The following is a 56,746-nucleotide window of genomic DNA, read 5'->3' on the forward strand; positions in this document are numbered from 1 at the left end:
CGCCCCGGCGGTTCCGCTGGCGCGCGCAGATCCACCGCGTCACCCATGCCGAGGGGCCGGAGCGGGTCTCCGCCGAGTGGTGGCACGCGCCTGGGAACGACCGGGACTATTACCGCGTCGAGTGCGAGGCCGGGCACCGGCTCTGGCTCTACCGCGACGGGCCGCACGCCCCCGACCGCCCGGCCGCGTGGTACGTCCACGGGCTGTTCGCGTGAGCGGCCCCGCCTACGCCGAACTCGCCGTCACCACGAACTTCTCCTTCCTGCACGGCGCCTCGCACCCGCAGGAATTCGTCGTGCAGGCGGCGTCCTACGGCCTCGAGGCCCTCGGCATCGCCGACCGCAACACCGTGGCCGGCGTGGTGCGGGCTCATGCGGCGGCGCTGGCGCTGGAGGGCACCCCGATCCGGATCCTGCCCGGCGTGCGCCTTGTCACCGAGGAGGGGTTCGAGGCCGTCACCTACCCGATGAACCGGGATGCCTGGGGGCGCCTGTGCCGGCTGCTGACCCTCGGCAACCGGCGGGTCCGAAAGGGGGAGTGCTGCTTCTCCTTCGCCGAGATGCTGGAGGCCGCCGAGGGGCAGATGTTCATTGCCATGCCGCCGGCAAGGCGCCTGCCGGACGGGTTCCGGGCGCGGCTGGAGGCGCTGGCCGCCGCCGCCCCGGGGCGGACCTTCCTCGGGGCGAGCCACACCCGCCGCGGCGACGAGCGGCGGCGTCTCGGGCTCCTGGCCGAGTTGGGCGCAGCCTCCGGCGCCCCGATGGTCGCGGTCTCGGACGCGCTCTACCACCACCCCGAGCGGCGCCAGCTGCAGGACGTGGTCACCTGCATCCGGGAGGGCTGCCGGATCGGGGAGGCCGGCTACCGCTTGGAGGCCAATGCCGAGCGCCACCTGAAGCCCCCCGCCGAGATGGCAGCGCTCTTTGCCGACCATCCAGGGGCGTTGGCCCGCACCGTCGAGATCGCGCAGGCCTGCGACTTCTGCCTGTCGCAACTGCACTACGAATATCCCGACGAGCCGGTGCCCCCCGGCCGCACGCCGCAGGACTATTTGGCGGAAAAGACCTTCGAGCGGGCGCGCTGGCGCTACGGCGGCGAGGTTCCGGCCGCCGTCGAGGCGACGCTGAACGACGAACTGCGGCTCATCGCCAAGATGGACTATGCCCGCTACTTCCTGACCCTGTTCGACGTGGTCGAATTCGCTCGCAGCAAGGGCATCCTCTGCCAGGGGCGTGGCTCGGCGGCGAATTCCGCCGTGTGCTTCTGCCTCGGCATCACCGCGGTGGACCCGTCCAAGCACCGGCTGCTCTTCGCCCGCTTCATCTCGGAGAACCGTGGCGAGCCCCCCGACATCGACGTCGATTTCGAGCACGAGCGCCGCGAGGAGGTGATCCAGCACCTCTACGCCCGCTACGGCCGGGAGCGCGCCGCCCTCTGCGCCACGGTGATCCATTACCGCCCCCGCATGGCGATCCGCGAGGTCGGCAAGGTCTTGGGCCTGACCGAGGACGTGACGGCGGCGATCGCCGACACGGTCTGGGGCTCCTGGGGCACCGGCATGCCGGACCAGCATGTGCGCGAAGCCGGCCTCGATCCCGCCAACCCCGCGATCCGGCAGGCGCTCGATCTCGCCCACCAGCTGATCGGCTTCCCCCGCCACCTGTCGCAGCATGTCGGCGGCTTCGTGCTGACCCGGGGCCGCCTCGACGAGACCGTACCGGTGGGCAACGGCGCCATGGCGGACCGCACCTTCATCGAGTGGGACAAGGACGACATCGACGCGATCGGCCTGATGAAGGTCGACGTGCTGGCGCTCGGCATGCTGACCTGCCTCAAGCGCGGCCTCGATTTTTTGGGACAGGACCATGGCGAGGTCTACGAGACTCTGGCCGACCTGCCGCAGGACGATGCCGCCACCTACGCGATGCTGGCCAAGGCCGATTCCGTCGGCGTGTTCCAGGTCGAGAGCCGGGCGCAGATGTCGATGCTGCCGCGCCTCAAGCCGAAGGAATTCTACGACCTCGTGGTGCAGGTGGCGATCGTGCGCCCCGGCCCGATCCAGGGCGACATGGTCCATCCCTACCTGCGGCGGCGCTCGGGAGCGGAGCCGGTGGTCTATCCCTCGCCCGATCCCGCTCACGGCGACCCCGACGAGCTGAAGGCCGTCCTGAAGAAGACCTACGGCGTGCCGCTGTTCCAGGAACACGCCATGCAGATCGCCATCACGGCGGCGGGCTTCACCCCGGCGGAGGCCGATGGGTTGCGTCGGGCGATGGCGACCTTCCGGCATGTCGGCACGATCGGGGGATTTGAAGAAAAGTTCGTCGGCGGCATGACCCGCCGGGGCTACTCGAAGGATTTCGCCGAGCGCTGTTTCGCGCAGATCCGGGGCTTCTCGACCTACGGTTTCCCGGAGAGCCACGCGGCGAGCTTCGCGCTCCTCGTCTACGCCTCGGCCTGGATGAAGTGCCGGCACCCGGATGTCTTCCTAGCGGCGATCCTCAACGCCCAACCGATGGGCTTCTACCAGCCGGCCCAGCTGGTGCGCGACGCCCGCGCCCATGGGGTCGAGGTGCGGGGCGTCTGCGTCAACGCCAGCGACTGGGACTGCACCCTGGAGCCCTGCGGCGATCCTAAGATGCACGCGGTGCGGATTGGCCTGCGCGTCGTGCGCGGCCTGCCCGAGGCCGCGATGCGCCGGCTCGTACGGCTGCGCGCCAACGGCTATGCCAGCATCGAAGGCTTGCAGGCGTCCCTCGCCCTGCCCCGCAACACCCTGGAGCGGCTGGCCGAGGCGGATGCGTTCCGGTCGCTGGGTCTCGACCGGCGCGCCGCCCTGTGGATGGTCCGTACCCTGGAGGGGACATCATCCCGCAAGGCCGCCAAGGCCGACGGCTCAGAGCGCCGCGCCCATCTCCTCGATGCGCCGCTGCCGCTCTTCGCCTGGCACGCCGATGACGGCCTGTTCCGGCACGAGCCGGCGGTGGAACTGCCGGCTCTGGCCCCGTCCGAGGCGGTGGCCGAGGATTATGCCGCCACCGGCCTCTCGCTTCAGGGGCACCCGGTCGCTTTCTTCCGGGGGCGACTCGCCCGGATCGGCGCGATTTCGGCTCGGGCCCATCTCGATCCCGCCCTGTCCCAGGGGGCGCGGGTCACGGTGGCGGGTCTTGTGCTGATCCGCCAGCGGCCGGGAACCGCCAAGGGCGTGGTGTTCCTGACCCTGGAGGACGAGACCGGCATCGCCAACGTGATCGTCTGGAAGGCCCTGTTCGAGGCCAACCGCCGGGCCGCCATGCAGGCCCGGTTCCTCGCCGTGCGCGGCCGGATCCAGCGGGCGGACGGGGTGGTCCACCTCGTAGCCGAGGGCTTTCGCGATCTCACGGCATCGCTGCGTGACCTGCGCGAGGCCGGGATGCGGCTGCCGCCCGAGACCACGGATTTCGCCGTGGCGTCGGACCGACGGGCCTATCCCAGCCGGGATTTCCATTGAGGCCGACAGCGCCGGGCGCGGGTGAAGCAACTCTAGGGACATTGCCCCGGCCAGGTCACTCGAACCCTGTCTCCCGGGCTTTGTCCGCACCCGGGCGGGCGGCTGAACCCCTCAAGGTGCGGCGTTCTGTCTACCGAAATATGGACCTTCCGCGCATTGGCCCCGAACCGATCCCATGACTAGGTGGTTAAGCTCGCGATTGCGGAAGCGCAGCCACGACCCGATTGCCGGAGGTGACGAACGCCGGGCAGAAGAGAGCAGGCTCGATGGAACAGCCCGACGCTTGGCATCAGACGGACCGGCTCGACGCCGAGCAGGGCAAGGGCGATCCCTTCGCCGCCGCGGTCCGCGCCACGCGGATGCCGATGATCATCACCAATCCGCGGCTTCCCGACAACCCGATCGTCTTCGCCAACGACGCCTTCCTGCGGATGACCGGCTATCGCCGGGACGAGGTCATGGGCCGCAACTGCCGTTTTCTTCAGGGCAAGGAGACCGATCGCGGCGTCATCGCGCTGATCCGCGAGGCGGTCCAGGCCCGCACCGACATCGCGATCGACATCCTGAACTATCGCAAGGATGGGGTACCCTTCTGGAACGCGCTCTATCTGAGCCCGGTCGCCAACGAGGCCGGCGAGGTGCTGTTCTTCTTCGCCTCGCAGCTTGACGTCTCCGACCGGGTGGACGCGCATCTGCGGGTCCAGCAGGAGAAGGACCGGTTCGAGGCGGAGGTCTCCAAACGCACCCGCGACCTGACCGAGGCACTGGCCACGCAGACCATGCTGGTCCATGAGGTCGATCACCGGGTCAAGAACAACCTGCAGATGATCGCGGCGCTGCTGTCCATGCAGACCCGGGCGATCACCGACCCGGCCGCCCGCACCGCCATGCAGGCGATGCTGACCCGGGTCGAGGCCTTGGGCACGGTCCATCGGCGGCTCTACCAGTCCAACAACGTCGAGCGGTTCGACGTGGCCGAGTTCGCACGCGACCTCGCCACCGACCTTGTCCGCGGCTCGGGCGACCGAATCCGCCTGCACCTCGATTTGGAGGCCGTGGAGATCCCGGTCGCCAAGGCGCCGCCCGTGGCGCTGATGATGAACGAATTGATTACCAACGCCCTCAAGCACGCTTTCCCGAACGACCGCCCGGGTCGGCTCTCCGTGACGGTGGCGCCGGACGAGGCCTACTTCACCATCAAGATCGCCGATGACGGCGTCGGCATGCCCCTCCAGGTGATGGAGCAGCGCTCCTTTGGGAAGCGTCTGATCGGCACGCTTTGCCGCCAGCTCAGCGCCAGCATCGCCTGGATGACCAACGATCCCGGCACGATCGTCAGTATACGCCTGCCGCGCGAGATGGCTGGCGGTCTGGAGGCTGCGTGACCGAGCCGCTCAAGATCCTCGTCGTCGAGGATGAAGCCCTCATCCTGATGCAGATCGAGATGATGCTGGAGGAGGCGGGCCACTGCGTCGTAGGCACGGCCATGACCGCCCGGGAGGCTATCGCCCTCGTGTACGAGATCCGACCGGAACTGGTTCTCATCGACCTGCGCCTCGGCGACGGCTCCTCGGGCCTCGACGTGGCGCAGGCCGTGCACGACCTCGGCGGCATCACGGCCGCATTCATGACCGCCAACGCCCAGGCGCTCAGCGACGACATGGCGGGGGCCACGGCGGTGATCGCCAAGCCGTTCACCGGCACGGTGCTCCAAGAGTCCCTGACCTATCTGGAGGATTGCGTCCGCCGTCCGCCGCCGACCGCAAACGTGCCGCCGGGGATGCGCGTCGCCAAGGCGTGGCTCGCGAATTTTGCCCGGATGCGGGCCGATTCGACCCCTCGACAGGGGCCGCGCCGCGGCTAGAGTGCGGTCATGCCGAGCTTTACCGTGACGCGCCTTCTGGCCGCCCTGGCCTGCCTGCCGCTGCTCGCGGCGTCAGCCCGGGCCGATACCTGCGACGACCTTGCCCGGCAGATCGCGGGGGCGATCGACGGCAAGGTCGGCAAGCGCGCTGGCCCCAGCATCGACATCCGCCTCGCCGGGCCGATCAAGTTCGACGTGACCTGCCGGGCCGAGCCGATCGTGCAGGCGACCTCGGCCGAGCCCGCCCCCTCGGCGACCTTCTTCCGCGACCTGTCGGTGGCCTCCGAGATCCTGATCGGAGAAGCGGCCGCCACGGTCGAGCCGATCATCGCCAACGCCTACCGGACGTCCCTGTCGGAGCGGCGCAAGTCGTTCATCCAGCAGAACGGCTGGTCGGCCTCCTGCTACACCGACCCTGGCAGCACTACGATGCGCACCCTGTGCTCGGTGGGGCGCATCCCGCCGGGATAGGGCGCCCTTGACCGAGCGAGTGGCCGGCGGGATTCTCCGCATCTGTCGAGTCGGCCCGGGCTTTCCCATGACGATTCTCGAGACCCAGCCCGTCCACAGGACCGATCCCCACCGGGGGTTCTGGGACTTCATCGAGACGCGTCCCGAATGAGGAGAAGTGGGAACTCATCCAGTGTATGGTCCCGGATGTCGCGGTCATCGATGCGGCCACCATCGAGCCCGACCAGAACGTCGTCGACGGCTGTTATCTGGCCGCCGAGATCCGCGCTTCGAGCGACCACCGGAAGTTCCCCGGCACGCGCCAGACGAAGATTGACGTCAAGCGCGCAGGCTACGAGACCTTGCCGCACTGTCGGGCCGTACTCCTGATCGAACAGAAGAGCCCTGCACTGACCCTGTCGGTGCGAATCGGCGAGACCTGGACCCGCACCCGCCTGACCGGGGATGACCGGCTGGTTCTCTCCGGTTTCGGCATCGACTGCGCGGTGGCCGATCTCTACGCCCGCACGCCCATGGCGCGGCGCTGATCAATACTCGATGACGTCTTCCAGCGCGTAGTGCTTCACGGTCTTCCGGTTGGCGATCAGCTCGTCCACCGTGGGCTCGCCCTTGAGCGCGCGGGCGATGGCGAGCTTCGTCGCCTCGTAGTTGGTCCGGTAGAGGTCCTTCTGGTCGAGGTCGTCGTCCTCGGCGCAGCGCGGGTCGAGCCAGATCATGATGATCATGCACAACTCGTCGAGCCCGTCCTTCGGCAGCACGCCCTCGATGATGCAATCTACGATCGCGTCGCCGGTGGCGGCCTGGACCACGCCGCCGAGCAGCTCGACATACTCGGCCGTGTGGATGGTGGCCTTGGTGGTCATCATCGTGGCCGGGCGCACGAGCTGGTTGAGGTCGCGGACCACGAACATGCGGGTGTGGCCCTGCACTTGCCCCATCATCGACGCGAAGGCCTGACCCACCGGACCGCGGACGGAGCCGATCAGCACCTCCGGCATCGCGTCGGTGTACTGGCCCTCGGCCGCCAGCACCGTGGCCTCGCCCGTACGGAACCAGATCTCTTGCATGTGTCGACTCCACCGTCTCGGAAGACCCGGGGGAGACCTCATCGGGCCGCGCGCGTCAATCGCCTCAAAGCAGGCCGACCGCGTCGAGCACACCGACCAGCGCGAAGGCGATGGTGACGCCCGAGACGACGTAGACCACCCACTTGTAGGCGCCCTCGACACGCTTGCCCTCCGGCAGGGCGCGGGTGGCGAGCAGGATCAGGAAGCCGAGCGCGAGTGGCAGAAGTAGGGCGTTCATCACTTCCACGGCGATGTTGAGCGCAACCAGATTCGGCACGAGCTGGACAGCTACCGCGCCGGCCGCCACCACCAGCGCGAAGGCGCCGTAGAAGGCCGGCGCCTCCCGGGGCGATTGCTCTAGGGAGTGCGGCTTTCCCATCACGTCGCCGAAACCCCAGGCCAGCGCGAGGGCGACCACGTTCAGCGCCACGAAGGCCGCCGCGATGATCCCGACCCCGAACACCACCTGCCCGAGCCACGGCCCCAGCGCGGGCGTGAAGGCGCCCGCGAGGTCGCCCACGGTCTGCAGGCCCTCCTTGGTCCCCTGCCCGGCCTTGCCGATCGTGGCGGCGGCCGCGATCAGGATCGCCCCCATCACGCATTGCGAGATCACCGCTCCCACGAGGGTGTCGATCCGCGAGTTGCGCGCGTGGTCCCAGCCGAGGCCTTTGTCGACGATCGCCGATTGCTGGTAGAATATCATCCACGGCATGATCACCGCTCCAATATTGGCGGCGATCAGCACCCGGTACTGACCGTCGCCGAGCGGTATGTGGGCAAAAGACGTGGCGATCTCGCCCAGGTTCGGCCGCGCCGCGATGGCGAGGCCGATGAAGACCAGCTCGAACAGGCCGACCGCCAGAGCCACGACCTCGACGCGCCGGTAGCCGCCGGTGAAGACGAGCCCGAGGAGCAGAAGGGCCGGCAATCCGAGGCTCACGAGCCGCGGTACCCCGAACAGGTCGCCGATCCCCGCAATGCCGGAGAATTCCGTGACGATGGCGCCGATCCCGGCGACCACGAGGCCACCATAGGAGATCCAGGCCCAGACCGGCCCGTAACGCGCGCGGATCAGCTCGCCATGGCCACGCCCCGTGGCGGTGCCGAGCCGGACCGTCAGCTCCTGGACGACGTACAGGATCGGGATCAGCAGGATCTGCAGGAGCAGCAGCGAGTAGCCCCAGCGGGCGCCGCTCTGGGCCGCCGTAATCAGGCTTCCGACATCCGTGTCGGCAAGCATCACGACGAGTCCGGGGCCTGCGGTCTTGAGGAACGCGTTCAGGCGAGGCAGGGAGGCGCTGGGCACGGCTCGGGAACAGCCCCGGGCCAGGGCGGTTCCGGCGGACGCCTGCGGCGTTTTCCCGACACGCGGGAGGAGTATGCGATGGCACAGAGCACGGATCGGGGCTCGGGCTGGAGCCTTCAGGCGAGCGCCGTGCCCGATGGGGTGCGGCTGGAACTCGCCCTGTCCGATCTCGGCGGCGGGCCGGTTACCGCGGCCATCGTGCTGGACCGGGCCGAGGCCCGCGCCTTCGCGCGTGCCCTCCTGGCGGCAGCCGGCGACGCGACCGAACGCACCTTCCCGAAGCCGGGGACCTGAGCGGGCGGGCTCAGCGTTGGGCTGCACCCGGGTTGCGGCCCGGCAGACGCGGCACCACCGTTCCGCGCCGCTCGACCGGCGCGTCGCAGGCGTAGGCGAACTCCGATTTCAGGGAATCGAACACGGTCTCGCCGGTGATCCGGCAATCCTCGCGCACGGTCTCGTCGAGATAGGCGCGGGCGGCCGTGCGGAAGCGCGTCACCCGGGTCGCGCCCGGCTCCGGATCGATGCGGACTTCACTCAGGTTGCAGCCGGCATATTCGCGCAGGGCGTTGGATACGACCAGCATCCGGCGCAGCTGCCGGTTGTCGTAGACCTCGTAGGGTTCCTTGCAGCCGATCGTGACCACCTGCGGCGTGAGCGCCACGTAGTTCCGGGAGATGTAGGCGAACCCGGTGGTGCAGCCGGCAAGCGCCGAACCCAGGATCAGGGCGCCGAGGGAGAGCCGGAGGGGCCCTGGAGCCGCGCGCTTTCGCATCCTCGTCATCCCAAGCCCGATATCGCCCCGCTGCGCTCCCCGGCGAGGCGCAAGGTGCATTGAAACGGCTCCGCTTGCGCCGTCAATGCGTTTGTGGTTCGCATCGCCCGCGCCGGGCGCTCACAGCCCCCTGGCGTCCGGCCCCACCGCGTCGCACGAGTTCGGCATGTCCCGGTTCCGGACTAGGAGGCCTGACCGGCACGAAGGAGTGTGGCAACTTCGGTGCGGCTGGCCGTAGGCGCACCGCGTTCGAACCGGCCGCGGATCGACACGATCGCCGATCGACCCGACAGCGTGGCCATAACGTGCTTGCAGAACACTTGCGGAACGTTTAACCTGTTCGCGATTTGTTTCAGAGGCCGCCTCGGGGCGGTCCGCAAAGCCGCGAGGCCCCCGTCGATGCTCACGCGCAAGCAGCTTGACCTCCTGCGGTTCATCCAGAGCCGCGTTCAGGAATGCGGCGTTCCCCCCTCCTTCGACGAGATGAAGGATGCGCTCGATCTCAAGTCGAAATCGGGCATCCACCGGCTGATCACGGCCTTGGAGGAGCGCGGCTTCCTGCGCCGGCTGCCGAATCGGGCGCGCGCCATCGAGGTGATCCGCATCCCCGAAAGCATGGCGCAGGCGGCGGCACCCACTCCGGAGCCGCGCCGCTTCACCCCGAGCGTGGTTGAGGGCGGAAAGTCCCGACAGCCGGCGACGCCTCCCATGCAGGCGAGCGCACGGATGATCGACGATTCCGGCCGGGCCATCTCGATCCCCGTCATGGGTCGGATCGCGGCCGGGACGCCGGTCTCGGCGATCCAGAACCAGAGCCATGCCATCACGCTCTCGCCGGACTTCCTCGCGGGCGGCGAGCACTACGCCCTGGAGGTGCGCGGCGATTCGATGGTCGAAGCAGGGATCCTCGACGGCGACCTCGTGGTGATCCGCAAGCAGGACACCGCCAATACCGGCGACATCATCGTGGCGCTGATCGACGACGAGGAGGCGACGCTCAAGCGCCTGCGCCGCCGCGGCTCTTCGATCGCCCTGGAGGCTGCCAACCCAGCCTACGAAACGCGCGTTCTGGGCCCCGATCGGGTCCAGATCCAGGGGCGGCTGGTGAGCCTCGTTCGCCGCTACTGAAGGGGTTCGGCGGGGGCGTCGATCGCGACGTCCGCCGCCGGGGCCTGCAGCGTTTCGGGCTGCGCCATGCCGCCGGCCGCCGCGATGGGGGGATCCGCCGTCGGTTCGAGATTCGTATGGGCAGGCCTCGGACGCCAGGGGGCGGACCGGTCGTCACCGTGGGCGCTGCGTACGGTAAACCCGTTTCCAACAGCACGCAGAGCGACGGCCCCGTGCGTGGCCAGCACCCGGCGGTCGATCACCAGAGGCCCCGCGCAGGTCGGCGGCGCCATGAGGCTCGTGATCAGCACCGTGGCCCGGGCGCAATCCTCTGGGAAGGCGCGCCGGTCGCGGACCAGGGCGACGGCCCGTCCGTCCGGGAGAAGCGCGGTACAGCCGAGCCGGTCGCAGCGACCGCCGGGCGCCGCGCCGGAGCTGCGGTCGAGCCGCCGCCCGTCGCCATCCGCCTTCAGCCATTGCTCCAGCACGAAGCCCGAAGGGCTGCCGAGGATCGCGAGCTGTCCATCCGGGCCACGGACCGCGGCACCCCAGCCCTGCCGGTCGACATAGAGATCGTGGTGCTCCGGGTGGACCATCAGGCCGAGACCGAGCAGGATGGGCGGCAGGGCAAACCAGCGGATCTGCGAAACCGGTAGCGTCGCCAGGAGCAGCGCTGTCGTGAGGGCGGCGAGAGCCCCGGTGCCGAAGGCTGGCACCACCACGCTGGCCCGCTCGAACCCGGCGATCCAATGCGAGATCGCCAGCATACCGCCCACCGCCTGCCCCATCAGCCACCAGACCGGCCGGTCGAGGGCGAAGGGATAGGCAAGGCACCCGATCACGGCCGAGGGCATCACCACCAGCGAGACGAGCGGCAGGGTCAGCGCGTTACCGATAAGGCCGAAGGGCTGGACCGTCTGGAAATGGTAGGTGGCGAAGGGGGCGGTGGCGATCTGCGCCACCAGGGTCGTGGCCAGGGTGCCGACGATCCCCGAGAGGCCGGTCCCGACGAGCCGTCCGATTCGCCCCGCCCCGGGCCGCACGAACAGGCGCCCGTCGATCAACCGCGCACAGGCGATCAACCCGGCCACCGCGCCGAACGACATCTGGAAGCTCGGGCCGAGCAGCCCTTCCGGTTCGCGGGCCAGGGCGATCAGGGCGGCCACTGCGAGGTTGCGCATCGACAGGGCGGGTCGGTCCGCGAGGATCGCGCCCAGCATGATCAGGGTCATGATCAGCGAGCGCTCGGCGGCGATGTCCCAGCCCGAGAAGGCGCAATAGCCGCTCACCCCCACCATGGCGAAGCCGGCCGCGATCTTCTTGATCGGCCAGAACACGGCGCAGTGGGGGATCAATGCGAGGAAAGCCCGCACCAGCCAGAACACCACGCCAGCGGCCAGTACCATGTGGAGGCCCGAGATCGAGACCACGTGGTAGATGCCGGCGGCGCGCAGGGCATCGTTGCTGGCCGGGCCGATCAGCCCACGCTTGCCGGTCACCAGGGCGGCCGCCACCGCCCCCGCCTGGCCGCCCTCGGCCTCGGCGATCCGGCGGGTCAGGACGTTGCGGGCCTCGTCCAGCATCGCGGCGAGACGCAGGCGCAGGGGCGGCGGTTCCGTGGGGGCTCGGATTTTGACGGCGCCGACGAGCGAGCCAACCGCGCCGATCCCCTGAAAATACGCGTCCCGGGCGAAGTCGTAGCCGCCGGGCCGGGCCGCCTCCGGAGGCGGCAGGAGGCGCGCAGTCGCCGCGATGGTTTCGCCCGGCCGCGGGATCGGCGTCTTGCGGAACGAGACGCGCACCCGGGCCGGCCGCACCTCCGGGCCGAGCCCGGCAAAGCTGTCCACCCGGATCACCAGCCGGGCGCCGACCTCGCGCTCGTCGAGTGCCTCGATCGTCCCGGTGAGCGGCCCGATCGTGGTCCGTGTCAGGATCGGCGCGGCCACCTGCGCGACACGCCAGGTCGCCGCCGCGAAGCCGAGGAACGCGAACCCCGCGGCGAGCGCCAGCGCCATCGCCACCGGCCGCGCCCCCAGGAACGGCACAGGCGCGAGTGCCAGTGCGGCCCCGATCAGCGGGGCAGCCAGGACGGGCGTACCGTCCGCGACCCCGAAATACAGCAGGATCCCGGCCCCGAAGGCGACCGCCAGCCAGGGGAACAGGCGGCGCTGCTCGGCCTCCTGGGCAAGGCCCTCGGCCACCCAATGCCGGAAAGCCGGAAGCGCGGGCGCACGCGGGGCGGCGAGCACAAGGGCGCCCCCCGTCAGCCTCGCGCCGATCCGCCGCATTGCCCCTGCCTCGATCCGCGCGACCTGTCGTCGGCGGCCGGGTGATTCCCCGGGCGATTCTTAACGCATCCGCGGCCCCGTGCTACAGGCGCCGCTTCGTGCTACGGGCGCCCTTTCGAGCCTGCCCGTGTCGCGCTCACCGTCTCGCGCTTCCCGCCTCGCCCCCGAACATACCGGACCGATGTCCTCAGCCGTCGTCACGCGCTTCGCCCCCTCGCCCACCGGCTACCTGCATATCGGCGGGGCTCGCACGGCGCTGTTCAACTGGCTCTATGCCCGCCACACGGGCGGCCGGATGCTGCTGCGCATCGAGGACACCGATCGGGAGCGCTCGACCAAGGGCGCGATCGACGCGATTCTCGACGGGCTCACTTGGCTGGGCCTCGACTGGGACGGCGACGTGGTGTTCCAGTTCGCCCGCGCCGAGCGCCATCGCGCCGTGGCCGAGGAGTTGCTGGCCGCGGGGCGCGCCTATCATTGCTACGCCACCGCCGAGGAACTCACGCAGATGCGGGACAGCGCCCGTGCCGAGGGGCGGGCCCCGCGCTACGACGGCCGCTGGCGCGACCGCGATCCGTCCGACGCGCCCGCCGGTGTCAAGCCGGTGATCCGTCTGCGCGCGCCCGCCGAGGGTGAGACCGTGGTGGAGGACGCCGTCCAGGGTCGGGTGACCTGGGCCAACAAGGATCTCGACGATCTCGTCCTGCTGCGCTCGGACGGAAACCCGACTTACATGCTCGCCGTGGTAGTCGACGACCACGACATGGGCGTCACCCAGGTGATCCGCGGCGACGACCACCTCACCAATGCCGCCCGCCAGGCCCAGATCTTCTCGGCGCTCGGCTGGGACATCCCCAAGATGGCCCATATCCCGCTGATCCACGGGGCGGACGGGGCCAAGCTCTCGAAACGCCACGGGGCGCTCGGCGTCGAGGCCTATCGCGACCTCGGCTACCTGCCGGCGGCGCTCCGCAACTACCTCGTGCGGCTCGGCTGGAGCCATGGCGACCAGGAGGTGTTCTCCACCGAGGAGATGATCGCGGCCTTCGATCTCGGCTCGGTGGGGCGTTCCGCGGCCCGGTTCGACTTCGCCAAGCTCGCCAACCTCAACGGCCTCTACATCCGCGGCAGCGCCGATGCCGACCTCGTCGCGGCGATCGAGACGATCCTGCCGCAGGTCGGGCCCGAGCGCGGCCTGTCGGCGCCGCTGCCGCCGGATCTCAAGGACAAGCTCACCCTGGCCATGCCGGGGCTGAAGGAGCGGGCCAAGACCCTGATCGAACTCCTCGACAGCGCCTACTACCTCTACGCCCAGCGCCCGTTGGGGCTCGACGACAAGGCCCGCGCGCTTCTCTCCGATGAGGGCCGTGCGCGCCTCGCTGGCGTGAAGCCGGCCTTGGAGGCGCTCCCCGCGTGGAGCGCGGCCTCGACCGAGGGCGCGGTGCGCCAGTACGCGGAGGAAGCGGGCTGCAAGCTCGGTCAGGTGGCCCAGCCCCTGCGGGCGGCGCTCACCGGCCGCACCACCTCCCCGCCCCTGTTCGACGTGATGGCGGTGCTCGGTCGGGACGAGACCCTGGCTCGCCTCGGCGATCAGACGCCGCAGGACTGACGCCGGCCGGGAACCGCGGGCTACGGCCTGGATTTCGCATGGTGCGATTCGTTTGACGAATTCGCTTGGCGTCGGGGTTGGGTTGTCACCGACCCCGTTGCTGCTGCAGTGCCGTTTGGGTAACCCATGCCAGTGAGCACCCGCAGCATAACGCGGTGTGCTTGAGGCCCCCGGGGCCGATTCGGCACAGCCCGGGTCCGGCATCCGCCACGTCGCCAGAGAAGGGTCCACGATCCATGAGCGCACCCAGCACCATCACCGTGGATGGCAAGTCGATCGAATTGCCGGTGAAAACCGGCACGATCGGGCCGGACGTCATCGATATCGGCAAGCTCTACGCCCAGACCGGCGCCTTCACCTTCGATCCGGGCTTCACCTCGACGGCGAGCTGCGAATCAAAGATCACCTACATCGACGGCGACGAGGGCGTGCTGCTCTACCGCGGCTACCCGATCGAGCAGCTCGCCGAGAAGGGCGACTTCCTCGAGACCTGCTACCTGATGCTGTTCGGCGCCCTGCCGACCGCCGGCCAGCGGGCCGATTTCGAGTATCGGGTCACGCGCCACACCATGGTGCACGACCAGATGAACCGGTTCTTCACCGGCTTCCGCCGCGACGCGCACCCGATGGCCGTGATGGTGGCCTCGGTCGGCGCCCTCTCGGCCTTCTACCACGACTCGACCGACATTACGGACGAGAGCCAGCGGCTGATCGCGTCGATCCGCATGATCGCCAAGATGCCGACGCTCGCCGCGATGGCCTACAAGTACTCGATCGGCCAGCCCTTCGTGTATCCGAAAAACGACCTCGACTACACCTCGAACTTCCTGCGGATGTGTTACGCAGTTCCGTGTGAAGAGTATGAGGTCAACCCGGTCTTCGCCAAGGCGCTCGACAAGATCTTCATCCTGCATGCCGACCACGAGCAGAACGCCTCGACCTCGACGGTGCGTCTCGCCGGCTCCTCGGGTGCCAACCCGTTCGCCTGTATCGCGGCCGGCGTCGCCTGCCTGTGGGGGCCGGCCCATGGCGGTGCCAACGAGGCCGCGCTCAAGATGCTGATGGAGATCGGCACGCCGGAGAACGTCGGCAAGTACGTTGCCAAGGCCAAGGACAAGAACGACCCGTTCCGGCTGATGGGCTTCGGCCACCGGGTCTACAAGAACTATGATCCGCGCGCCCGGATCATGCAGAGCACCACCCATCAGGTGCTGAAGGAGCTCGGCAAGACCGACGATCCGCTGCTCCACGTCGCCCTGGAGCTGGAGCAGATCGCGCTCAAGGACGAGTACTTCATCGAGAAGAAGCTCTACCCGAACATCGATTTCTACTCCGGCATCACCCTCAAGGCGATGGGCTTCCCGACCGACATGTTCACGGTGCTGTTCGCGGTGGCCCGCACGGTCGGCTGGATCGCCCAGTGGGCCGAGATGATCGAGGATCCGTCGCAGAAGATCGGCCGCCCGCGCCAGCTCTACGTGGGTCCGGCCCAGCGCGACTACGTGGCGGTCGATCAGCGCAGCTGAGGCGGGACCTGTCGCGGGACGCAACCAGCGGGGCGGCCGAGAGGCCGCCCTTCGTATTTGCAGAGGCGAACGCGCTCCGCCTGTCCTATCGACCGCCCTACGACTGGGCGGCGATCCGCGCGTTCCTGGCCAAGCGGGTGATCCCGGGCGTCGAGACGACGGATCCCGCGGCGGCCTACGCGCGCACGATCAGCGTCGCGGGGCGGCACGGGCTCCTGAGGGTGGCGCCCGGCGAGGAGGGCCTGCACGTCGCGCTGCGCGGCGTCGAGGCCGGGCACGCAGAATCTGTCGGCGGGCGCCTGCGCCGCCTGTTCGACTGCGACGCCGATCCCGGCGCCATCGCGACCTGCCTCGCCGAGGATCCGGTCCTGGCCCCGCTCGTCGCCGCGCGGCCGGGATTGCGCCTGCCGGGGGCGTGGGACCCGTTCGAGACCGGCTGTCGTGCGATCCTCGGCCAGCAGGTGTCGGTGGCGGCCGCGATTGGGCTCGCCGGCAAGTTGGTGGCGGCGTTCGGCACACCGCTCGCGGAGCCGATGGGCGGCCTGACCCACGTCTTTCCCGCGCCGGCGGATCTGGTCGAGGCGGATGTCGCCCTGGCGCTCAACATGCCGCGGGCCCGTGGCGCGGCGATCCGGGCGCTGGCCGCGGCGGCGCTGGCCGACCCGGACCTGTTCGCCCCGGCCGAGTCCCTGGAGGCCGCGGTGCTCCGCTTCACGGCGATCCGCGGGGTCGGTCCCTGGACGGCGCAGTATATCGCCATGCGGGTGCTCAAGCTGCCCGACGCCCTGCCGGTGGGCGATGTCGGGCTGTTGCGGGCGCTGAAGACCGGCACCGGGCGGCCGAGTCCGGCGGAGCTCCTGGCCCGGGCGGAGGCGTGGCGCCCGTTTCGGGCCTACGCGGCACAGCACCTCTGGGCGGCCGACGAGGCGACCGTGAAGGGGTGGTGAGGCGGCCGGCAGGCTCATAGTCCGCGTCGCCGGTATCGGCTAAGCTTGCGGCCGGCCGGGGGCTCTGGTTCGATGTCGGAAGCGGAGAGCGAAGCGCGCGACACGCTCGTGGCGATCGAGCGGATCACGTTCTCGGCGACCTACGTCAACGGCCTCGCTGTCGCGATCTTCGCCGTCGGCGGTTTCGCGCCGTTCGTCTCGACCGCCCTTTCGGATCGTCCGCACTTCGCGCCCGTGCTCATCGCCATGGTGGTTTGCTGGATCATGAGTGGCGCCATGCATTGGGCCGTGAGGTACGCATTGCGGAACCTCCGGCCATGACGACAGCCCAGCTTCTCCTCCTGCTCACGGTTCCGATCGGCGGCGGCGTGCTGGCCTTCGGTGCGCTCTGGCTCGCCCAGCGGGCGCATTGAGGACAGGGGCCTCCGCACCGCGGAAACCACGCCCAATCGCGCCCTCGTTCTGAGCTGCGGCAGAGCCGTCCCGAAGGATGGCTTCAGGAGCCGCGGTGCTCGCTGGAGGCCTCTTTCGAGGCCTCCGCCATGCTCCGGCACCTCAGACGAGGGGGGCGAACTGGAACGCGCCCGCCCTCTCTCACCGCCCGAACCGCTCGAACTTCGGGAAGCTGCGCGCCATCATCAGGCCCACCTCCGCCCGGTGACCGAGCCACTTCTCCAGCACCGTCGCGTTGGCGAGGCGACCTTCGGCCGAGCCGTCCTGCCAGGGTAGACCATCCGCCAGCTTGAACACGTGCGCGTCAATCAGCCCGCCGCTGCGGCAGCGCTGGAGCCGGACGCCCTTGCCGCGGGCGAGTTCGGCCACCTCGGAAACCGGGAAGATCAGGAGCAGCTTTTCCGTGTTGACCACCGCCACGTGGTCGCCATCCGCCGGCACCAGCACGGCCGCGGTAGCGTCGCCATCGAGGCCCAGCACGCTCTTGCCCTTGCGGGTGTTAGCGACGAGCGCGTCTGACGGCGCCACGAAGCCGCGCCCGTCCGAGCCCGCGATCAGCAGCTTGGTCTCCGGCCGGTAGGGCAGGGCCGCCACGATCTCGGTGCCGTCGTCGAGGTCGGCCATCAGCCGCACCGGATCGCCGAAGCCGCGCCCGCCCGGTAGCTTCGAGGCCTCCAGGGTGAACACCTTGCCGTTGGTGGCAAGCAGCAGGATCTTCTGGGTCGTCTCGGTCGGGAAGGCGATCTTCAAGGTATCGTCGCCCTTGAAGGCCACGCCCGACAGGTCGGCGACGTGGCCCTTGAGCGCCCGGATCCAGCCCTTGTTCGAGACGATCACGGTGATCGGCTCGCGCTCGACCAGGGCCGCGGTGAAGTCGATGCCGCCGACATCGGGCGGGCTCGCCAGCGTCGTTCGGCGCTTCCCCAGCTTGGTCTCGGGGCCAAAGGTCTTCTTCACGGCGCGGATCTGCGCCTGGATCGCCTTCCACTGCGCCGGCTCGGAGGCGAGCAGGGCGTCGATCTCGGCCTTCTCGGCGGTGAGGGCATCCAGTTCGCGCTTCAGCTCCATCTCCTCCAGCTTGCGCAGGGACCGCAGGCGGGTGTCGAGGATCGCATTGGCCTGGATCTCGGTGAGTTCGAACCGGGCCATCAGGGCGGGCTTCGGCTCGTCCTCCTCGCGGATGATGCGGATCACCTCGTCGAGGTCGAGATAGACGATCAGCAATCCGCCCAGGATCTCCAGGCGCCGGTCGATCTGCCCGAGGCGGTAGCGCGAGCGGCGCTGCAGCACCACGCGGCGGTGATCGACCCATTCCCGCAGACATTCGGTAAGCCCGATCACCTTCGGCACGAGACCGCCGACCAGCACGTTCAGGTTGAGCGGGATCCGCGCCTCCAACTCGGTCAGCCGGAACAGCGATTCCATCAGAATCACCGGGTCCACCGTGCGCGAGCGCGGCTCCAGCACGACGCGCACGTCTTCGGCCGATTCATCGCGCACGTCGGCGAGCAGCGGCAGCTTCTTCTCCTGCAGCAGCTCGGCCATCTTTTCGATCAGCCGGCCCTTCGGGATGCCGTAGGGAATCTCGGTGACGACGATGTTCCACGTGCCGCGGCCGAGATCCTCCTTGGCCCAGCGGGCGCGGACCCGGAAGGCGCCGCGGCCGGTGCGGTACGCTTCGGCGATCGATTCCGCCGAATCGACCAGGATGCCGCCGGTCGGGAAGTCCGGCCCCTGCACGAACTTGGCAAGATGCGCCGAGGTCGCCTCGGGGTGATTGATCAGGTAGAGCGCCGCGTCGCACAGCTCGGCGGCGTTGTGCGGCGGGATCGAGGTCGCCATGCCGACCGCGATGCCCTGGCTGCCGTTGGCCAGGAGGTTCGGGAAGGCCGCCGGTAGGACGATCGGCTCGTCCTTCTCGCCATTGTAGGAGGGGCGGAAGTCGACCGTGTCCTCGTCGATACCATCGAGCAGGAGGCGCGCGACCTCGGTGAGCCGCGCCTCGGTGTAGCGGTAGGCGGCCGGGCCATCGCCATCGATGTTGCCGAAATTGCCCTGGCCGTCGACCAGCGGGTAGCGCTGGGCAAAGTCCTGGGAGAGCCGCACCAGGGCGTCGTAGATCGCCTGGTCGCCGTGCGGGTGGAAGTCGCCCATCACGTCGCCAACGATCTTGGCGCACTTCTTATGCGCGGTGTTGGGGTCGAGGCGGAGCAGCCGCATGCCGTACAGGATGCGCCGATGCACGGGCTTCAACCCGTCGCGGGCATCCGGCAGGGCCCGGTGCATGATCGTTGAGAGCGCGTAGGCGAGGTAGCGCTCTTCCAGCGCGGATTTCAGCTCCACGCTCTCGATCCCGTCGCCGGACGGCGGCTCGAAGGGCTGGCCCATGACGGCTCCTCAATTCAACGTCTTCACCGCGGCCCATCAGCCGGGGGCCGCGCAACAGCGCCGACAACCCGAATCGAAGGCCGCGAAAATCTGGAACAGAACACGAACACTAGCCGGCCTCGCGGCCGAGCGCAACGAATCGCGTCCGCTCTTCGGGGGCTGCGAGACCGCGCGGACCCCAGACGTGCCGGTCTAGGAAGTATCCCGTCAAGGTGAACCCTTGTGCAACGCCGTCCGGGCCGGGGGAACCGCCTGCGTGCAGGAAGGTCGGGAGCACCAGCAGGCGGTCGCGAAACGGCTCGCCCGCCGAGGCGCTGACCGCCCGGCCGCTCTTCGGCGAGACGTACGCTAGGGCGTCGTTGCCGCCGGTGGCCGCGCAGGCGGTGAGATCGAGGCCGAAGCCGAGTTCCGATAGGATCGCCAGCTCGAAGCGCACCATCAGGGGCGGGGCGATAGCGGGATCGTCAAGGTGCTCCACGAGGATCCCCGCCGCCTCGTAGAGCTCCGGATGCGGGTCGCGCTCCGGGAGCAACCGCAGCAAAGCCGCCAGGTGGCCGATGCCGTAGAGGGCAAGGCTCGATCCGATCAGCCGTGAGACCTGCGAGTCGAGGGGCTCCACCGCGAAGGCGCCAAGGCCCTCTTCGAGGCGCGCGCGCCACGTCAGACGGACGCGGTTGCCGGGCTGAAGCACCGGCTGCATCCGGCGCGAACGTCCGCCATGCACGAGGCCGAGGTGGCGCCCGTGGGTCTCGGTCATCGCCTCAAGGATGACGCTGCTCTCCCCGTGCCGGCGCAGGCCGAGCACCAGGGCGTCGTCGGTCCATTGCATCGAAGGTCGCGTCGGGGGTTGGGAGGGGCGCGGGGTGCGGGATCCCCGCATATAGGCCTTCGCGACGTCCGGCGCTGCCCGCGCGCTGTCCAGCCTGGGGCAGCCTTGGCCGGATAGCAGTCGCCGATGCCGCTTCGTGCCGCCCTCGCCATCGTGTTTCTCCTTACCGCCGCCGGGGCGCAGGCTGCCGCGCGCAAGTCGGCCGCCGTGGAGGACGCGCCCTCCCCGGCCCTCCTCCAGCGGATTGCTGCCCTGGCGCTCAAGCAGGTCGATTTCGGTTCGGTCTCGCTGCTGCCGGTCCGGTTCGAGGGCAGTCGCATCGCCGGGCCGATCGAGGATGGCGGCCAAGTGATCTATTGCGTGTCGGGTCACATGTACGGCCGGACCTTCGGCAAGCCCGAGAAGCCGAAGGTGGTGTTGCGCTACGCGGACGACCGGCTCACGGTGCTCGACGACGACGAGGTCTGCACCGGGCACCGCACCCGCCCCTTCCCCGAACTCGACACCCTGGGCAACAAGCGCTGAGGCCGCCGCGTTGAGGGCGATGCCGTCCCGGGATTCCCGCACCCTCGACCTCAGCCTCGATCTGATCGCCCGCGCCCATTCCGTCCCGGTGCTTGACGACCCGAGCGCCCTCGCGGTGCTTTCGGATGCGGAGCTGGGGCCAGGCCTGGACGCGATCGTCGCCGGCTGCGAGGGCAATGCAGTCTGGGTGTTCGCCTATGGCTCGCTGATGTGGAATCCGGAATTCCCAGTGGCCGAGCGCCGGATCGGGACGGTCCGCGGCTTCCACCGCCGCTTCTGCCTGCTGCAGCGGCGCTTCCGCGGGACACCGGAGCGGCCGGGCGTCGTCCTGGCGCTCGACCGCGGCGGCCTGTGCCGGGGCATCGTGTTCCGCCTGCCCAATTCGGAGATCCGCGAGGCGCTGATGCCGGTCTGGCGCCGGGAGATGCGCGGCCGGGGCTACGTCGCCCGCTGGCTGCCGGTCGCCACCGAGGCAGGGACCGTCTCGGCCCTGACGTTCCTGGCGAACCGCGCCAGCGACCGTTACGCCGGCCGCCTGTCGGATCCCGAGATCGCCGAAAAGATCGCGGTTGCCTGCGGCCATAAGGGGCCGAGCGCCGAGTACCTGTTCCGGACCGTGGAAGCCTGCGAGCGCCTCGGCATCCGAGACCGGCACCTCTGGAGCCTGCAGGCGCTGGTGGCTGCGCGGCTCAGGGCCGGCGTCCCTGCGGCGTGAGGCTCAGGCCCAGGCGCGCTTCATCACGAGGGCGACCCGACCGCCCGCATGCTCCGCATCCGGGTTGCGCGGCTCCCGGATGCCGGGGGCGCGGCCGGTGGTGACGTAGACCAACAGCGTCAGAACGAGCAGGATCTTCGTACGCATTCATGAGGCTCAAGCTTGAGCATCGGTGCATAGGATCGATCGGTTTTTACGGAGTTGCCGCAACGCACGCGGATGCCGATGCCGCGCAGTTCGCGCCATCATGGTGAACAGAACGTTGCGGCCTGGGCTCGGTCGTCAGAAGCCGCAGACCAAAAGGCGGCGTCGACCATCGGGCAAAACGCGAAGCGGATCAGGGTCCTAGCAGAACGGTCCGGTTCCGGTTTCCGGGGCGATGCGCTATGCCGCCGGCCTGAGATCTCCACAGGCGAGGACAGGATGCGGCTTCGGATCGGCGTGGGCTTGGCGATCGTGATCATCGCGGCCGTGGCCCTCCTCGCGGGACCGTTGCGCCGCGGCGAGAGGCTGTCCGACATCCTCACCGGGCGGACCCCCCTGCTGAACGGCGTCAGCCGGGCACCGGGAGGCAGCGTGGACCTCACCGGTGCCGCCGACCTGGGGACGGAACAGAGGTCGGTGACCCTGCACGTCGCCTGCGATCCGGGTGGCACCGGCTTGTCGGCGGCTCTGACCGTGCCGCGCTTCGCCGAGCTGGCGCCGCGCTTCGATTTCGCCGGGCTCGAAGGCTCCGGCAGCGAAACGCCGCTCACCGGGATCTTGGTGGCCGGCGCCGGCAGCGTGCGTTCCGTGCGCATGCCGGCCCAGGGCGCGGCGACCGGCGCAGATGCGGGCTTCGCCCTGACGGTGACCGGGGCCCGCCGCGGCGAGGATCCGCTGCGTGGAATCGCGCTGGCGCTTGCGCAACCCGAGGCCAAGCTCACGTGGACCCAGGCGAGCCCGCGTTCCGGCGACCCGGCCTTGACGGCGACCTTCGCGCCTTCGGAGAGCGACGCCGCCGCGCTGAAGGGTGCCCTCGGCGGGTGCCTCGCGGCGCCGTTCTGACAGCTCGGCGTCGTGCGGGACGGCCATCCGAGGTTTGTGAGTCCGCCAAAGCGGTGATCAGGGCTTGGCGGACCCCGTCGAAGCGCGGACGATGAAATCCGGTTCCAGCCGGACCCGTGGGACGGCCGGGCTGCGTCCGTTCAGCCGCTCGAACAGCATCTGCGTCGCGATCTGACCCTGGTGCACGCCATCTGTGCGGATGGTCGTGAGCGCGGGCGTCAGCCAGGGGGCGAAGGGCAGGTCGTCGAAGCCGACCAGGGACAGATCCTGGGGCACAGTGCGGCCGAGGGCATGCGCTGCGCTGAGCACGCCGATCGCGATCGTGTCGTTGCCGGCGAAGATCGCGGTCACGTCCGGACGCCGGCTCAGCAGCGCGAGGCCCGCGCGGTGACCGCTCTCCGGACTGAAATCCCCGACCTCGATCGCGTCCGCATCCAGCGCCAGCCCCTGGACGCGCAGGCCGGCCTCCAGCGCGGCCAGGCGCGCTTCGGTGGCGATGAAGCTGCGCGGCGAGAATGTGATGGCGCCGACGCGTCGGTGGCCGAGGCCCACCACGTGATCCACCGCCTTCATCAGCGCGGGGCGTGTTGCGAAGGTCACCGCCACTTCGCGCGGGTGACGGACGGAACCGACGAGGACGAGCGGAAAATCCTTCTCGATCAGGGAGACGAGCGCCGTGTCCCCAGCTCTTGGATTAAGCACGATCAGGCCGTCGATCCGCCGGGACTCCACCAGATCGTCGTAGGTGCTCGTCGGGCCGCCGCTCTCCAGGCCCTCCACGAGTACATGCAGCCCGAGCTGCCGATTGGCCTTCTCGACCCCGTAGAGCACCTGGGTCACGAACTGATCCACCAAGAGGATGGAAGGATCGGAGACGATCAGGCCGATCGTCTCGCTTTGGCCGCTGACCAGCATGCGCGCGGCCGAGTTCGGCTTATAGCCGAGTTCGTCCGCCGCCCGCAGCACCCGCTCCCGCGTCTCCTTCGCGATGACGATGCTCTCGGAGCGGTTGAGAACGAGGGAAACTGTTGCCCGTGAGACGCCGGCCTGGCGCGCCACATCGTGGCTGGTGACGCGTTTCGTCGGCATCCGTCGCCTCCGCTGATCGGCCCGGGGAGGCCATGACCTTCAATTGGCCCGGCGTAGATCCTTCGGTTCGGCCGGTACGCGATTAGGTCTCGGGCAGCCCGTTGACAACACATATTCAGCGTGGTGAAACATAGCTAACACGTGTTAGCAAGCGTCCTAGCGCAAGCTGGCACGTGTCAGTGCGAACCTCTGGGGGGTGGTTGGCATGGCGGGGACGACGCGATCGGTTTCACCGATGCAGCAGCGGCAAAGGGAGGCTTTCATCGGCCTCCTCGCCGTCGTCCCCGCTCTTCTGGGCTCTCCGCTGTTCCACCGCCTGCCCTCGCTCCGCGCGGGCGCAATCGGTCCGACCGGCTGGACCATGATGCAGGCGCCGAGCACCATCGGCCTCGACCATGACGCGCGGCGGCCGGTGGATGTGAAATCCCGGCATTCGGCGGATGTCACGCGCACCGTCTGGCTGCGCGCGATGGGCATCGCCCCCCCTGAGGGAGGCGCCTGTCCCTCCCCTTCTCCGACCGAGGCCTGAAAGACTCCCATGCGACGCCCCAAGATTACGTTCATCGGAGCCGGCTCGACCGTCTTCATGAAGAACATCATCGGCGATGTGCTGCATCGCCCGGCCTTCAAGGACGCGATCATCGCCCTGATGGATATCGACGCTGAACGCCTCGCGGAGAGCGCGATCGTCGCCGGCAAGCTGGTGCGCGCCCTCGACGCCCGCGCCACGATCGAGACCTATGGCGACCGGCGCGCCTCGTTAGCGGGCGCGGATTTCGTCGTCGTGGCGTTCCAGATCGGCGGCTACGAGCCCTGCACGGTCACCGACTTCGAGATCCCGAAGCGGTTCGGCCTGCGCCAGACCATCGCCGATACGCTCGGCGTCGGAGGCATCATGCGGGGCCTGCGCACGGTGCCGCAGCTCTGGGCGATCTGCGCCGACATGGTGGAGGTCTGCCCCGAGGCGATCCTGCTACAGTACGTCAACCCGATGGCGATCAACACCTGGGCGATTACGGAAAAATTCCCGCAGATCCGGCAGGTCGGCCTGTGCCACTCGGTGCAGCACACCGCCGAGGAGCTGGCGCGCGACCTCGACATCCCCGTCGCCGAATTGCGCTACCGCACGGCGGGGATCAACCACATGGCGTTCTATCTGAAGTTCGAGCGCCGGATGCCGGACGGCTCCTTCCGCGACCTGTATCCCGATCTTCTCGACGGCTACCGCGCCGGTCGCATCCCGAAACCGTCGAGCTGGAATCCCCGCTGCCCGAACACAGTGCGCTACGAGATGTTCGCGCGGCTCGGCTACTTCGTCACCGAGAGTTCGGAGCATTTCGCCGAATACACGCCGTGGTTCATCAAGAACGGGCGCGAGGACCTGATCGAGACATACGGCATCCCGCTGGACGAGTACCCGAAGCGCTGCATCGAGCAGATCGCCCAGTGGAAGGAGCAGTCGAAGGACCTCACCGGTGACGGCACGATCGCGGTGAAGCCGAGCCACGAATACGCTTCGTCGATCATGAACGCGGTCTGGACCGGCGAGCCTGCGGTAATCTACGGCAACCTGCGCAACGACGGTTGCATCACCTCGCTGCCCGATTCCTGCGCGGTCGAGGTGCCCTGCCTCGTGGACGCCAACGGCATCCAGCCGACCCATGTCGGGGCGCTCCCGGTCCAGCTCACGGCGCTGATCCGCACCAACATCAACGTGCAGGAACTGACCGTGAAGGCGCTGATGACGGAAAACCGCCAGCACATTTATCACGCCGCGATGATGGATCCCCACACCGCGGCCGAACTCGACCTCGACCAGATCTGGAGCCTCGTCGACCAGTTGACGGACGCCCACGGCGCGTGGCTGCCGGACTGGGCCCGCGCCTGACCGTCAGGCATTTGAACCCGGGGTCTGCGGCGTGCCGGGTGGCGCCTGCAAGCCGCTCGGGCCGCGGACGCTCTACCTCTACCGCGACGGGCGCGACACGCTCTACCGCCTGCACGGCACCACGGAGCCGTACACGATCGGCACGCTGATGTCCTTGGGCTGCGTGCGCTTCCTGAACCAAGACATCATCGACCTGTACGCGCGGGTGCCGATGGGTACGTGGGTGGTGCCAGAAAGGCGGTCGCGTTGACGGGTACCACCCGGTTTAGGCAGCCCCTCAACTCACCTCCACCTGCACCACCCCCGGCACGGTCCGGAGCTGGCCGGCCAGCGCCGGGCTCGCCTGGAATTTTCCGGGCAGCCGGATCTCCACCTCGCGCTCGCCGCCGTCGAGCTTGAGGATCAGCGAGACCTCGCTCTCGCCGCGCATCGACAGCCGCTGCTGCACCGGCGCGACCCCGCGCGGGTCGCTCAGGTGGATGCGGATCCCCTTCTGGTGGCGCGCAACCGCCTGGTCGAGGGGCTCCGCGGTGAGGATCCGGGCGCGCACGTCCTCGCCTTCCAGGTTCGCCTGGAGTTGCAGCACCAGCGGGCGGCCGGGCTCCAGGATGTCGCGGTACTGGCCGAGGCCCTCGGAGAAGATGATCGCCTCGAAATGCGCGGTCCGGTCCGACAGGGTGACGATGCCCATCTTGTTGCCGGTCTTGGTCCGCCGCTCCGCCCGGTCGAGCACCGAGGCTGCCACCCGGCCGACGCTCGACGTCCCGGCCCGCACGGCGCGGCAGAAATCCGTCCAGCTCTGCACCCGCAGCTTGTCGAGCAGATCGCCATACTCGTCGAGCGGATGGCCCGAGATGAAGAACCCGATCGCCGCGTATTCGCGCTTCAACGTGTCGGCCATTGGCCAGATCTCGTGGGGCGGGATCCGGAGCGAGACATCGTCCGCCACCACGCCGCCGAACATGTCGGTGACGCCGGTGGTCTCGGCCTCCGCCGCGCTGGCGGCGAGCTTCATCATCGGCTCCACCGCCGCGAAGGCGCGCGCCCGGTCGGGCTCGATGCAGTCCAGCGCCCCGGCCTGGACGAGGCTCTCCAGGGTGCGCTTGTTGATCATCCGCGGGTTCAACCGGCGGGCCAAGCAGGCGAGGTCCTTGAACGGCCGGTCGCCGCGCGCCTCCACCAGCGCCCGCACCGCCTCGCGGCCGACGCCCTTGATGGCGGCGAGCGCGTAGTAGATCCGACCGTCGCGCACCTCGAACACCTCGCCGGAGGTGTTGATCGAGGGCGGCTCGACCACGATCTTCAAGCGCTGCGCGTCCTGACGGAATTCGGCGAGCTTGTCGGTGTTGTCGATGTCGAGCGTCATGGCGGCGGCCAGGAACTCGACTGGATGGTTCGCCTTCAGATAGGCGGTCTGGTAGGTCAGTAGCGCGTAAGCCGCCGCGTGGCTCTTGTTGAAGCCGTAATCGGCGAACTTGGCGAGCAGGTCGAAGATCTCGTTGGCCTTGGCCTTGTTCAGCCCGCGCTCGGTGCAGCCCTTCAGGAACCGGTCGCGCTGCGCGTCCATCTCGGCGCGGATCTTTTTACCCATGGCGCGCCGGAGCATGTCGGCCTCGCCCAGCGAGTAGCCCGCCAGAACCTTGGCGATCTCCATCACCTGTTCCTGGTAGACGATGATGCCGAACGTCTCCTTCAGCATCGGCTCCAGCTTGGGATCCGGATACCAGGACGCCTCGTTGCCGGCGTCACGGCCGAGCTTGCGCTCGCAATAGACCGGGATGTTGGCCATCGGGCCCGGCCGGTAGAGCGCCACCAGGGCGATGATGTCCTCCAGCCGGTCGGCCTGCATCTCGCAGAGCGCCTTGCGCATGCCGGCGGATTCCACCTGGAACACGCCGACCGTCTCGCCCCGGCCCATCGGCCCATAAGTTTCTTTGTCATCGAGCGGCAAGGCGGCCAAATCGATCTCGATGCCGCGCTTCTTCAGCAGATCGGTGCAGCACCGCAGCATGGTGAGGGTCTTGAGACCCAGAAAGTCGAACTTCACCAGGCCGGCCTGCTCGACCCATTTCATGTTGAACTGGGTCACCCGCATACCGGTCTTCGGATCGCGGTAGAGCGGGACCAATTCCTCCAGCGGGCGGTCGCCGATCACCACACCGGCTGCATGGGTCGAGGCGTGGCGGTGCAGGCCCTCGAGCTTCTTGGAGATGTCGATCAGCCGGCCGACGACCGGCTCCTCCTCCATGGCCTGCTGGAGCTTCGGCTCCCCCTCGATCGCCTGGGCCAGCGTCACGGGGTTGGCGGGGTTCTGCGGCACGAGCTTGGTCAGCTTGTCGACCTGCCCGTAGGGCATTTCCAGCACGCGGCCGACATCCCGCAGCACGCCGCGGGCGAGCAACGTACCGAAGGTGATGATCTGCCCGACCTGCCCCTCGCCGTAGCGCTGCTGCACGTACTTGATCACCCGCTCGCGACCCTCGACGCAGAAGTCGATATCGAAATCCGGCATCGAGACGCGCTCGGGGTTGAGGAAGCGCTCGAACAGCAGGCCGAAGCGCAGCGGGTCGAGGTCGGTGATCAGCAGCGACCACGCCACCAGCGAGCCGGCGCCGGAGCCGCGGCCCGGACCCACCGGGATGTCGTGGTCCTTGGCCCACTTGATGAAGTCCGAAACGATCAGGAAATAGCCTGGGAACTTCATCGAGACGATGACATCGAGCTCGAAGGCGAGGCGCTTGCGGTAATCGTCTTCCGAGAAGCCCGGCGCGGTGCCGTGCTGCTTCAGGCGCAATTCCAGCCCGGCCTCGGCCTGCCGGCGCAGCTCGGTCGGCTCGTCGGCCGAAATCGTCTGCACGCCCGTTTCCGCCGCCTCCGCGAGAGCCTCCGCCATCGGCGGTGTCTCGCCCGCCGCGACCTTCGAGAAATTCGGCAGGATCGGCTTGCGGGTCCGTGCCCGGACGGCGCAGCGCATGGCGATCTCGACGCTGGCCTGCAGCGCGTCCGGCAGGTCGCGGAACAGCTCGCCCATCTCGGCCCGGGTCTTGAAGGCGTGGCTCGGCGTCACCCGGCGGCGGCGGTCGTCCGAGACGATGCGGCCCTCCGCGATGGCGAGCAGCGCGTCGTGGGCGTCGTAATCGTCGGGCTTGGCGAAGTAGGGCTCGTTCGTCGCAACGATCCCGAGGCCGTGGCGGCCGGCGAGTTCGAGGAGCGCAGTCTCGATCCGTCCCTCCTCGGTCTGGCCGTGGCGCTGAAGTTCGACATAGAGCCGATCCTCCCCGAACGCCTCCTTCAGGCGCTTCAGGCGGGCGAGCGCCAGCTCGGGCCGTCCGGCTCGGAAGGCTGTGTCGAGGGGGCCGGAGGGACCACCGGTGAGCGCGATCAGCCCGTCCGAGCCGCCGACAAGAGCCGCGGCATCCAGGCGGGGCGATCCACCGAGCGCCGTATCGAAATAGGCATGGCTCGCAAGCCGCAGCAGGTTGGCGTAGCCGGTCTCGTCCTGGGCGAGGAGCACGACGCCGTGGCTCGTCGGTGCGTTCCGCTGATGCGGATCCGCCGCCTCGAAGGCGACCGAGAGTTGCACGCCCGCAATCGGCTGAACGCCTTCGCCCGCCGCCTTCTCGGAGAATTCGAGAGCCCCGAACAGGTTGTTGGTGTCGGTGAGCGCCAGAGCCGGCTGCCGGTCGGCGACCGCAGCCTTGATCAGGGAACCGACCTTCAGCGCGCCTTCGAGCAGGGAGTACGACGAATGGACGTGGAGGTGGACGAATCCGACCTCCTTGAGCTGTCGTGGCATGACCGACCTTGTTCCGGGGACGCACAGCATCCCCGCTCGGCCTTTCCAAGTCGACGGACCCGCAGCCTGCTCCGAACGATATCCACCGGTCGTGCCCCGGAAGCACCAGTTCGGGCCTCCCCTGTGGACAATCGACGCCGAAGGGTGGATCGCCTGTGCATAACCCGGTCGTGATAAGAACCGGACCGAAAAAGGCAGCCGTGGGCTAACGCACCGGTGCCAACGCTATCGCCCAAGCTGCGACTGCCGCGAATAGCATTCCGAAGGCCATGAACTCCAGCATTCCGATCAGGACCAATCCCTTCAGCATCGTCGCGTCTCCGTGTTCCCGATGCATTATGTTCATGTTTTGTTCTAAATGAAAGGCCGCTGAGTAACACGTCTGCTAGCGCCTATAGTTATGGTAAAAAATATCTTGATACGGATCGGACGGGCTGGCATGCCCCGCGCCGAGAACACGCTCGTCTTCTGAACGGGGGTTCGAAGGAGCACGCCATTACCGCGCACCAGACGGCCGAGCGATGCGACGTCGCCCTTGTGGCCGTCGGCACTCACGGCGACGTGTTGCCGTTCATCGCTCTGGGTTACGAGCTGACCAAGCGCGGCCATGGCGTCTCGCTGGCGGCGCCGGCGCCGTTCGAAGCGATGGCCCGCCGGGCCGGTCTCGCCTTCGAACCACTCGGCACCGTGGCCGATTACGAGGCGGTGATACGCCAGCCGGATCTCTGGCACCCGCAGCAGGGCTTCCGGCCGATGTTCGACTTCGCCCTGCAGGTCGCGGAGGCCACCTGCCTGTGGCTCGGGGCGACCCGAGCGCGTGGAATCGACCTGCGGGTGGTCGCCTCGCCCCTCGGTTGGGGCGCGCGGCTCGCCCAGGATCTCTACGCACTCCCAACCGCCACGCTGCACGTGATGCCATTCTTGATCGAGAGCCGGTTCGACCCGCCCCGGCTGCCCGGCCTGCCGCTGCCGCGCATCCTGCCGGCGTCGTTGCGGGCCTATGTCAATCTCGGCGTCGATGCCGTCGCGGTCGGCCCGTTCACGCTGCCGCCGCTGAATGCGCTCCGCGCGCGCCTCGGCCTCGATCCGGTCAACCGGCTGCGGCACTGGTGGAACAGCCCCTCGCGCATGCTCCTGATGTTCCCCGATTGGTATGCCGCGCCGCAGCCCGACTGGCCGGCCCAAGCGGTGCAGCTCGGCTTCCCGCTGGTCGACCGGTTCGGCGACGTGCCGGCCATGCCGCCGGAACTCGACGCTTTCCTGGCGGCGGGCGAGCCGCCGGTCGTCTTCACCTACGGCTCGGCCATGCGCCAGGGTGCTCCCTTCTTCGACACCGCCGTGCAGGTCTGCCGGCGCATGGGCCGGCGCGGCGTCCTGCTCGCGCCTCAGGGCGGGCAGATCCCGAAGCCCCTGCCGGCGGGGCTCATTCACCTGTCCTACGCGCCGCTGAGTACGCTGCTGCCGCGCAGCGCCGCTTTGGTCCATCACGGCGGCGTCGGGACAGTGGCGCAGGCGTTGGCCGCGGGCATCCCGCAGCTCGTGGTCCCGGTGGCGTTCGACCATTTCGACGAGGGCCGGCGACTCAAGGATAGGAACCTCGGCGCGACGCTCAACCGTCGCGCGTTCCGGCCTGCCCGCGCGGCGCGGGTCCTGAGACGATTGCTCGCCGATCCCACGGTCGCGCGCGCCACGGCGGCTGCCCGGGCGCGGATGGCGGGGGGGCGCAACGCGATCGCCGACGCCTGCGACCAGATCGAGGCGCTGGCTGCCGCCGGGCACCGATCCTGAGCGAGTCCCACAAACGTGGCCGCCGGTTGTGCGGTGAAAACCTGTGACCGGACAAGCACCGCAGCCGAGTTTCAACAAAGCCGAAGCCGGCCGCCGCTTCAGGGAGCAGCCGCCGGCTCCGAAGATTCATCCCGGGATCACTGGCCCAGCAGCACGCCTGCCGAGCCGACCAGGGTCATGAGGATGCCGCTCACGAAGGCGCCGATCATGACGTAGGAGAGGGGCTTGAGCTTCATCCGTTGTGGCGCCGGATCAGCAGCGATGGCCGCCGGCGGTCTGGCCGTACTGCTTGATCGGCCGGGTCTGCTGGTTGGCGTTGCCCTCGGCGGCCGAGCTCATCGGGCAGCCCTCGTAGAACGGAGCGTCGTGGACACCGAGACCGAGCGCACCGGTGGTCTCGGGCGCGTGGGTGGTGAAGCCGGTCCAGCGGGCCTCGGGGGCCGCAAACGCGGAGGACAGCGGCGTAGCGGCCAGGACAAGAGCCGTGCAGGCGGCGGCAAAGCGAGTTTTCATGGATATTAACCTGACGAATTGAAGTGACTCTGGGTCGTCTTTCGCAATTGTTCTTGCGTAATTGAAATATAGGGACGTAATGCTCTTCAGGACGTGACGCGCCGCACTCGGCGAGATGGATTAAAAGACACGGGCATTTCCGCGCCGGCTCTGACAGCATGGGCGCTGGCGGCGCTCCGGACCAGCCGCCGATCCGACCGAAGGCGATCCCTCCGCTTCCATACGCGGAGTGGCATGCCCCCGGGTCGGGCGCGGCAATTTCGGGCGTATAGAAGTCAAAGGGATTGCGCGCGAAGGCCCGCCGGAAGGCCGGGCAACCCGGCTCAGTCGAGCGGCGTGATCAGCCCGTCCCGGATCGTCACCCGGCGGTCCATGCGGGCGGCGAGATCCAGGTTGTGGGTCGCAACGAGGGCGGCGAGGCCCGAGGCGCGGACCAGGGCCATCAGCACCGAGAAGACGTGGCCGGCGGTGCCGGGATCGAGGTTTCCGGTCGGCTCGTCGGCGAGCAGCAGCCGCGGGCCGTTGGCGACCGCCCGGGCGATGGCGACGCGCTGCTGTTCGCCGCCGGACAATTCGGCCGGGCGGTGCGGCAGCCGGTCCTTGAGGCCGAGGAAGCCGAGCAGCTCCGTGGCGCGGGCCTTCGCCTCGGCGCTTTTCAGGCCGCGGATGAGCTGCGGCATCACCACGTTCTCCAGTGCCGAGAACTCGGGCAGTAGGTGGTGGAACTGGTAGACGAAGCCCATCTCCTCGCGCCGCAGGCGGGTGCGCTCGGCATCCACCATCGCGGCGGTGGGATGGCCGCCGATATAGACCTCGCCCCCGTCCGGCCGCTCCAGGAGCCCGGCAAGGTGCAGGAGCGTCGACTTGCCGGCGCCGGATGGCGCCACCAGCGCGACCAGCTCGCCCGGCCAGATCGCGAGGTCGGCGCCGCGCAGGATCTCCAGGGCGCCCTCGGCCTGGGGATAGCGTCGCTCGACGCGGGAAAAGAACAGGGCCGGCACCGGCGGGTCGCCGGCGGGCTGGCTCGTATCGCTCATCGGATGCAGCCCGTCAGCCGTAGCGGAGGGCCTGCACCGGATCGAGCCGGGCGGCGCGCCAAGAGGGATAGAGCGTCGCCGCGAGCGACAGCAGCAGCGCGGTGATCACCACGGCGGTGATCTCCTTCGGGTTCATCTGCGCGGGGATCTCGGCGAGGAAGCGCACGGTCGGGTCCCAGGCGCCCGGAAACAGCACATGCTGGATCGGCTTGATGTTCAGCGTGATCAGGATGCCGAGCCCCAGGCCGCTCAAGGTGCCGACCACGCCGATGAGCGCGCCGTTGATCAGGAACACCCGCATGATCGTGCCAGGCGTCGCCCCCATGGTGCGCAGGATCGCGATGTCGCTCGACTTGTCGCGCACCAGCAAGATCAGGCCGGAGACGATGTTGAGCGTCGCCACCACCACGATCAGGCTGAGGATCAGGAACATCACGTTCCGCTCGACCTCCAGCGCCCCGAAGAAGGTCCGGTTGCGCTGGCGCCAGTCGGTGAGCAGGATCGGGCGCTCGGCCGCCATCTCCAGGGGCTCGCGCATGTCGCCGACATGATCGGGTTCGTCGACGTAGATCTCGATCATGCTGACGTCGCCGTCCTTGTTGAAGAACGCCTGGGCCTCGGTCAGCGGCATGAACACGAAGGTCTGGTCGAACTCGGTCATCCCGACCTCGAACACCGCCTTCACGGTGTAGCTCTTGGTGCGCGGCGCGGTGCCGAAGGGCGTGGATGAGCCCTTGGGCGTCACCAGCGTGATCGTGTCTCCGGCCTGCAACCCGAGCGTGTCGGCGAGCCGCCGGCCGATCAGCACGCCGGTGCCGTCATCGAACCCCTCCAGGGTTCCGCCGCGGATCGAGGACGAGACGGCCGCGAGCGCGTCGAGATCGGCCGCCCGCACGCCGCGAATGATCACCCCGGAGCCGCCATATTGCGACGAGGCGAAGGCCTGCCCCTCGACCAGCGGCACCGCGGCGCGCACCCCCGCGACCTTGGACAAGCGCTCCGACAGGTCGGTCCAGTCGTTGAACGGCCGGTCGATCGGCGTCGCAAAGAGGTGGCCATTGATGCCAACGATCTTGGACAGCAGCTCCGCGCGAAACCCGTTCATCACCGAGAGCACGATGATCAGCGTGGCGACGCCCAGCGCGATACCCAGCACCGAGAAGAACGCAACCACCGAGACGCCGCCGCCCCGGCGGCGGGCGCGCAGATAACGGCCGGCGAGGATCCACTCGAACGGCGCGAAGGGTGCTGTGCCCGTGCCCTGGCGGAACGCGGCCGCGAAGCCTTTGACCCGGTCCAGCGCCGCTGATGCCGCCATCGGCACGGCTCAGACGCGCCGGATGCGTGCCAGCAGATCGACGATGGCGAGGCTCTCGCGCTCACCCCCGGCGCGCCGCTTCAGCTCGACCTTGCCCTCGGCCAAGCCCTTCGGTCCGACGATCACCTGCCAGGGCAGGCCGATCAGGTCGGCGGTGGCGAACTTGGCACCGGGCCGCTCGTCGCGATCATCGTAGAGCACCGACAGGCCGGCATTCTCGAGATCCGACTGGATCTGCGCACAAGCGCCGTCGGTGGCAGTGTCGCCGGTCTTGAGGTTGATCAGCGCCACCTCGAACGGCGCGACGGAATCGGGCCAAATGATCCCGGCCTCGTCGTGGCTCGCCTCGATGATCGCCGCCACCAGCCGGCTTGGGCCGATGCCGTAGGAGCCCATATGAACCGGGCGCTCGATCCCGTCCGGCCCGGCGACCTTGGCGCCCATCGGCTCGGAATACTTGGTGCCGAAATAGAAGATGTGCCCCACCTCGATGCCGCGGGCCGCCAGCCGGCTCTCCTCGGCGACCTCGGCGAAGGCCTCCTTCTCGTGCATCTCCTCCGTGGCGGCGTAGTGCGAGGTCCAGGCATCGACGATGCCCTGGAGGCCGGCGATGTCCTCGAAATCGACCGTCTCCGGCGGGATGTCGAAATCGAGATAGGCCTTGTCGCAGAAGACCTCGCTCTCGCCGGTCTTGGCCAGGATGATGAACTCGTGAGACAGGTCGCCGCCGATCGGGCCGGTATCGGCGCGCATCGGAATCGCCTTCAGCCCCAAACCAGCGAAAGTGCGTAGGTACGCCACGAACATGCGGTTGTAGGCATGGCGGGCGCCCGCCTGATCGAAATCGAACGAATAGGCGTCCTTCATCAGGAACTCGCGCGAGCGCATCGTGCCGAAGCGCGGCCGCACCTCGTCACGGAACTTCCACGAGATCTGGTAGAGGTTCTTCGGGAGATCCTTGTAGGAGCGCACGCTCGCCCGGAAGATCTCGGTGACCATCTCCTCGGCGGTTGGGCCGTAGAGCATCTCGCGGTCGTGCCGGTCCTTCAGGCGCAGCATCTCCTTGCCGTAGGCGTCGTAACGCCCGGATTCCCGCCACAGCTCAGCCGATTGGACCGTGGGCATCAGGATCTCGATGGCGCCGGCGCGATCCTGCTCTCGACGGACCACCGCGCAGACGCGCTCCAGAACCCGCAGTCCGAGCGGCAACCACGCGTAGATGCCGGCCGATTCCTGGCGGACCAAGCCGGCACGCAGCATCAGCCGGTGCGAGACGATCTCGGCTTCCTTGGGCGTCTCGCGCAAGGTCGGCATGAAGTAGCGGGAGAGACGCATGTCGCCAAAGTCTTGGAAAGGGGGCCGGCCGGGAGGAGCCGCGGCGCGTCGGCACACAACACGTGGGAGCCGCAAATTACAAGCACTGCGCGACCACGACGCGGCGTAATCGCGGCGAAGCCGTGGCGCCGGCCGCTCTGCGGACCGGCAATGCCCGATGGGAGAGCGGTCTGCCTATTTGCCGGCAAGAAAGCGCAGTTTTTTCTCGCAGACCCGGTGACAACACGAATTGTTGTTCCTATAAGCGAGCGGCGATGTTTGCGATGCCCGGAAGAGGCGGCGCAAGGTCCGAGTCTCGGGAGGAAAAACGGCCGCCCCGCAAACAATGCGGAGGATATTCAAGGCCGAGCCATCTAAAGCTTGAAAGCAAGGCCTCGGGCCTTGCTTTTTTTATGCGCGCTTCAGGCCCGCGGCAGGTTGGCCGCTGTAAACAGCGGTGCTTGCGCGGAGAACGGGCGGTGCCGCCGGGTTTTCGCGCGGCGGGGGCAAGCCTTTAATCCATCTCGGTTTTTTCGGACGGCAAGGTTGGCCCGGTTCAGCTCGGGTGAGCCCGCCAGGCATTTCGAGATCCGCCGGGCCGACGCGCTGTGGGCTTGGGTTCTCCTCGACGACGCCGACGAGACAATCGCCGAGTCCGATCGAGCTTATCTTATCCATCGGTCGCGCAGACCTCCCCGTCAGCGCTGGCTTTCGCCCATCGGGTGGCGCGGGCCGGCTAGTCGCTGACGGCGCCGCCGTCGTTCGGCAACCTGCTCTTAAAGCGCTCTACAGCCCGGTCAGCGGGAAGATCGCCAGCGCGAGCAGGAAGGCGGCCCCGGCCACCAGCGTGGTCCAAATCGCCTTCTCGCGCAGCCGCGGTCGCGCAGGCGCACCGGGATCCTGCCCGGGCACCACATGGGTCGGCCGCGTCTCAGGCTGGTTGCGCAGGGGCAGGACCGCGAAAAGCAGCGTCCACCACACCACAAAGTAGAGGGCGATCGCGCCCCCCACGGTGAGCTTGAACAGACCGACCCCCGCCGCCACGAAGGCGGCGACCAGCACCGTGATCACGCCGAGCGTGATTGGCGTCGAGCGGGCCAGGGCGGTCATCATCGGCTCAAACCTGTTCCAGCTCGACCAGGGTGCCCAAAAAGTCCTTCGGGTGGAGGAACAGGACCGGCTTGCCATGGGCGCCGATCCGCGGCTCACCGGTACCGAGCACCCGGGCGCCCTGCGCCTTCAGCATGTCGCGGGCCGCCAGGATGTCGTCGACCTCGTAGCAGACATGGTGGACGCCGCCGCCGGGATTGCGGTCCACGAAGGACGCGATCGGCGAATTCTCGCCGAGCGGGGCCATCAGCTCGATCTTGCTGTTGGGAAGTTCCACGAAGACGACGGTGACGCCGTGCTCCGGCTGCGGCAGGGGCGGCGTGACCGTGGCGCCGAGCGTATCGCGGTAGATCGCGCAGGCGGCGTCGAGGTCCCGCACGGCGATCGCCACATGGTTGAGACGGCCGATCATGATGGTTCCTCCCCGGCGTGCTCGCTCCCTCTCCGGAAGCTTTGTTCATTCGTCGGCAGGGCTCAGCCGCCGCGTGGGCGCGACGTGTTCCCTCTCCCGTGTGGGAGAGGGGGTTTGAGCCTCACGGCGCAGCCAATCAGGAAGATCAGCCGCCACAAGTCGTTATAGACTATGACGACCTGAGATCGGCAGCCAGTCTCAAACTTCCACAACCTGCACGTGGCAGGCCGGTTTCTTGCCCCAGACCTCGTTGACCGCGGTGCGCACGGCCCGGTCGACCGCCTTCTCGACGCCCTCCGAGTCCTTCAGCTTGCCCCGCGACAGGCCCGCCAGGCTGCGCGAGACCGCATCCACGATGGTCTCGATCAGCGGGTCGCCAGAGCGCCCGCGGTTCGGTAGGCCGATGATGTCGACCGCCGGCTCGCCGAGCACGACGCCGTCCTCGTCGATAGCGATCGCCACCGAGACAAGGCCCGCCTGCATCAGCTTGCGCCGCTCGGGGATCGCCCGGTCCTTCTCGTCGATCAGGACGTCGCCGTCCTTGAACAGGCGACCGACCTTTACGTGGTCGATCACCGCGGGCGTACCGGGGCTGAGGCGGATCAGGCTGCCATTGCGGGCCTTGACGACGTTCTGAACGCCCTGCGCGCGTGCAAAGCGAGCATGCTCGTCGAGGTGGAGCGCCTCGCCGTGGACCGGGATCGCGGTGCCGGGACGGGTCCACTTGTACATCTCGACCATCTCGTCCCGGCGCGGGTGGCCGGAGACGTGGACGAGAGTGCTGCGGTCGGTGATCACCTCGACGCCCTGCTCGATCAGGTCATTGATGATCGAACCGACATCGCGCTCGTTGCCGGGGATAGCGCGCGAGGAGAAGATCACCTGATCGCCCGCGGCGAGGCTGATATCCGGATGGTCGCGGCGGGAGACCCGGGCCAACGCTGCCCGCGGCTCGCCTTGGGAGCCTGTGAGCAGGGCCACGACCCGCTCGCGGGGCAGGCTCTTCCAGGAATCGGCGCGGCGGAACTCGGGCAGGCCGTCGAGGTAGCCGCACTCGCGGGCAACGTCGATCACCCGGTCCATGGCCCGGCCGACCGCCACGATCTCGCGGCCGCAGGCCACGGCCGCCTCGGCGACGGCACGGATGCGGGCCACGTTCGACGCGAAAGTGGTCACCGCGACCCGGTGGGGCGCCTCGGCGATCAGGGTCTTGAGGGTCGCGGCGACCTCGCGCTCGCTCGGGGAGAAGCCCTCGCGGACCACGTTGGTGGAATCGCAGACCAGCGCGAGGATGCCCTCGTCGCCGAGCGCCGTGAAGGCCTCCGGCGAAGTGATCTCGCCGGCCACCGGCGTCGGATCGATTTTCCAGTCACCGGTATGGACTACGAGACCGGCCGCCGTGCGGATCGCGATTGCGTTCGACTCCGGGATCGAGTGCGAGACCGGGACGTATTCGAGCTCGAACGGCCCGACGGTGATGCGCCGGCCGGGCTTGACTTCGCGCAGGTCGACCTTCGGGGCGCCCGGATCCGAGAGGCGGCGGGTCTCCAGCAGGTTCTTGGCGAAGCGCGTCGCGTAGACCGGCGCCTTGACGCGCGACCACAGCTCGGAGATCGCCCCGATATGGTCCTCGTGCGCGTGGGTGATGAAGATCCCGAGCAGGTCCTTGCGCCGTTCCTCGATGAACGAGAGGTCCGGGAACATCAGGTCGACGCCCGGCATGTTCTCCTCGCCGGCGAAGCCCATGCCGCAATCGACCATGATCCATTTCCGGCCCTTCTCCGGCCCGAAGCCGTAGAGCGCCGCATTCATTCCGATCTCGCCCACGCCGCCGAGCGGCAGGAAGACCAGCTCCTCCTGTCCCATTGCCATCTGTATCGTCGTCCAAACTCAGGCCGCCGTCGCGGCCGTTCCGAAATGCACCTCGCCCGCCGTCACGGTATGCCGGTTCCCATCGGGGGCGAGGATCACGAGCCGCCCCCCCTCGTCGATCGTCTCGAACACGCCCTGCAGGATGTGTCCGCCGCTGTGCACTGCGATCTCCGATCCGAGACCGGCGGCCCGCGCCAGCCAATCGGCGCGCAGGGCAGCGAAATTCCGTCCTCGGTCCCAGGCGCGCGCGCGTGCGGCCATCCGGTCCGAGAGCTGTTCCAGTAGCGCCTCCGCACCGCCGGCGTAACCCATCGCCGCCAAGCTTGTTGCCGGCAACCCGTCCGGGGCGGCCGCGACGTTGACACCGAACCCGACGATGACGGCCCGCCGGCCGCCAGGTACCGTCTCAGCCTCCAGCAACAGACCAGCCAGTTTCGCTCCGCCGAGCAGCACGTCGTTCGGCCATTTGAGCTTCAGAGATCGGGCGGCGATGCTGGATGCGGTATCCGGCAGGGTGCCGCAGGCCGCCTCGAGCGCCTCGATCAGGGCAAGGCCCGCAACGAAGCCCAACTCGGCGAGGTGCACGGGCGCAACTCCGGTGACCGGCCAGAGCACGCTCGCCGCGAGGTTGCCCGGCGGTGAGGCCCAGCTGTTGCCGCGGCGGCCCCGCCCCGCCTCTTGCCGATCCGTTGCGATCCACAGCGGCCCGATTTCGCCCGCACGCGCCTGTGCCATCGCCTCCGTGTTGGTGGAGCCGAGCGAATCATGGACGTGCAGGCGATGGCCCTGGGCGCGCGCCTCGGGCCCGAGTCGGTAGCGCAACGTCGTGCTAGAACAGCGACTTGGCGGCCCGCCCCGCGGCACCGACAAGCGGCCCCGGCAGCAGGAAAAACAGCACCACCACGACGCTCGACAAGGCGAGCACCACGCGCAGGCCCGGGGCCATCGCCTCGTAGGGCTCCTTCGGCTCGTCGAAATACATGATCTTGACCAGCCGCAGGTAGTAGTAGGCGCCGACCACGCTGGTCACAACGCCGATCACCGCCAGCGTCACGAGGCCGGCCTTGATGGCAGCGGCGAAGACGTAGAATTTCGCGAAGAACCCGGCGAGCGGCGGAATACCGGCCAGCGAGAACATCATCGCGGCAAGGCAGAAGGCCAGCCACGGATGCGTGCGCGACAGGCCCGACAGATCCTCGATCTTTTCGAACATCACGTTCCGGCGCCGGAGCGATAGGATGATCGCGAAAGTGCCGAGCGTCATTGCGAGGTAGATGATCATGTAGGTGACGAGCCCGCTGATCCCCTCCTCCGAGCCGCAGGCCAAGCCGATCAGCGCGTAGCCGATATTGGCGATCGACGAGTAGGCCATCAGGCGCTTGATCGAGCTCTGGCCGATCGCCGCGAAGGAGCCGAGCGCCATCGACGCCACAGCGACGAAGATGAAGATCTGCTGCCAGATCGCCGTCACGTCCGGCATGGCGCCGATGAAGACCCGTACGGTCATTGACACCGCCGCCATCTTTGGCGCGGTGGCAAAGAAGGCGGTCACCGGAGTGGGCGAGCCCTCGTAGACGTCGGGCGTCCACATGTGGAACGGCACCGCCGACATCTTGAAGCACACGCCCGCGGCCAGGAACACGATGCCGAGCACGATGCCCAGGCCCGCATTCTCGTTCAGCGCCGAGACGATACCGGGGAACGAGACCGTGCCGGTGAAGCCGTAGACCAGCGAGGCGCCGTAGAGCAGCATGCCGGAGGAGAGCGCGCCGAGGACGAAGTACTTGAGGCCGGCCTCGGTGGATTTGCTGTCGTCCCGGTGGAAGGCGGCGATCACGTAGGCGGCGAGCGATTGCAGCTCCAGGCCGAGATAGAGTGCGATCAGATCGTTGGCCGAGACCATCACCATCATGCCGATGGTGCAGAGCACGATCAACACGGGGAACTCGAACCGGTCGATCCGTTCGCGCTTGAAGAAGTCGTGCGCCAGCAGGATCGTGGCCGAGGAGCCGAGCAGCACCAGCGACTTCATCACCTTGGAGAAGGAATCCGAGACGAACGCCCCCGACAAGGTCGTGATCCGCCCGTTCACCGGCTGGGAGATCACCACCGAGAGGGCGACGAGCAGCAGCACCAGAGCGCCGACGCTCACGGCCTCGGCGGAGCGCTCGCCGCGCCAAGCGCCGTAGAGGATCAGGAGCAGGACGCCGATGCCGAGGATCAGCTCGGGCAGGAGCGGCGCCAGTGAGGGCAGGACGGAGTGGACGGTGGTCATCAGGTCCGTCTCAGCGCGGGACCGGCAGCGCGGCGGCCGCGGTCTGGGTGTTGGACAGGGCGGCCTTCATGCTGGTCATCAGCGCGTCGGTCGAAGGCGCGAAAACGTCGAGCACGGGAGCCGGGTGCACGCCGTAATAGATCGTCAAAGCCACCAGCGGGGCCAGGATGATCTTTTCGCGCAGGTCCAGATCCAGGATGCCCTGAAGGTTCGGCTTCTCCAGCTTGCCGTAGATCACCCGTGCGTAGAGCCACAGCGCGTAGCCCGCCGACAGGATGATGCCGAAGGTCGAGAAGAAGGCGACGTTCGGATTCGCCTTGAAGGCGCCGAGCATCGACAGGAACTCGCCGACGAAGCCGGACGTGCCGGGCAGGCCGACATTGGCCATGGTGAACACCATCATGGCCACCGCGTAGAGTGGCATCCGCTTCACGAGCCCGCCATAGGCGGCGATCTCGCGGGTGTGCATCCGGTCGTAGACCACGCCGACGCAGAGGAACAGCGCGCTCGCCACGATGCCGTGGGAGATCATCAGGAACAGCGCGCCCTGGATGCCCTGCTCGTTCAATGTGAACAGGCCGAGCGTCACGAAGCCCATATGGGCCACCGACGAATAGGCGATCAGCTTCTTGATGTCGGTCTGCATCATCGCGGTGAGCGAGGTGAAGATGATCGCGATCACCGAGAGGGCGAAGACCAGCGGCGCAAAATCCTGGCTCGCCACCGGCAGCATCGGCAGCGAGATCCGGATGAAGCCGTAGCCGCCCATCTTCAGGAGGATGCCGGCCAGGATCACAGAGCCGGCGGTGGGCGCCTCGACGTGGGCGTCGGGCAGCCACGTATGGACCGGCCACATCGGCATCTTCACCGCGAAGGAGGCGAAGAAGGCGAGCCACAGCCAGGTCTGCATCTGCACCGGGAAGCGGTATTGCAGCAGGGTCGGGATGTCGGTGGTGCCGGCCTGCCAGTACATCGCCATCACGGCGAGCAGCATCAGCACCGAGCCGAGCAAGGTGTAGAGGAAGAACTTGAAGCTCGCGTAGACCCGACGTGCGCCGCCCCAGATGCCGATGATCAGGAACATCGGGATCAATCCTGCCTCGAAGAACAGGTAGAACAGCAGCAGATCGAGGGAGGCGAACACGCCGATCATCGTCGTCTCAAGGACGAGGAAGGCGACGAAGTATTCCTTCACCCGGACGTTGATCGAGTTCCACGAGGCGCCGATGCAGAACGGCATCAGGAACGTGGTCAGCAGGATCAGCGGCATCGAGAAGCCGTCGACGCCGAGCTTGAACCGGATCGTCTCGGTGAGCCACGCATGGCTCTCCACCAGCTGGAAGCTCGACGAGGCGGCGTCGTAGCGGTTCCAGGCGACCAGCGAGAGCAGGAAGGTGACGATCGTGGTGGCGAGCGCAGCCCAGCGGGTGTTGCGCGCGACCGATGCCTCGTCGCCGTTCAGCGTCAGAATGAAGGCCGCGCCGCAGAGCGGCACGATCAGCAGGCCGGAGAGGATGCCGAGGCCGAGCATATCAGTGAGCCCCCTTGGGCAGGCCGGACATCAGGTACCAGCTGATCAGGCCGGCGACGCCGATGAGCATCACGAAGGCGTAGTGATAGAGGTAGCCGGTCTGGAGGCGGACCACCCCGCGGGTCACGTCCACGACGCGGGCCGCGATGCCGTTCGGGCCCAGCCCGTCGATGATCTGGCCGTCGCCCTGCTTCCAAAGGAAAAGGCCGAAATCCTTGGCCGGGCGGACGAAGATCCGATCGTAGATCTCGTCGAAGTACCACTTGTTGAGCAGGAACCGGTACAGCGACGGCTGCTGCGCGGCGAGCGCGCCCGGCAGTTCCGGCCGGCGGATGTACATCCAGAAGGCAAGCACGAAGCCGAGGATCAGCATGATCAGCGGTGAATACGAGACCAGCGCCGGGACCTCGTGGATCTCGTGCATGATGTGGTTGTTCGGGCCGTGCGCCAGGGCGTGGCCCCAGAACGCGTCCATCCCCTCGCCGATGAAGCGATTGTGGAAGACGATCCCGGCGAACAGCGCCCCGAAGGCGAGGATCGCCAGCGGGACCGTCATCACCAGCGGGCTTTCGTGGGGCGTGTGGTCGCCGTGATGGCCGTGGCCGTGATGGTCGTCGGCGACCACGTCGCTCTCGTGGGCCGGCTCGATGTCGTGGCCCTTGTCGTCGTGGGCGACACCTTCCGTGTGGCCGGGCGCCCCATCCGCCTCGTGCGCCATGGTCGCGTGTGCGACCGCGGGGGCGTCGTGCTGATCGTGCGCCGCATGCGCACCCCAGCGGGCCGGACCCTCGAAGGTCATGAAGAACAGGCGCCAGGAATAGAACGAGGTGAAGAACGCCGCCACCACGACGCACAGGAACGCCAGCGTGTGCCCGGGCCGGGTCGAGGCGTAGGCCGCCTCGATGATCGCGTCTTTCGAGTAGTAGCCGGCGGTGTAGGGAAATCCGATCAGCGCGAGGGAGCCGATCGCCATCATGGCACTGGTATAGGGGATGTAGCGGCGCAGGCCGCCCATGTTCCGCATGTCCTGCTCGTGGTGCATCGCGTGGATGACCGAGCCGGCCCCAAGGAACAGCAGCGCCTTGAAGAAGGCGTGGGTGAACAGGTGGAACACGGCGGCCGAGTAGGCGCCGACGCCGAGCGCCACGAACATGTAGCCGAGCTGCGAGCAGGTCGAGTACGCGATCACCCGCTTGATGTCGTTCTGCACGAGGCCGATCGTGGCCGCGAAGAACGCCGTAATGCCGCCGATCACGGTCACGACGACCAGCGCGTTCGGCGCCTCCTCGAACAGCGGCGACAGGCGGGCGACCATGAACACGCCGGCGGTCACCATGGTGGCGGCGTGGATCAGCGCCGAGACCGGAGTCGGGCCTTCCATGGCGTCCGGCAGCCACGTGTGCAGCAGGAACTGCGCCGACTTGCCCATGGCGCCCATGAACAGCAGCAGGCAGGCTAGCGTCAGGGCGTTCCAGTCGTAGCCGAGGAAGTGGAACGAGAGCGTCTTGATCGCGTCGACCTTGCCGAAGATCGCGTCGAACGCCACCGAGCCGGTCAGCACGAAGACCAGGAAGATGCCGAGCGAGAAGCCGAAATCGCCGACCCGGTTGACGATGAACGCCTTCATGGCGGCGGCGTTGGCCGAGGGCTTCTCGTACCAGAAACCGATCAGCAGGTAGGAGGCGAGGCCGACGCCCTCCCAGCCGAAGAACATCTGCACGAGGTTGTCGGCCGTCACCAGCATCAGCATGGCGAAGGTGAACAGCGACAAGTAGGCGAAGAACCGCGGCCGGTGCGGATCCTCCTCCATGTAGCCCACGGAGTAAAGGTGCACGAGCGTCGAGACCGTGGTCACCACCACGAGCATCACCCGGGTCAGGGTGTCGACCTTGAAGGCCCAGTCGACCTGAAGATCGCCGGCCGAGAACCAGGACGCGACCTGCACCCGCTCTGCGTGGCCGCCGTCGAGGAACACGCCCCAGGCGATCAGCGCCGTGAAGGCGAGGAACGCCGTGGTGATGTACTCGCAGGCCCGCGCCCCGATGTACCGGCCGAACAGGCCGGCGATCAGGAAGCCGATGAGCGGGAAGAAGACGATCGCGTGATACATCGCTCTCTTGCAGTCCGTCCTCCGGGCCGGCCGCGAGGCGGCGGCATCCGGATGTGAATCGGGGCGGCGGGGAAGGAGGCCCTTAGCCCTTCATCATGCTCACGTCCTCCACCGCGATGGAGCCGCGGTTGCGGAAGAACACCACCAGGATGGCGAGGCCGATCGCCGACTCGGCAGCCGCGACCGTCAGAACGAACAGGGCGAAGACCTGTCCGGTGATGTCGTTCAGCTGCGTCGAGAAGGCGACGAGGTTGATATTGACCGAGAGCAGGATCAGCTCGATCGACATCAGGATGACGATGATGTTCTTGCGGTTGATGAAGATGCCGAGCACACCGAGTGTGAACAGGATCGCCGCGACGGTGAGGTAGTGACTCAGGCCGATCATCGTTCGAATCTCCGCGCAGACATCAGACCTCGACACCCTGGCGCGACGGGACCTTGCGGGTCTCTACCGCCATGGCCTGGGTGCGGGCGTTCTGGACCGCGATGTCCTGGCGCTTGACGCCCGGCCGGTCGCGCAGCGTGAGCACGATCGCGCCGATCATGGCGACCAGCAGGATCAGGCCGGCGAGCTGGAAGAAGTAGGCGTAGTCCGTGTAGATCACCCGGCCCAGCGCTTGGGCATTGGTGAGGTTCTCGGCCGAAGCGACGTTGCTGAGCGGCGCCTGGACGAGGCCCGGATCGATGCTCCACGAACCCACGACGAGCAGCAGCTCGACCAGGAAGATCGCGCCGATCAGGGCGCCGACCGGCAGGTATTGTTGGAAGCCCTGGCGCAGCTCGGCGAAGTCCACGTCGAGCATCATCACCACGAACAGGAACAGCACCGCGACCGCGCCGACGTAGACGACCACGAGGATCATCGCCAGGAACTCGGCGCCCATCAGGACGAACAGGCCAGCGGCATTCACAAAGGCGAGAATCAGGAACAGCACCGAGGCCACGGGATTGCGCGAGGCGATCACCATGAAGCCCGACGCGACCGTGATGCTCGCGAACAGATAGAAGAAGGCGGCTGCTGCGGTCATGCGCTGGTCGGGATCGGCCGCCGGAGCGGCCCCTTCTGCCGTGCGTGGAGACGGTCCGCAGCGGGCGGGCCGTCTATAGAACCCGGTCGGCGGGGGCACAACAGCGTGCCCCGCATGGATTAGCGATAAGGCGCGTCCATCGCGATGTTGCGGGCGATTTCGCGCTCCCAACGGTCGCCGTTCAGCAGGAGCTTCTGCTTGTCGTAGAGAAGCTCCTCCCGGGTCTCCACCGAGAATTCGAAGTTCGGCCCCTCGACGATGGCGTCCACCGGGCAGGCCTCCTGGCACATGCCGCAATAGATGCATTTCACCATGTCGATGTCGTAGCGAGTCGTTCGGCGGGTGCCGTCGTTGCGGCGCGGGCCCGCCTCGATGGTGATGGCTTGGGCCGGGCAGATCGCCTCGCAGAGCTTGCAGGCGATGCAACGCTCCTCGCCGTTGGGATACCGACGGAGCGCGTGCTCCCCCCGGAAGCGGGGCCCGCGATGGCCCATCTCGAAGGGGTAGTTGATCGTGGCCTTCGGCTTGAAGAAGTAGCGCATGCCGAGGATCATCCCCGACACGAATTCCTTCAGCAGAAGGCTTTTTGCGACCTGATCGAGCTTCATGCCCGGATCTCCGAATTCGGCGAGTGGGCTCAGGCGCCCGGCGCGAGGCCGGTGAGCTTGAGCACGAAGGCGACGACGACGACCGAGACCAGCGAGATCGGCAGAAAAACCTTCCAGCCGAGGCGCATGAGCTGATCGTAGCGGTAGCGCGGCACGATGGATTTCACCATCGCGAACAAGAAGAACAGGAAGCTGGCCTTTAGGGTGAACCAGATCACGCCGGGCACCCAGGTGAAGGGCGCGAACGGGATCGGCGAGAGCCAGCCACCCAAGAACAGGATCGTCCCCAGCGCGCACATGCTCATGATTGCGACGTACTCGCCGAGCATGAACAGCAGGTACGGGGTCGAGGAATACTCTACCATGTAGCCGGCCACGAGCTCCGATTCGGCCTCTGGCAGATCGAAGGGCGGACGGTTGGTCTCGGCCAGCGCCGAGATGAAGAACACCACGAACATCGGGAACAGCCACAGCCAGTACCAGCCGAACAGGCCGAGGCTGGTATCCTGCGCCATCACGATCCGCGACAGGTTGAGCGAGCCGGCGCAGAGCAGCACGCAGATGATCACGAAGCCAAGCGAGACCTCGTAGGAAATCATCTGCGCCGCCGAGCGGAGCGCGCCCAGGAACGCGTATTTCGAGTTCGACGCCCAGCCGCCCATGATGACGCCGTAGACGCCCAAGCTGGAGATCGCGAAGATGTAGGTGATGCCGACATTGAGGTCGGCGATCGCCCAGCCGTCGGCGAGCGGGATCACCGCCCAGCTCGACAAGGCGAGCATCGCGAAGACCAGCGGCGCCAGCAGGTAGATCGCCTTGTTGGCGCCCGCCGGGATGACCGGCTCCTTGAGCACGAACTTGAGCAGATCGGCGAAGGACTGGAACAGGCCGAACGGCCCGACCACGTTCGGCCCACGCCGGAGCTGCACCGCCGCCCAGATCTTCCGGTCGGCGAGCAGCGCGTAGGCGATGAAAACGAGCAGCGCCGAGAGCAGCACGAAGCTCTTCAGCACGATCAGGAGCACGGTCCCGAGGATTTCGAGCGACGTCATCGGTCTTGGCTCCTACTCGGCCGCCGCCAGGGGCCGCGCCTCGGCGGCGCGCTCCCGGGCGATGCGCGAGCACTCCGCGAGGATCTGCGAGGCGCGGGTGATCGGGTTGGTCAGGTAGAAGTCGGTCACCGGCGATGCGAAGGCCGGCCCGCTGGCATCGCCGCCCAGGCCCGAGAGACGGTCGACCGCCTCGGTGACGGTGCCGGGCTCCACCGCACCGACTGCCGCGAAATGCGGGTGGGCGGCGTAGAGCGCCCGGCGCAAAGCGGTCAGCGAATCGAACGGCAGGCGCTTGCCGAGCACGTCCGAAAGGGCGCGCAGGATCGCCCAATCCTCGCGGGCATCGCCCGGCGGGAAGGCGGCGCGGTTGCCCATCTGGACCCGGCCTTCGGTGTTCACCCAGGTCGCCGACTTCTCGCTATAGGCGGCCCCCGGCAGGATGACGTCGGCACGTAAGGCGCCGCGGTCGCCGTGGCTGCCCTGGTAGATCACGAAGGCGCCCGGAGCCACGTCGCGCTCGTCGGCGCCGAGGTTGAACAGCACGTCCAGCGCACCCGGCTCCAGCATCTGCGCAAAGGTCAGGCCGCCCTCCCCCGGCACGAAGCCAAGATCGAGCGCGCCGACCCGGGCCGCCGCCGTATGCAGCACGCCGAAGCCGTTCCACTCGGCTGAGACCGCGCCGATATCCTTCGCGAGGGTAGCGGCCGCCTTCAGCACGCCCGGCGCGGCATTCGCGCCGACGATCACGAGCGGCGCCTTCGCTTCCTGGAGGATCTCGAGGAAACTGTGCTCGCCCCGCGCGAGCGCGGTCAGCGAATCGGGGCCTGCGCCGATATAGTGGCTTGGATAGGTCAGATCGACCGGCTCGCCGATCACACCCACCGCCAGTGGCGCCATGCGCCAGCGCTTGCGGATGCGCACGTTGAGCAACGAGGCCTCGGTCCGCGGGTTGGCGCCGACGATCAGGATCGCGTCGGCGGCCTCGATGCCGGGAATCGTCGGGTTGAAGATGTACGAGGCGCGGCCCAGCGCCGGGTCGAGGCCGGCATCGGTCTGGCGTCCATCGAGGTTCGGCGAACCGAGGCTTCGGATCAGCTCGCGGAGCGCAAACAACTCCTCGACGCCCGCGAGGTCGCCGACCACCGCGCCGATGCGCTTCGGATCCGCGCCCTTCACCTTGGCGGCGATGGCCTGGAACGCCTCACCCCAGGAAGCGGGCCTCAGCCGGCCGTTCTCACGCAGGTACGGGCGGTCGAGGCGCTGCATCCGCAGCCCGTCGATGTGGTAGCGGGTCTTGTCGGAGATCCACTCCTCGTTGATCTCCTCGCTGACCCGGGGCTCGATCTGCATGACTTCGCGGCCGCGGGTGTCGATGCGGATCGATGAGCCGACCGCGTCCATCACGTCGACCGATTCGGTCTTGTTCAGCTCCCACGGCCGCACGTTGTAGCTCTGTGGCCGGTGCACCAGCGCGCCCACCGGGCAGAGATCGGCGACATTGCCCTGGAGCTCCGAGGCCATCGACTGCTCGAGGTAGCTGGTGATTTCCATATCCTCGCCGCGGCCGATAGCGCCGAGGTCGGGCACGCCCGCCACTTCGGCGAGGAAGCGCACGCAGCGGGTGCAGTGGATGCAGCGGTTCATCGCCGTCCGCACCAGCGGGCCGATATGCTTCTCCTCGACCGCCCGCTTGTTCTCCTGATAGCGGGTTGAATCGACCCCGTAGGCCATCGCCTGATCCTGGAGGTCGCAATGGCCGCCCTGGTCGCAGATCGGGCAATCGAGCGGGTGGTTGATGAGGAGGAACTCCATCACCCCTTCCCGGGCCTTCTTGGTCAGGCCGGAGCGGGTCAGAATCTCCGGTGGCTCGCCGTTCGGGCCGGGGCGGCAATCCTTCACCGCGTAGGCGCAGCTCGCGACCGGCTTCGGCGCGCCCTTCAGCTCGACCAGGCACATCCGGCAATTGCCGGCGATCGACAGCCGCTCGTGGAAGCAGAAGCGCGGGATCTCGGCGCCCGCGGCCTCGCAGGCCTGGAGCAGCGTGTATTCGGCGGGGACGTCGACCTCGGTGCCGTCGACGAGGAGTTTTGTCATCGGTGCAATCTCAGTGCGGGGCATCGGCGAGATCGAGACGTCGCCCGATTCGCTCGATGCGAAGCTCGACCCTGTCGATCCGCCGGTGGACGCCAGCCAGATTCTCTTCGACCGCTGCCATGCGGCCCTTCAATTCACGGACATCGTCACTAAGGCGATCGACCTTCTCGTCGATCCGCCGCAGGTATACGAGCATCAGGTTGTCAGGCTGGCTCATCATCGGATCACTCCGCGGCCATCGGCACAGGCTCGCTGTGCGGGTTGGCGGTGTAGCGGTCGATGCGCTTCTCGATCTCGGGGCGGAAGTGCTTGATCAGGCCCTGGATCGGCCAAGCTGCGGCGTCGCCGAGCGCGCAGATCGTATGCCCCTCGATCTGCTTGGTAACCTCGAACAGCATGTCGATCTCGCGCTTCTGCGCGCGGCCCTCGGTCATGCGCTGCATCACCCGCCACATCCAGCCGGTGCCCTCCCGGCAGGGCGTGCACTGGCCGCAGGATTCGTGCTTGTAGAAATACGAGATCCGCGTGATCGCCGCGACGATATCGGTGGACTTGTCGAGCACGATCACCGCCGCCGTGCCGAGGCCGGAGCCGAGGTTGCGGAGAGTGTCGAAATCCATCTTGGCGTCGACGATCTGCTCGGCCGGCACCAGCGGCACCGACGAGCCGCCCGGGATCGAGCACAACAGGTTGTCCCAGCCGCCGCGCATACCGCCGCAATGGCGGTCGATGAGCTCGCGGAAAGTGATGCCTAGCTCCTCCTCGACGTTGCAGGGCTTGTTGACGTGCCCCGAGACGCAGAACAGCTTGGTGCCGGTGTTGTTCTTGCCGCCAAGCCCCGCAAACCATGCGCCGCCCCGGCGCAGGATCGTGCCGGCCACCGCGATCGACTCGACGTTGTTCACGGTCGTGGGGCAGCCATAGAGGCCCATATTGGCCGGGAACGGCGGCTTCAGCCGCGGCATCCCCTTCTTGCCCTCCAAACTCTCGATCAGCGCCGTCTCTTCGCCGCAAATATAGGCGCCAGCGCCGTGGTGGACGTAGATGTCGAAGGGGTAGTCGTGCACGTTCGACTGGCCAACGAGCCGTGCCGCATAGGCCTCATCCACGGCCTTCTGGAGCGCGTGCTTCTCGGCGACGTACTCCCCGCGGATGTAGATGTAGCAGGCATGCGCCGCCATCGCGAAGCAGGCCAGCATGCAGCCCTCGATCAGGAGATGCGGATCGTGCCGCATGATCTCCCGGTCCTTGCAGGTGCCCGGCTCCGATTCGTCGGCGTTGACCACGAGGTAATGCGGGCGCCCGTCCGACTTCTTGGGCATGAACGACCACTTGAGGCCGGTGGGAAAGCCTGCGCCGCCGCGGCCACGCAGGCCCGACGCCTTCATCTCGTCGATGATCCAGTCGCGGCCCTGCTCCAGAAGGAACTTGGTCCCGTCCCAGGCGCCACGCTTCTTGGCGGCGTCCAGCCCCGGCGACTGCAACCCGTAGAGGTTGGTAAAGATACGATCCTGATCCGACAGCATGTCAGGTCCTCACTGAGCCGGCGCGGCCAGCGCCTTGGCCTGCCCGACCCAGTCCTCCCGGTCGATGCGACCCGGGAACGCGAGGTAGGTGCCGACCCAGGTGATTTCGTCGCGGCTCCAGGCGGCGATCTGGTCGAAATGGTAGATGCCGAGCCCGTTCAGGCGCTGGCTGTTGTCCGGATCTATACCCGCGATCCGGGTAAGGTCGTCGGGCCGTCCGGCGCGAGCGGCGTCGAGTGCCGGGGGTCGCTTGCCGACCGCGTCGGCCTTCTGTTCGGGCGTCGCGTCCTTCGGCAGAGCCGCCAGCGCGCCGGCGACGCGCGCCTCCTCGGCCTCCGCCGCGACCTCGGAGTCGCTCGCGCCAGAGGCTTCCGGCTGCTGCGGAACCGCATCGCGCGCCGGCACATCCTGGTTGCCCTGTTCGCCCGCGGCGGGCTCGCCCTCGGCGACGCGCTTGGCTGGCGAGTCGAGCACGTCCGCGTCACCCTGCCGGGCGGCGCCGGCCTTGGCGGTCGACCGGCCGCGCTCGGCCGCATCGGCACGATCCTCGGGCTTGACCGGCGTCTCACCGTTCGCGGCCCGCTGGGCCGGTGCGTCGCTGGCGGTCCGTTCGACCGCGCGGCCGGCATCGGGCCGGGCCGGCTTCGGGTTCGTGGCGGCCTGCTGGGCGCCAGCCGCCGCCTCGCCGGTCTTGGCGGCGGGGCTGGCCGCCGGTTCCTCGGCCTTCCCGGCCTCCTCGAAGCGCTTGCGCCACGCGCCGACCCGCGAGCCATCGAACAGGGTCGGGTCGGTGAGCGTGTTCACCGCGCCCTGGGGCTCAGACGAGACGCGCCCCGTCTGCGAGCCGACCTTCACGGGTCGGCCGGCCGCGAGGTCGTCCATCAACTGGCCGAGCGATTCGGGCGTCAGGTCCTCGTAATAATCCTGGTTGATCTGCACCATCGGCGCGTTGCAGCAGGCGCCGAGGCACTCGACTTCCAGCCAGGAAAAGTTGCCGTCCGCCGAGACGTGGCCCGGCGCGCCGAGCCGGTCGTGGAGCATCTCCTTCAGCCCGCGCGCGCCGCAGGAATCGCACGGCACCGTGCCGCAGACCTGGATCCAGAAGCGCCCGACCGGCTCCAGCGCGAACATCGTGTAGAAGGTCGCCACCTCCAGCACGCGGATGTTCGGCATGCCGAGTTCGGCCGCCACCGCCTCGATCGCCGCCCGCGGCAGCCAGCCGCCATTCTGCTCCTGGGCCTTCCACAGGAGCGAGATCACCGCGGAGGCCTGACGGCCCTCCGGGTACTTGGCGATCTGGGTCTTGGCCCACTCGGCGTTCTCGGGCGAGAACGCGAAGGTTTGGGGCTGTTCGGAGGCGGGGGCGAGTCTGCGGTTGGCCATCGCTTTATCTTACCGATCCACTTCGCCGAACACGATGTCGAGCGTGCCGAGCACGCAGGACACGTCGGCGAGAAGGTGCCCGCGGCACATCCAGTCCATCGCCTGCAGATGCGCGAAGCCCGGCGCGCGGATCTTGCAGCGATACGGCTTGTTGGTCCCGTCCGACACGAGATAGACGCCGAACTCGCCCTTGGGCGCTTCCACGGCGGCGTAGACCTCACCTTCGGGGACGTGAAAACCCTCGGTGTAGAGCTTGAAGTGGTGGATGAGCGCCTCCATCGAGCGCTTCATCTCCCGGCGCGGCGGCGGCGCGAACTTGCCGTCGATCGAGGCGATCGGACCCTGGCCGGCGGGTTCGCGCAGCTTGGCGACGCACTGCTTCATGATGCGCACCGACTCGCGCATCTCCTCCATGCGGATCACCTGGCGATCGTAGGTGTCGCCGTTCTTCCCCACGGGGATGTCGAACTCCATCTCGTCGTAGCACTCGTAGGGCTGCGCCTTGCGCAGGTCCCACGGGATGCCGGAGCCGCGCACCATCACGCCGGAAAAACCCCACTGCATCGCCTCGTCGACCGACACGATGCCGATGTCGACGTTGCGCTGCTTGAAGATGCGGTTGGCCATGACGAGGTCGTCGAGGTCCTGAACGACCTGCAGGAACGGGTCGCAGAACGCGTCGATGTCGTCGATCAGCTTTGGCGGCAGGTCCTGGTGGACGCCGCCGGGCCGGAAGTAATTGGCGTGGAGCCGGGCGCCGGAGGCCCGCTCGTAGAAGATCATCAGCTTCTCGCGCTCCTCGAAGCCCCAGAGCGGGGGCGTGAGGGCGCCGACATCCATCGCCTGCGTGGTGACGTTGAGGAGATGCGACAGGAGACGGCCGATCTCACAGAACAGCACGCGAATCAGCTGCGCACGCCGCGGCACCTCGATCCCGGCGAGCTTCTCGATCGCGAGGCAGAAGGCATGCTCCTGATTCATCGGCGACACGTAGTCGAGCCGGTCGAAATAAGGCGTCGCCTGCAGGTAGGTCTTGTACTCGATCAGCTTCTCGGTGCCGCGGTGGAGCAGGCCGATATGCGGATCGACGCGCTCGACCACCTCGCCGTCGAGTTCCAGCACGAGGCGCAGCACGCCGTGCGCCGCCGGATGCTGCGGCCCGAAGTTGATCGCGAAGTTTCGGATATTGTGTTCTGTCACGAACAGTCTCCGCGGATCAAACCGACGTCTTCTTCTCGTCGCCCGGAAGCACGTAGTCAGTGCCTTCCCACGGGGACAGGAAGTCGAAGTTACGGAACTCTTGGGTGAGCTTCACCGGCTCGTACACGACCCGCGCCTGATCCTGATCGTAGCGGACCTCGACGAAGCCGGTCAGCGGAAAATCCTTTCGCAACGGGTGCCCCTCGAAGCCGTAATCGGTGAGCAGGCGGCGCAGGTCGGGATGGCCCGAGAACAGGATCCCGTAGAGGTCGTAGGTCTCGCGCTCGTACCAGTTGGCGGCCGGGAACACTTCGATCACCGAGGGGACGGGCGTCACCTCGTCGGTCCGCACCTTCAGTCGGATGCGCAGGTTATGGCGCAGCGACAGCAAGTGATAGACCACGTCGAAGCGCTTCTCGCGCTGCGGATAGTCCACGCCGCAAATGTCGATGAAGTTGCGGAACGCGCAGGCCGGATCGTCGCGCAAGTAGGTCAGCACGTAGACGATGTCGGAGGCTTGGACCACCAGGGTCAGCTCGCCGAACGTGATGGTGTGCGCCACCACCGCCGGGCCCAGGGCGCCGACGACCCGCTCGGCCATGGCCGAAATCGCGTCCGCGCCGTAGACCGGCTGGGTGTGGGGCAGGATCGAGATGCCGTTGGTCATGGCCGCCCCTCAGCGCTCGATCGTGCCGGTGCGGCGGATCTTCTTCTGGAGAAGCAGCACGCCGTAGAGCAGTGCCTCGGCGGTGGGCGGGCAGCCAGGAACGTAAATGTCCACCGGCACCACCCGGTCGCAGCCGCGCACCACCGAGTACGAGTAGTGGTAGTAGCCGCCGCCATTGGCGCAGGAGCCCATGGAGATGACGTAGCGCGGCTCCGGCATCTGGTCGTAGACCTTGCGCAGCGCCGGGGCCATCTTGTTGGTCAGCGTGCCGGCGACGATCATCACATCGGATTGGCGGGGCGAGCCGCGGGGCGCGAAGCCGAAGCGCTCGCAATCGTAGCGCGGCATCGACATCTGCATCATCTCGACCGCGCAGCAGGCTAGGCCGAAGGTCATCCACATCAGCGAGCCGGTGCGGGCCCAGTTGATCAACTCGTCTGTGGTGGTGAGCAGGAAGCCGCGGTCGGCCAGCTCGTCGCTGATCGACAGGAAGGTCGGATCGTCCGCGCCGATCGGCCGGCCGGTGTTGGGATCGATGATCCCCTTCGGCTGGGGCGCGACCGCGGGGGCGCGGGACAGGCTGTGGGTCGTGTCGGTGATCAGGGCCATCGGCGACTCGGAATGGGGTGCGGGTAGGCGGCTGTCGCGTATCAATCCCATTCGAGGGCGCCCTTGCGCCACTCGTAGACGAAACCGACGGTCAGCACGCCGAGGAAGACCATCATCGACCAGAAGCCGAACCAGCCCAGATCCCCGAATGTGATCGCCCACGGGAACAGGAACGCGACCTCAAGATCGAAGATGATGAACAGGATCGCGACGAGGTAGAACCGCACGTCGAACTTCATGCGGGCGTCGTCGAAGGCGTTGAACCCGCACTCGTAGGCCGAGAGCTTCTCCGGATCCGGGTTCTTGTACGCGACGAGGAACGGCACGACCAGCAGAGCCGTGGCGATGAACAGTGCCACGCCGATGAACACGATGAGCGGCAGGTAATCCGCCAACAATCCGGTCATGCCAGGGCCTCGCGAGACAAGGAAAACCGCGGTGCAACGCCGACACCGGATTCGCCCGTGGAATTGTTCTTATGCCAAGATGCGCGCGGCCGGAGGCTTAGTCGAGCCGCCGGCCCGTGACAATGGCTTGTCGCGTCGCACAAAGCGCGCTGTCAGTCCTCTCAGAGATGGGCATGGGCGGCATGCCTGCAACACGACGGAAGCGCGCAGGTCCGTCCGCGCGCCGATGCACGAAACCGGGGTGGATGCGCTTGACAGCCCCCCGGCCGCCCCATAAACCCCGCCCCGTCGCCGGGCGAAACGCCCCTTCGAAGCGACCACGCCGTGCGGGCGTAGCTCAGTTGGTTAGAGTGCCGGCCTGTCACGCCGGAGGTCGCGGGTTCGAGCCCCGTCGCCCGCGCCACGTCTTTTTTCCCGTTGAATACGCGAGTAGACCGATCCGCGCGGGAGATGCGCTGGTTGCCGTCTGCGGCAATCGTTCGTGCATTCTACCGGCGGACGCGTAGGGCGGTCGTCACGCGGCCCTCGGCGCCTTTACCGTGGACGGATGTGCCCGGCTTGCGGGCCGGGCTCCGCGGAGACTCAGCGCAATGCCCGCCAGAATCAGGCTGCCGCCGGCCACGATGCTGGCGCTGACCGGTTCGCCCAGGACGAAATGCGTGCTCAGGATCCCCGCCACCGGCACCAGGAGCGCGAAGGGCGTCACGGTGGCTGCGGGATAGCGCGTCAGGAGCCCGCTCCAGAGCCCGAAGGCCAGGAGCGTCGTCGGATAGGCTTGGAACGCGACCGAGCCAATCGCCGCCCAGCTTGGACGCGCCAAGGCCGCGAAGGCGGCCGGTCCCTCCACGATCAGCGACAGGGCCAGGAGCGGCGGCGTGGTGGCGAGGCTGCTCCAGACCATCAGCGCCAGCATATCGACGCGGCCGATTCGCTTCACGATGATGTTGGCGCTGGCCCAGCCCAAGGCCGCGCCGACCACCATCAGCAGCGGCCCGAGCGGAGCGTCGCCGCCCCGCTCGAGCGCAACGGCGGCGACGCCGAGGAGCGCGACCACGCCGCCTAGGACCTGAAGGGTGCGTCGGTGCTCGCCCAGCACGGCCCAGGCGAGCGCCACGGTGAACGGCACCTGGGTCTGGATCAGCAGCGAGGACAGGCCGGCCGGCATTCCGAGCCGGATCCCGGTCATCAGCAGCCCGAACTGGCCGACGCCGAGGGCCAAGCCGAACGCCGTGACCAAAAGGGCGGGCGCGTGGGGCGGCCGGATCACCAACACCGCCGGCACCGCCGCGAAGGCGAAGCGCAGGCTGCAGAGCGTCAGCGGCGGGACGGTTTCCAACCCGGCCTTGATGGCCACGAAGGCCAGCCCGAGGATCGTGACGACGAGGAGGGCGGCCAGCACGTCACGCAGCGTCATGGGCGGATCCTACGACCTCGTCCGCCCGATCACCACCGGCGCGTCGCCCGGGCAGATCGGCGCTCGTCGCGGCGGCCATTCAACAGGTCGATGGCATCGCCGATCCCCGGTCCGAAGGCATCCGCCACATCCTGGCGGGACAGGCCGATATCCTTCAATTCGCGCTCCGAAAGCGTCGAGAGCCGGTGCATCACGCGCCGGTTCATGGCCGCACGCGACAGGCCGGCTCGGATCTCCGCGGAGGCCTCGGCGATCGCCCGCGCCGCTCGAGCGATCCATGTGGGTCGGGCGGCGGCGC

The 56,746-nt window shown here is 68.1% G+C and carries 52 protein-coding genes, 1 tRNA gene and 1 pseudogene (1 of these 54 cut by a window edge); 20 read left to right on the plus strand and 34 right to left on the minus strand.

All coding sequences use genetic code 11. The features are described 5' to 3' along the window. From OXS49_RS08695 to OXS49_RS08720, 6 genes are all read left to right on the plus strand, one after another. The coding region (locus OXS49_RS08695; protein WP_346016939.1) for a DUF6504 family protein at positions 1 to 215 on the plus strand (215 nt) is incomplete at its 5' end. Next, positions 212 to 3,490, plus strand: coding sequence for an error-prone DNA polymerase (locus OXS49_RS08700; RefSeq protein ID WP_267423553.1), 3,279 nt, complete (start codon positions 212 to 214; stop codon positions 3,488 to 3,490). The genes OXS49_RS08695 and OXS49_RS08700, both read left to right, overlap by 4 nt. A 266-nt stretch (positions 3,491 to 3,756) precedes the next feature. Beyond that, complete coding sequence (locus OXS49_RS08705; RefSeq protein WP_267423554.1) at positions 3,757 to 4,875, plus strand: histidine kinase dimerization/phosphoacceptor domain -containing protein; 1,119 nt, start codon at positions 3,757 to 3,759, stop codon at positions 4,873 to 4,875. Continuing rightward, on the plus strand, positions 4,872 to 5,354 hold the full coding sequence (locus tag OXS49_RS08710; RefSeq protein WP_244006504.1) for a response regulator: 483 nt from the start codon (positions 4,872 to 4,874) through the stop codon (positions 5,352 to 5,354). Before OXS49_RS08705 ends, OXS49_RS08710 begins: the two co-directional genes overlap by 4 nt. Before the next feature lie 9 nt (positions 5,355 to 5,363). Beyond that, positions 5,364 to 5,825, plus strand: coding sequence for a hypothetical protein (locus OXS49_RS08715; RefSeq protein ID WP_267423555.1), 462 nt, complete (start codon positions 5,364 to 5,366; stop codon positions 5,823 to 5,825). Positions 5,826 to 6,001: 176 nt separating this feature from the next. Beyond that, complete coding sequence (locus tag OXS49_RS08720; RefSeq protein ID WP_267423556.1) at positions 6,002 to 6,352, plus strand: hypothetical protein; 351 nt, start codon at positions 6,002 to 6,004, stop codon at positions 6,350 to 6,352. Here OXS49_RS08720 and fae read toward each other — a convergent pair whose 3' ends face one another. Together fae and OXS49_RS08730 are read right to left on the minus strand one after the other, a co-directional pair. Then, a complete protein-coding gene (gene fae / locus OXS49_RS08725) occupies positions 6,353 to 6,892 on the minus strand; it encodes a formaldehyde-activating enzyme (RefSeq protein ID WP_244006507.1) in 540 nt (179 codons plus the stop codon). It abuts the gene before it with no gap. Positions 6,893 to 6,956: 64 nt separating this feature from the next. Continuing rightward, positions 6,957 to 8,198: a divalent metal cation transporter gene (locus tag OXS49_RS08730; RefSeq protein WP_244006508.1), complete on the minus strand. Its 1,242-nt coding sequence runs from the start codon at positions 8,196 to 8,198 to the stop codon at positions 6,957 to 6,959. A gap of 78 nt (positions 8,199 to 8,276) precedes the next feature. On the opposite strand from OXS49_RS08730, the gene OXS49_RS08735 reads away from it, so the two are divergent. Next, entirely contained in the window at positions 8,277 to 8,492 is a 216-nt protein-coding gene (locus OXS49_RS08735) for a hypothetical protein (protein ID WP_244006509.1), read from the plus strand. 10 nt (positions 8,493 to 8,502) lie between these two features. Here OXS49_RS08735 and OXS49_RS08740 read toward each other — a convergent pair whose 3' ends face one another. Beyond that, positions 8,503 to 8,970 (minus strand): hypothetical protein, encoded by a 468-nt coding sequence (locus tag OXS49_RS08740; protein WP_267423557.1) that lies wholly within the window; start codon positions 8,968 to 8,970, stop codon positions 8,503 to 8,505. 399 nt (positions 8,971 to 9,369) lie between these two features. On the opposite strand from OXS49_RS08740, the gene lexA reads away from it, so the two are divergent. Beyond that, complete coding sequence (gene lexA / locus OXS49_RS08745; protein WP_244006544.1) at positions 9,370 to 10,098, plus strand: transcriptional repressor LexA; 729 nt, start codon at positions 9,370 to 9,372, stop codon at positions 10,096 to 10,098. Here lexA and OXS49_RS08750 read toward each other — a convergent pair. After that, positions 10,092 to 12,365: a ComEC/Rec2 family competence protein gene (locus OXS49_RS08750; RefSeq protein ID WP_267423558.1), complete on the minus strand. Its 2,274-nt coding sequence runs from the start codon at positions 12,363 to 12,365 to the stop codon at positions 10,092 to 10,094. The two genes, lexA and OXS49_RS08750, sit on opposite strands and share 7 nt — an antisense overlap. 181 nt (positions 12,366 to 12,546) lie before the next feature. Between OXS49_RS08750 and gltX the strand changes: the two genes are divergently transcribed. The 4 genes from gltX (at position 12,547) to OXS49_RS08770 (ending at position 16,768) form a co-directional block, all read left to right on the plus strand. Beyond that, the gene (gene gltX, locus OXS49_RS08755; protein ID WP_267423559.1) at positions 12,547 to 13,974 is read left to right on the plus strand and encodes a glutamate--tRNA ligase; all 1,428 of its coding nucleotides are present in this window, start codon (positions 12,547 to 12,549) and stop codon (positions 13,972 to 13,974) included. 236 nt (positions 13,975 to 14,210) lie between these two features. Further along, the gene (gltA, locus tag OXS49_RS08760; RefSeq protein WP_244006590.1) at positions 14,211 to 15,500 is read left to right on the plus strand and encodes a citrate synthase; all 1,290 of its coding nucleotides are present in this window, start codon (positions 14,211 to 14,213) and stop codon (positions 15,498 to 15,500) included. A gap of 80 nt (positions 15,501 to 15,580) precedes the next feature. After that, complete coding sequence (locus tag OXS49_RS08765) at positions 15,581 to 16,447, plus strand: AlkA N-terminal domain-containing protein (RefSeq protein ID WP_267423653.1); 867 nt, start codon at positions 15,581 to 15,583, stop codon at positions 16,445 to 16,447. 72 nt (positions 16,448 to 16,519) lie between these two features. Continuing rightward, complete coding sequence (locus OXS49_RS08770; RefSeq protein WP_267423560.1) at positions 16,520 to 16,768, plus strand: amino acid transporter protein; 249 nt, start codon at positions 16,520 to 16,522, stop codon at positions 16,766 to 16,768. A 273-nt stretch (positions 16,769 to 17,041) separates the two neighbouring features. Here the strand turns inward: OXS49_RS08770 and parC are convergent, their stop codons facing one another. Next, entirely contained in the window at positions 17,042 to 19,288 is a 2,247-nt protein-coding gene (parC, locus tag OXS49_RS08775; RefSeq protein WP_244006592.1) for a DNA topoisomerase IV subunit A, read from the minus strand. 109 nt (positions 19,289 to 19,397) lie between these two features. Continuing rightward, positions 19,398 to 20,117 carry a DNA repair protein RecO gene (recO, locus tag OXS49_RS08780; protein ID WP_244006594.1) on the minus strand — a complete coding sequence of 240 codons (720 nt, stop codon included), beginning with the start codon at positions 20,115 to 20,117 and terminating at the stop codon, positions 19,398 to 19,400. A gap of 126 nt (positions 20,118 to 20,243) precedes the next feature. Between recO and OXS49_RS08785 the strand changes: the two genes are divergently transcribed. Both OXS49_RS08785 and OXS49_RS08790 read left to right on the plus strand, forming a co-directional pair. Continuing rightward, positions 20,244 to 20,642 (plus strand): hypothetical protein, encoded by a 399-nt coding sequence (locus OXS49_RS08785; protein WP_267423561.1) that lies wholly within the window; start codon positions 20,244 to 20,246, stop codon positions 20,640 to 20,642. A 19-nt stretch (positions 20,643 to 20,661) separates the two neighbouring features. Further along, on the plus strand, positions 20,662 to 21,357 hold the full coding sequence (locus OXS49_RS08790) for a gamma-glutamylcyclotransferase (protein ID WP_267423563.1): 696 nt from the start codon (positions 20,662 to 20,664) through the stop codon (positions 21,355 to 21,357). A gap of 3 nt (positions 21,358 to 21,360) precedes the next feature. On the opposite strand, the gene OXS49_RS08795 is transcribed toward OXS49_RS08790, so the two are convergent. Beyond that, the gene (locus OXS49_RS08795) at positions 21,361 to 21,504 is read right to left on the minus strand and encodes a hypothetical protein (protein ID WP_243918813.1); all 144 of its coding nucleotides are present in this window, start codon (positions 21,502 to 21,504) and stop codon (positions 21,361 to 21,363) included. Between the two features lie 276 nt (positions 21,505 to 21,780). Between OXS49_RS08795 and OXS49_RS08800 the strand changes: the two genes are divergently transcribed. Next, positions 21,781 to 22,404, plus strand: a complete 624-nt coding sequence (locus OXS49_RS08800) for a hypothetical protein (RefSeq protein WP_267423565.1) — start codon at positions 21,781 to 21,783, stop codon at positions 22,402 to 22,404. 57 nt (positions 22,405 to 22,461) lie between these two features. Here OXS49_RS08800 and OXS49_RS08805 read toward each other — a convergent pair whose 3' ends face one another. Then, on the minus strand, positions 22,462 to 23,493 hold the full coding sequence (locus tag OXS49_RS08805) for a LacI family DNA-binding transcriptional regulator (RefSeq protein ID WP_267423567.1): 1,032 nt from the start codon (positions 23,491 to 23,493) through the stop codon (positions 22,462 to 22,464). A gap of 205 nt (positions 23,494 to 23,698) precedes the next feature. On the opposite strand from OXS49_RS08805, the gene OXS49_RS08810 reads away from it, so the two are divergent. The 3 genes and pseudogenes from OXS49_RS08810 to OXS49_RS08820 form a co-directional block, all read left to right on the plus strand. Continuing rightward, on the plus strand, positions 23,699 to 24,022 hold the full coding sequence (locus OXS49_RS08810) for a hypothetical protein (RefSeq protein ID WP_267423569.1): 324 nt from the start codon (positions 23,699 to 23,701) through the stop codon (positions 24,020 to 24,022). A 9-nt stretch (positions 24,023 to 24,031) separates the two neighbouring features. Then, positions 24,032 to 25,381 (plus strand): alpha-glucosidase/alpha-galactosidase, encoded by a 1,350-nt coding sequence (locus OXS49_RS08815; protein ID WP_267423571.1) that lies wholly within the window; start codon positions 24,032 to 24,034, stop codon positions 25,379 to 25,381. Between the two features lie 28 nt (positions 25,382 to 25,409). Further along, a pseudogene (locus OXS49_RS08820) lies at positions 25,410 to 25,631 on the plus strand (L,D-transpeptidase); the annotation flags it as partial. 27 nt (positions 25,632 to 25,658) lie between these two features. Here OXS49_RS08820 and dnaE read toward each other — a convergent pair. Then, the gene (gene dnaE, locus OXS49_RS08825; protein WP_267423573.1) at positions 25,659 to 29,177 is read right to left on the minus strand and encodes a DNA polymerase III subunit alpha; all 3,519 of its coding nucleotides are present in this window, start codon (positions 29,175 to 29,177) and stop codon (positions 25,659 to 25,661) included. Between the two features lie 537 nt (positions 29,178 to 29,714). On the opposite strand from dnaE, the gene OXS49_RS08830 reads away from it, so the two are divergent. Continuing rightward, positions 29,715 to 30,965 (plus strand): nucleotide disphospho-sugar-binding domain-containing protein, encoded by a 1,251-nt coding sequence (locus tag OXS49_RS08830; protein ID WP_244006607.1) that lies wholly within the window; start codon positions 29,715 to 29,717, stop codon positions 30,963 to 30,965. Positions 30,966 to 31,217: 252 nt separating this feature from the next. On the opposite strand, the gene OXS49_RS08835 is transcribed toward OXS49_RS08830, so the two are convergent. The 23 genes from OXS49_RS08835 to OXS49_RS08945 form a co-directional block, all read right to left on the minus strand. Beyond that, positions 31,218 to 31,478, minus strand: coding sequence for a hypothetical protein (locus OXS49_RS08835; RefSeq protein WP_267423578.1), 261 nt, complete (start codon positions 31,476 to 31,478; stop codon positions 31,218 to 31,220). Positions 31,479 to 31,801: 323 nt separating this feature from the next. Then, positions 31,802 to 32,515, minus strand: a complete 714-nt coding sequence (locus OXS49_RS08840) for an ABC transporter ATP-binding protein (protein ID WP_244006610.1) — start codon at positions 32,513 to 32,515, stop codon at positions 31,802 to 31,804. 13 nt (positions 32,516 to 32,528) lie between these two features. Continuing rightward, a complete protein-coding gene (locus OXS49_RS08845; protein WP_244006611.1) occupies positions 32,529 to 33,833 on the minus strand; it encodes a lipoprotein-releasing ABC transporter permease subunit in 1,305 nt (434 codons plus the stop codon). Between the two features lie 9 nt (positions 33,834 to 33,842). Beyond that, the gene (gene proS / locus OXS49_RS08850) at positions 33,843 to 35,168 is read right to left on the minus strand and encodes a proline--tRNA ligase (protein ID WP_267423581.1); all 1,326 of its coding nucleotides are present in this window, start codon (positions 35,166 to 35,168) and stop codon (positions 33,843 to 33,845) included. Between the two features lie 765 nt (positions 35,169 to 35,933). Next, a complete protein-coding gene (locus tag OXS49_RS08855; protein ID WP_244006613.1) occupies positions 35,934 to 36,260 on the minus strand; it encodes a DUF1467 family protein in 327 nt (108 codons plus the stop codon). A gap of 4 nt (positions 36,261 to 36,264) precedes the next feature. Then, complete coding sequence (gene mce, locus OXS49_RS08860) at positions 36,265 to 36,669, minus strand: methylmalonyl-CoA epimerase (RefSeq protein WP_267423583.1); 405 nt, start codon at positions 36,667 to 36,669, stop codon at positions 36,265 to 36,267. A 198-nt stretch (positions 36,670 to 36,867) separates the two neighbouring features. After that, on the minus strand, positions 36,868 to 38,541 hold the full coding sequence (locus OXS49_RS08865) for a ribonuclease J (RefSeq protein WP_267423585.1): 1,674 nt from the start codon (positions 38,539 to 38,541) through the stop codon (positions 36,868 to 36,870). A gap of 18 nt (positions 38,542 to 38,559) precedes the next feature. Next, positions 38,560 to 39,363 (minus strand): biotin--[acetyl-CoA-carboxylase] ligase, encoded by an 804-nt coding sequence (locus OXS49_RS08870; RefSeq protein ID WP_267423587.1) that lies wholly within the window; start codon positions 39,361 to 39,363, stop codon positions 38,560 to 38,562. Positions 39,364 to 39,370: 7 nt separating this feature from the next. Next, the gene (gene nuoN / locus OXS49_RS08875; protein WP_267423589.1) at positions 39,371 to 40,816 is read right to left on the minus strand and encodes an NADH-quinone oxidoreductase subunit NuoN; all 1,446 of its coding nucleotides are present in this window, start codon (positions 40,814 to 40,816) and stop codon (positions 39,371 to 39,373) included. A 10-nt stretch (positions 40,817 to 40,826) separates the two neighbouring features. Continuing rightward, a complete protein-coding gene (locus OXS49_RS08880) occupies positions 40,827 to 42,347 on the minus strand; it encodes an NADH-quinone oxidoreductase subunit M (protein ID WP_267423591.1) in 1,521 nt (506 codons plus the stop codon). Between the two features lies 1 nt (position 42,348). Continuing rightward, positions 42,349 to 44,457, minus strand: coding sequence for an NADH-quinone oxidoreductase subunit L (gene nuoL / locus OXS49_RS08885; protein WP_267423593.1), 2,109 nt, complete (start codon positions 44,455 to 44,457; stop codon positions 42,349 to 42,351). 82 nt (positions 44,458 to 44,539) lie between these two features. After that, positions 44,540 to 44,845 (minus strand): NADH-quinone oxidoreductase subunit NuoK, encoded by a 306-nt coding sequence (nuoK, locus tag OXS49_RS08890; protein ID WP_043351891.1) that lies wholly within the window; start codon positions 44,843 to 44,845, stop codon positions 44,540 to 44,542. Between the two features lie 22 nt (positions 44,846 to 44,867). Further along, positions 44,868 to 45,488, minus strand: a complete 621-nt coding sequence (locus tag OXS49_RS08895) for an NADH-quinone oxidoreductase subunit J (RefSeq protein WP_244006622.1) — start codon at positions 45,486 to 45,488, stop codon at positions 44,868 to 44,870. Positions 45,489 to 45,607: 119 nt separating this feature from the next. After that, complete coding sequence (gene nuoI, locus OXS49_RS08900) at positions 45,608 to 46,096, minus strand: NADH-quinone oxidoreductase subunit NuoI (RefSeq protein WP_007560744.1); 489 nt, start codon at positions 46,094 to 46,096, stop codon at positions 45,608 to 45,610. 29 nt (positions 46,097 to 46,125) lie between these two features. Next, on the minus strand, positions 46,126 to 47,148 hold the full coding sequence (gene nuoH / locus OXS49_RS08905; RefSeq protein ID WP_243927213.1) for an NADH-quinone oxidoreductase subunit NuoH: 1,023 nt from the start codon (positions 47,146 to 47,148) through the stop codon (positions 46,126 to 46,128). 12 nt (positions 47,149 to 47,160) lie between these two features. Further along, positions 47,161 to 49,242, minus strand: coding sequence for an NADH-quinone oxidoreductase subunit NuoG (gene nuoG, locus OXS49_RS08910; RefSeq protein ID WP_267423613.1), 2,082 nt, complete (start codon positions 49,240 to 49,242; stop codon positions 47,161 to 47,163). 10 nt (positions 49,243 to 49,252) lie between these two features. Next, a complete protein-coding gene (locus tag OXS49_RS08915) occupies positions 49,253 to 49,462 on the minus strand; it encodes a hypothetical protein (RefSeq protein WP_267423615.1) in 210 nt (69 codons plus the stop codon). A gap of 4 nt (positions 49,463 to 49,466) precedes the next feature. Further along, on the minus strand, positions 49,467 to 50,768 hold the full coding sequence (gene nuoF, locus OXS49_RS08920) for an NADH-quinone oxidoreductase subunit NuoF (RefSeq protein ID WP_267423617.1): 1,302 nt from the start codon (positions 50,766 to 50,768) through the stop codon (positions 49,467 to 49,469). A gap of 9 nt (positions 50,769 to 50,777) precedes the next feature. Next, positions 50,778 to 52,151 carry an NADH-quinone oxidoreductase subunit NuoE gene (gene nuoE / locus OXS49_RS08925; protein WP_267423619.1) on the minus strand — a complete coding sequence of 458 codons (1,374 nt, stop codon included), beginning with the start codon at positions 52,149 to 52,151 and terminating at the stop codon, positions 50,778 to 50,780. Between the two features lie 9 nt (positions 52,152 to 52,160). Further along, the gene (locus OXS49_RS08930) at positions 52,161 to 53,351 is read right to left on the minus strand and encodes an NADH-quinone oxidoreductase subunit D (RefSeq protein WP_267423621.1); all 1,191 of its coding nucleotides are present in this window, start codon (positions 53,349 to 53,351) and stop codon (positions 52,161 to 52,163) included. A gap of 16 nt (positions 53,352 to 53,367) precedes the next feature. Continuing rightward, positions 53,368 to 54,018, minus strand: coding sequence for an NADH-quinone oxidoreductase subunit C (locus OXS49_RS08935; protein WP_267423623.1), 651 nt, complete (start codon positions 54,016 to 54,018; stop codon positions 53,368 to 53,370). A gap of 9 nt (positions 54,019 to 54,027) precedes the next feature. Further along, a complete protein-coding gene (locus OXS49_RS08940; protein ID WP_007560753.1) occupies positions 54,028 to 54,627 on the minus strand; it encodes an NADH-quinone oxidoreductase subunit B in 600 nt (199 codons plus the stop codon). 41 nt (positions 54,628 to 54,668) lie between these two features. Further along, positions 54,669 to 55,034 carry an NADH-quinone oxidoreductase subunit A gene (locus OXS49_RS08945; protein WP_244006633.1) on the minus strand — a complete coding sequence of 122 codons (366 nt, stop codon included), beginning with the start codon at positions 55,032 to 55,034 and terminating at the stop codon, positions 54,669 to 54,671. Between the two features lie 326 nt (positions 55,035 to 55,360). Between OXS49_RS08945 and OXS49_RS08950 the strand changes: the two genes are divergently transcribed. Next, positions 55,361 to 55,437: transfer RNA gene (locus OXS49_RS08950), tRNA-Asp, on the plus strand. 111 nt (positions 55,438 to 55,548) lie between these two features. Here the strand turns inward: OXS49_RS08950 and OXS49_RS08955 are convergent. Both OXS49_RS08955 and OXS49_RS08960 read right to left on the minus strand, forming a co-directional pair. Continuing rightward, entirely contained in the window at positions 55,549 to 56,448 is a 900-nt protein-coding gene (locus OXS49_RS08955; RefSeq protein WP_267423625.1) for an EamA family transporter, read from the minus strand. A 29-nt stretch (positions 56,449 to 56,477) separates the two neighbouring features. Next, positions 56,478 to 56,746, minus strand: the 3' portion of a protein-coding gene (locus OXS49_RS08960; RefSeq protein ID WP_267423627.1) for a DUF1127 domain-containing protein. The gene runs 22 nt beyond the window's last position; 269 of the gene's 291 nt are visible here — the last part of the coding sequence; its start codon lies off the right edge, out of view — the gene reads right to left on this strand; it ends in the stop codon at positions 56,478 to 56,480.

This window comes from Methylobacterium sp. GC_Met_2 (assembly GCF_026540795.1).
Lineage (GTDB): Bacteria > Pseudomonadota > Alphaproteobacteria > Rhizobiales > Beijerinckiaceae > Methylobacterium.

Coding starts and splice junctions, on each gene's coding strand:
- OXS49_RS08800 (WP_267423565.1), top strand. CDS start 21,781: ATGCGGCTTCGGATCGGCGTGGGCTTGGCGATCGTGATCATCGCGGCC.
- OXS49_RS08915 (WP_267423615.1), bottom strand. CDS start 49,462: ATGATGAGCCAGCCTGACAACCTGATGCTCGTATACCTGCGGCGGATC.
- OXS49_RS08785 (WP_267423561.1), top strand. CDS start 20,244: ATGCCGCTTCGTGCCGCCCTCGCCATCGTGTTTCTCCTTACCGCCGCC.
- mce (WP_267423583.1), bottom strand. CDS start 36,669: ATGATCGGCCGTCTCAACCATGTGGCGATCGCCGTGCGGGACCTCGAC.
- dnaE (WP_267423573.1), bottom strand. CDS start 29,177: ATGCCACGACAGCTCAAGGAGGTCGGATTCGTCCACCTCCACGTCCAT.
- OXS49_RS08735 (WP_244006509.1), top strand. CDS start 8,277: ATGGCACAGAGCACGGATCGGGGCTCGGGCTGGAGCCTTCAGGCGAGC.
- OXS49_RS08865 (WP_267423585.1), bottom strand. CDS start 38,541: ATGGCAATGGGACAGGAGGAGCTGGTCTTCCTGCCGCTCGGCGGCGTG.
- OXS49_RS08740 (WP_267423557.1), bottom strand. CDS start 8,970: ATGCGAAAGCGCGCGGCTCCAGGGCCCCTCCGGCTCTCCCTCGGCGCC.
- OXS49_RS08720 (WP_267423556.1), top strand. CDS start 6,002: ATGGTCCCGGATGTCGCGGTCATCGATGCGGCCACCATCGAGCCCGAC.
- OXS49_RS08935 (WP_267423623.1), bottom strand. CDS start 54,018: ATGACCAACGGCATCTCGATCCTGCCCCACACCCAGCCGGTCTACGGC.
- nuoG (WP_267423613.1), bottom strand. CDS start 49,242: ATGACAAAACTCCTCGTCGACGGCACCGAGGTCGACGTCCCCGCCGAA.
- OXS49_RS08835 (WP_267423578.1), bottom strand. CDS start 31,478: ATGAAAACTCGCTTTGCCGCCGCCTGCACGGCTCTTGTCCTGGCCGCT.
- OXS49_RS08815 (WP_267423571.1), top strand. CDS start 24,032: ATGCGACGCCCCAAGATTACGTTCATCGGAGCCGGCTCGACCGTCTTC.
- OXS49_RS08715 (WP_267423555.1), top strand. CDS start 5,364: ATGCCGAGCTTTACCGTGACGCGCCTTCTGGCCGCCCTGGCCTGCCTG.
- OXS49_RS08845 (WP_244006611.1), bottom strand. CDS start 33,833: ATGGCGGCATCAGCGGCGCTGGACCGGGTCAAAGGCTTCGCGGCCGCG.
- recO (WP_244006594.1), bottom strand. CDS start 20,117: ATGCAATGGACCGACGACGCCCTGGTGCTCGGCCTGCGCCGGCACGGG.
- fae (WP_244006507.1), bottom strand. CDS start 6,892: ATGCAAGAGATCTGGTTCCGTACGGGCGAGGCCACGGTGCTGGCGGCC.
- OXS49_RS08750 (WP_267423558.1), bottom strand. CDS start 12,365: ATGCGGCGGATCGGCGCGAGGCTGACGGGGGGCGCCCTTGTGCTCGCC.
- OXS49_RS08705 (WP_267423554.1), top strand. CDS start 3,757: ATGGAACAGCCCGACGCTTGGCATCAGACGGACCGGCTCGACGCCGAG.
- OXS49_RS08945 (WP_244006633.1), bottom strand. CDS start 55,034: ATGACCGGATTGTTGGCGGATTACCTGCCGCTCATCGTGTTCATCGGC.
- OXS49_RS08955 (WP_267423625.1), bottom strand. CDS start 56,448: ATGACGCTGCGTGACGTGCTGGCCGCCCTCCTCGTCGTCACGATCCTC.
- nuoI (WP_007560744.1), bottom strand. CDS start 46,096: ATGAAGCTCGATCAGGTCGCAAAAAGCCTTCTGCTGAAGGAATTCGTG.
- OXS49_RS08855 (WP_244006613.1), bottom strand. CDS start 36,260: ATGATGACCGCCCTGGCCCGCTCGACGCCAATCACGCTCGGCGTGATC.
- OXS49_RS08840 (WP_244006610.1), bottom strand. CDS start 32,515: ATGAGCGATACGAGCCAGCCCGCCGGCGACCCGCCGGTGCCGGCCCTG.
- parC (WP_244006592.1), bottom strand. CDS start 19,288: ATGGGCCAGCCCTTCGAGCCGCCGTCCGGCGACGGGATCGAGAGCGTG.
- OXS49_RS08940 (WP_007560753.1), bottom strand. CDS start 54,627: ATGGCCCTGATCACCGACACGACCCACAGCCTGTCCCGCGCCCCCGCG.
- OXS49_RS08880 (WP_267423591.1), bottom strand. CDS start 42,347: ATGCTCGGCCTCGGCATCCTCTCCGGCCTGCTGATCGTGCCGCTCTGC.
- OXS49_RS08795 (WP_243918813.1), bottom strand. CDS start 21,504: ATGCGTACGAAGATCCTGCTCGTTCTGACGCTGTTGGTCTACGTCACC.
- OXS49_RS08895 (WP_244006622.1), bottom strand. CDS start 45,488: ATGACCGCAGCAGCCGCCTTCTTCTATCTGTTCGCGAGCATCACGGTC.
- nuoF (WP_267423617.1), bottom strand. CDS start 50,768: ATGCTGTCGGATCAGGATCGTATCTTTACCAACCTCTACGGGTTGCAG.
- lexA (WP_244006544.1), top strand. CDS start 9,370: ATGCTCACGCGCAAGCAGCTTGACCTCCTGCGGTTCATCCAGAGCCGC.
- OXS49_RS08805 (WP_267423567.1), bottom strand. CDS start 23,493: ATGCCGACGAAACGCGTCACCAGCCACGATGTGGCGCGCCAGGCCGGC.
- nuoK (WP_043351891.1), bottom strand. CDS start 44,845: ATGATCGGCCTGAGTCACTACCTCACCGTCGCGGCGATCCTGTTCACA.
- OXS49_RS08790 (WP_267423563.1), top strand. CDS start 20,662: ATGCCGTCCCGGGATTCCCGCACCCTCGACCTCAGCCTCGATCTGATC.
- nuoH (WP_243927213.1), bottom strand. CDS start 47,148: ATGACGTCGCTCGAAATCCTCGGGACCGTGCTCCTGATCGTGCTGAAG.
- gltX (WP_267423559.1), top strand. CDS start 12,547: ATGTCCTCAGCCGTCGTCACGCGCTTCGCCCCCTCGCCCACCGGCTAC.
- OXS49_RS08810 (WP_267423569.1), top strand. CDS start 23,699: ATGGCGGGGACGACGCGATCGGTTTCACCGATGCAGCAGCGGCAAAGG.
- nuoL (WP_267423593.1), bottom strand. CDS start 44,457: ATGTATCACGCGATCGTCTTCTTCCCGCTCATCGGCTTCCTGATCGCC.
- proS (WP_267423581.1), bottom strand. CDS start 35,168: ATGCGTCTCTCCCGCTACTTCATGCCGACCTTGCGCGAGACGCCCAAG.
- nuoE (WP_267423619.1), bottom strand. CDS start 52,151: ATGGCCAACCGCAGACTCGCCCCCGCCTCCGAACAGCCCCAAACCTTC.
- nuoN (WP_267423589.1), bottom strand. CDS start 40,816: ATGACCACCGTCCACTCCGTCCTGCCCTCACTGGCGCCGCTCCTGCCC.
- OXS49_RS08770 (WP_267423560.1), top strand. CDS start 16,520: ATGTCGGAAGCGGAGAGCGAAGCGCGCGACACGCTCGTGGCGATCGAG.
- gltA (WP_244006590.1), top strand. CDS start 14,211: ATGAGCGCACCCAGCACCATCACCGTGGATGGCAAGTCGATCGAATTG.